Genomic DNA, 57,671 nt, shown 5'->3' with positions numbered 1-57,671 from the left:
TTTGCATCGATCATGATCTGGGAATCCATCCGTTTGGTATCTTCGGCAAGCTGAAGTACGGAAAATGGGAAGTCTGGAATGATGCTGAAAAAGAAGCGGTTATCACTTTTCTTTTAGAATGGTGGAAGTGTTTCTTAGAAAACAGGACTTTTTTTGATGATGATCTGTTTTTCGGAATCTATAATATGACAGGTGAAATCGAAAGATTACTAGCATACTGGAAAGTGGATATTGCTCAAAACAGCTTTATGATTTATGTAGATTTTATTCGGGGTCATTATCCGGATTTTGTCAACGAAAACCGAGAAAATAAAATTTTCGATGAATCAGATCATGAAAAATTTCTGAAATGGATCAAAGAAAATGCGATAAGTCTTGAAGAAGGTTTTTATTATTTTGAAAAGAGGGATGAAAGATTTGCAAGGGAAATTTCGGACGCTCTGTATATTTTGGAACACAGCTAAAAAAAAGACTGCCTTTGAAAGACAGTCTTTTGTAATAGTATTCAGATCAGTTTAATTTTTAATGAATTTCTGAACGAATGTTTTATCTTTTGTGGATAATTTAATGATGTAGTTTCCTTTGGCAAGTTCAGAAACATTCATTGAATTTCCTTTTACCGATGCAGAACTTAATATTCTTTCTGAAGCATCGTAAATTTCAGCTTTTACAATTTCATCTTTAGACTGAATGTTTAAAACTTCTTTTACAGGATTCGGATAGATCGAAACTTCATTGTTTTTTGATGCCATTTCGGACGTCGACAATACGTTTTGAACAGTTGTTGTGTAAGTATTGGTCACAATCGGAGCATTATAATCAAAATAAATTTTTGCAGTGTTACTGAAGCTGTCTCCAATATTCAATGTAGATTTTGTTTTAATTTTAAATGAAACATATCCGCCATTATTTCCTGCCGCGTAAGGAAGCTGAATATTTTCAAAAATAAATTCTACGGTATTCGGATTGGTAGTTCGGGTTATAAAGTTATGACTGCTGTTTAACGGAATTAGTGTGGACAGATCAAATTTCGAGGTATCAATCTCATCTTTTACGACAATGTTTTGCGCATTTGCAGTTCCGGTATTCTCAAATCTGATCACATAATGAACATAGTCGCCCACTTTTGCTTGTGTAATGGAAGTTCCTTCCAGACACGTTTTATCATTCGGATCGAAAGAGTTGACAACAGCCTGATTTAACGTAAATGTATTATCCAGAGGAGTTTCGTCCGTTGCTCCATTAATTTGAGTCGTATAATTAAGAACCACGCCACCATTTAACGGAGGAGTTTGTGTAGGAGTATTTAAAGCAAAAGTTACTGTAATTTCTTTGGTTTCAAAAGGAAGCAGGTTGCTGAAATTCCAGTTTAATAGTCCGGTTGACTGAGAATTTACTGTGACAGATGAGCTTGAGAAATCCATCAGGTTATCATTATAATTGAAGGATAAAGTTCCGGATTGTGTTCCGGTTCCTTTGTTTTTATAAACGATTTTGTATTTTGCACTGAAGCCTGGTCTTGCCGCAGTAATCGGAATAATTACCGCTTCAAGATCATTGTGTGTTCCATTGGCTGAAAGGCAGAAGTTTTGTATTAATGGACTCGTTTGCGTTGGAAAATTTGCTGTTAAGCTTGTGGGTGAAATATTGAAATAAGAAGGATTCTCAATAACCAGAGTTATTGTGTGAGAACCAGCACCTACAGCAATTGAATGATTTCCTGATGCATTCGCAATTAAAGTTCCCGAAACTGTTCCGTTGATAATATTGAATTTCTGAAAAGCTTTATTACTGTCATTAACATCACAACCGTTATTGTTACCATCATATTTTGTATTTCCCTGAATGGTATAAAATGTCCCGCCTGGTGTAAAAGAACAGTAAGAGTTTATCACGCATGAACTTCCAGATGGTAATAAAGCGCTTACATTCGATATTTCTGAATCATCGGCACAAATGTAAACAAGATTAGGAGTGTTGGAAAAAGTTGAATTATTATTTGGGGTAAAATTGTTGATACCATTCTTTATAAACAATGATTGAAGATAGGGATTTGAATCGCATAAAAAAGTCGCCAGATTTGGATTTTGGGAAAAATCAATGCTTGTAAACTTATTAGTCGTACATCTAATCCCTAAAAGTTGTGGAAAAGAGCTGAAATCCTGCGTTGTAAATTTATTATTAAAAATATTTAAATATTCTAAATTAGGTGTTTGGTTTACAGGAAGTGACTGAAGATTATTCACTGCCAGATTTAATGAATTTAGATTAATATTATTATTTAAATAAATGTTATTAAGTTGTGATAACTGAATATCAGCACTATATAAATTTGTTAAACCGGAAAGATTAATAGAAGGAAGGTTTGCCATGAAAATATCAAGATCGTATAATTGGCTGCAACCTTGGATATTAACTGATGAAAGTGCATAACATTGGGAGATGTCAAGTTTATATAAGTAGATGTTATCACTAATATCAAGAGATGTTAAAAGAAGAAAGTTATTAATCCTAAGACTCTCAAGTTTGGTAAAACTTTTAATACCTTCCATTGAAACGATATTATCAAAATAATAAGAGGAATTAGGGATTATCATTTTATCAAAATTTAACGACTTTATTTTTGCAGCTTCGGTCACCTGAATTTCTCCATCATGATTAGTATCAATAACTGTAGGAAAACCGTTGATATTCAATGCAAAAGATGTAGAATTAGTGAGTAAAATGTTTTTGAAATTTGCATCCGGAATATTCACAATCTGTGCCTGAAAAACAGCACATAAAACGATACAAATGATTAAATAGATTTTTCTCATGGATAATTAGTTGTTAGTTTATTTTTTTAATTAAAAGCAAAAATAAACCATTGAAAATTAATCTCAATGGTTTATTATGTTAAATATTTTTATAATTTTTACTGTTTTTCCACCAAATCCAAAAACTGCTGTTCATCCAGAATTTCAATTGTTCCGATGTCCTGTGCTTTTTTCAGTTTGCTTCCGGCTTTTTCGCCCACCACAAGGAAATTCAGGTTTTTGGATACTGCCGAAATATTTTTTCCGCCGTGTTTTTCCACCATTTCTTCCGCCGCTTCTCTGGTAAATAATGATAATTTCCCAGTAAAAAGGAATGTTTTTCCTTCCAGAACGTTCGACAGGACTTCATTCGTGTTTTCGCCTTTTTCAAGCTGTACCCCGTAAGATTTTAACCTTTCGATCATCAAAATGTTTTCGGAATTTGCAAAGAACTCTACGATGCTTACCGCGATTTTGGTTCCGATATCTTCCACTTGGCAAAGCTCTTCTACCGTTGCATTTTTCAGATCTTCAATGGTCGGAAAATTTTTAACCAGTTTTTTGGCAACCGTTTCTCCGACGTGTTTTATCCCGATTCCGTACAGCACTTTTTCAAACGGAATTTCTTTGGATTTTTCGATTCCTGAAATGATGTTCTGTGCCGATTTTTCTGCCATTCTTTCAAGCGGAAGAAGTTGCTCCTTCGCTAACACATAGAAATCCGCAGGATTTTCAATCAGTCGTTCCCTGTAAAGCTGCTCAATTGTCTCACTTCCCAGATTATCAATATTTAAAGCCTTTCTGGAAACATAATGGATCATTCTTCCCACAACCTGTGGCGGACAGTGAAGATCATTCGGACAGAAATGAATTGCCTGATCCTCGATTTTTACAAGTTCAGTTCCGCATTCCGGACAATTTTTGATGTATTCAATTTCCTTGCTTTCTTCCGTTCTTTTTTCGGTATTGACGCCGACAATTTTCGGGATAATTTCACCGCCTTTTTCTACATAAACGAAATCATTTTCATGAAGATCAAGTTTTTTAATAATATCTTCATTGTGAAGCGAGGCTCTCTTTACGATCGTTCCGGCTAATAACACAGGTTTCAGATTGGCAACCGGAGTGATGGCTCCTGTTCTTCCGACCTGATAAGAAACGCTTTGCAGCTCGGTTTCCACTTTTTCAGCCTTAAATTTATAAGCCATTGCCCAGCGTGGAGATTTTGCGGTATATCCAAGCTGTCTCTGCTGTTTTAAAGAGTTGACTTTTAAAACAATACCATCAATTTCAAACGGTAAATTATGACGTTCAACATCCCAGAAATTAATAAATTCCTTCACCTCATCCAAAGTCGTACATAATTTTGCCTGCTGAGAAGTTTTGAAACCCCAGCTTTGCGCTTTCTGAAGCAGTTCCCAATGCGATGCTGCAGGAATATCTTCTGAAATAAACTGATACAGAACCGATGAAAGCCCACGTTTTCTCACTTCGCCGCTGTCCTGCATTTTCAGACTTCCGCTTGCTGTATTTCGGGGATTCATGAAAGGATCGAGACCTTCTTCTTCACGCTGTTTATTGATTTTATCGAAATTTTTTCGGGTTAAATAAATTTCACCGCGCATAAAGAAATGTTCAGGGAAATCACCTTTCAGTTTCAGAGGAATATCCGAAATGGTACGAACGTTTGCCGTAATTTCATCACCCTGAAAACCGTCACCGCGAGTTACTGCCTGAACCAGTTTTCCGTTTTCATATAAAATGGAGATCGAAGCACCGTCATATTTCAGCTCGGCAACAAATTCCACCGGTTCGTCAATGGTTTTAATAATTCTTTTTTCCCAGTCTTCAAGATCATCAAAATCATAAGAATTATCCAGAGAATACATTCTGAATTTATGCTGAACCGTTGGGAAAACTTTGGTAATTCCACCGCCAACACGAACGGTAGGAGAGTTTTCGTCATAAAATTCGGGATATCGGGCTTCCAGATCACGAAGTTCTTCCAGCAGCATATCAAAATCATAATCCGAAATCGTCGGAGTATCAAGGAGATAATAATTTTCGTTGTGCTGATGAAGCTCTTTTCGCAGATCTTCTATTTTTTGTTGTATGTTTTCGGACATCGGGTTTTTATCTTTTCAGCAAAAATAAATAAAAGAAATTCCAATTTAAAAAATAAGGGAATTAAATATTCTGAGAAAATTAAAAAGTTGTAACACATTTCAACCAACTGATTATCCATCAGATAAATTAGGCGTTAAAATTTATTTAACATAATGTTCCGATATAATTTAAAAAATGTTAAAACTCCCTTAAACAGAGGATTCTGAAAGTAAAAATACATTTGCAAAGCTAATTTGTAAATATGAAAAAAGTAAAGATTGTATTGGGATTATTGTTTCTGAGTTTCGGAACGCTTGCGTATGCGCAGACCACTCAGGCTTCCATTGTAGGAAAAGTTACCGGAACCGGAAAAGCTCCGCAGGAAAAGGTAAAAGTAACCATTGTAAATGAATCCACAGGTTTTAAAACGGAAACGGAAACCAATTCGAAAGGGGAATATATTTTCAAAGAAATTCCTTTGGGCGGACCTTACACGGTATTCGTAAATGATGAAAAGAGAGAAGGATACAATGTGAATTTTGGAGATCAGGTAACGGTAAACGTAGATCTGGGAAGCGAGAAAAGCATTGAAGAAGTTGTTGTTACCGGAAATTTAAAAAACAAAATCGGGAATTTAGGTGCGGCAACAGCCATCACAACCAAAAATATCGGAATTTTGCCTGTAAACGGAAGAAACTTCAACAACCTTGCTGAACTTTCACCTTTGAGCGGTAAAAACGGAAGTATTTCCGGACAGTTGGGCTCTTCCACGAATTTTACCATCGACGGAATGACAGCGAAAAATCCTACATCTGCAGGTTCTACCACAAGCAGAAGCAATGCTCCGTTTTCTATTTCCATCGAAGCGGTTCGTGAATTTAAAGTAACCACCAATCAATATGATGTAACATTAGGAAGAAGCGGAGGCGGAACCGTAAGTGCGGTTACAAAATCCGGAACGAATACATTCTCTGGAAGTGCATGGGAATATTTGAGGACAAACTGGCTTTCCAGCAAATACGACATCAGAGGAAATAAAATCAACAACGATTTTTCCACTTCCCAGTTTGGGTTCTCTTTAGGTGGACCGATCATCAAAAACAAACTGCATTTCTTCGTTGCTTGGGATCACCAGTTGGATTCTAGACCGTTGCAGATTGCCGATATCAAATCTCATGACGACGAATTGAGATTAAATACCACCACAGCTACTTTAAATAAGTTCCTTGATATTGCCAGAGCAAAATATGGAGTTGGAAATACACCACAGTTCGGAAGTTTTGATAAAGTGAGAAATTCTGATGCCGGATTTTTGCGTTTAGACTGGCAGATTAACGATAAAAACTTATTGACTTTAAGAAATAACTTCACCTACGATCTGAACAAAAACGGTTTAGGAGACAACACAGCGATCAACGCATTTGAATCGTATGGAAATGATAAAAATCTGGATAACAGTTTGCTTTTGACTTTAAGATCTAACTTAAAACCGAATATGACGAACGAACTGAAGGCGCAGTATCTTTACACGTTTCAGGACAGTTATCAGAACGATCAGCTTGGTCATCCCGTTCCGAGAGCCATTGTCGAAAATATCGTAACCAATATCGACGGAAAAGACAAGGCAACCAATATTCAGATCGGAGGTCACCGTTTTGCGCAGGAAAGTTTCAGAAATAATGTTTTCCAGATCGTAGACAATTTATACTACAATACGGATAAAATCAAATATACATTCGGAGCAGATTTAATGTACACGATGGCAAAATCGTTGTACGGAAGTGAAGTGAACGGAAGATTCCATTTCAGGGAGAATCCTACAGCCAACGGTGGAGATAATTTATTTAATTTCAATAATCTTGTGGCGTACAGATTTTACAGAGAAGTTCCTTTGATGCAGGATCCTTCTGTAAAGTCCAATATTTATAATTTGGGAGTTTACGGACAGATTCAGACAAAAATTGCAAAAGGTCTGGATTTAATGGCGGGTTTAAGATTGGATTACGGCGGTTATCCGAAAGCAGGATTCAACCAGAAATTGTATGATGAAATGGGAATCCGGACAGATAATCAGATCAAATCATTCATCATTCAGCCAAGATTCCAGTTCGATTGGAATATTAATGAAGGAAATAAAGACTTCCTGAAATTTGGAGCCGGAATTTTCTCTTCAGATATCAACAACTATATGATTATCAATAATCTGGTGTTTGACGGAAGACATTTGGCAACAGTGGATGTGACTGGTAAAGATGTTCCTATTCCGAACTTTAATAGCTATAGAAATGATTACAACACTGTTCCTACACTTGCTCAGAATCAGATTCCTACCATTAACTACACAGGAAAAGATGCAAAAATTCCGGTAGTTTATAAAGCCAATGTTTCTTACACGCATTTCTTCAACGAGAGATTCAGAGCGGGAGTTGCGGGCTACATGACGTTGGGAAGAAACAACTATTTCTATTACGACAGAAATATGGTGGCAAATCCTTATTTTACGCTGGATAATGAAGGCGGAAGAGGAGTTTTTGTTCGTGCAGCAGATATTGCAGCCAACGGAACACTGAGCTGGAAAGACGGAAGAATCAACAAAAATTTCGGAAGAGTTCTGGAATTGGTGAGTGATGGAAAAGTCAATCAGTTTTCATTCGTCTTAGACACAAGTTACCGTTACTGGAAAGACGGAGAAATTACAGCAAGTTACACTTGGGCAGATATCAAAGACAATACTTCGTATAACGGAAACGTAGCGAACTCTGCAACCTTGTCTACCATGGTTTCAGGAGATCCGAGAAACTTAAGAATGACGTATTCGGATAACCAGTTCAGAAACAAAGTCGTTATCTACGGTAACTCTCCAACGATTGCAGGATTTACCTTAGGAATACGTTACGCAGGAATCGGTGGAACGCGTTTCTCTGTAACGGCAGGTGGAAACGTAAACGGAGATTTCGTAGATACGAACGATTTAGCTTACATTTTCCCGAATCTTACACAGACTTTAATTGATAATCCTGAAGTGGGACAGGCTTTGAAGAACTATATTACGGATTACAACAACAAAGTTGCAGAAAGAAACGGCGGAAAAAATGGTTTCTACGGAGTTTGGGATGTTCGTGTAGCAAAGAAAATCAAATTTGAAAAAATCGGAGCTTTTGAACTTTCTGTGGATATTTTCAATGTTGCCAATTTGCTTAACAAAGAATGGGGCGTTAATAAATCCTACGGAAATACAGCGCTGTACAGAATTACAGGATTTGATCAGGCGACGAAACAGTTTAAGTACAGTCTGAATACAAGCGGATTGGAGCCACTTTCCGGAAATCCTTACCAGATCCAGATCGGAGCGAAATATTCTTTCTAATTTAAAAATGTGAATGGTCAATTTTGCTTTGCAAGTCAATTGTTAATCTTAAATGATTTATCATTGACAGCGTAGGATTTACAATTGACGATTCACTTAAATAAATTTATATACCTTTATCTGAAAGTTGAAAGACTTTCGAATACTATTCAAATTATATTATGAAAAATTTTATCTTAGGGTTAGCAGTTTTAAGCACAGTTGGAATGAAGGCACAAACCCAGATCGTAGCACACAGAGGTTATTGGCAGACGCAGCCGCCCACGACAGAGAATTCTCTGAAATCGTTGGAAAATGCACAGAATTTAAAGATTTACGGATCTGAATTCGATGTGAGAATGACGAAAGACGGAGTTTTGGTGGTAAACCACGACGAACATCACGCAAAGATGGAAATTTCCGAAACCGATTTTAAAGAACTGGAAAAAGTAAAATTATCCAACGGTGAAGATTTTCCCACGCTGAAAGACTATTTAAAACAAGGGAAGAAAGATAAATCGTTAAAACTGGTGGTGGAAATAAAGCCTGACAAAACGAAGGAAAAAGAAGACGAACTAACGGCAAAAACCATCAAAATGATTAAGGAGATGAAACTTGGAGCGCAATGCGATTTCATTTCTTTCAGCTTAAATATCTGTAAGGAAATTAAAAGGCTGGAACCCACTTTTAAAGTTCAGTATTTGAAAGGAGAGCTTTCTCCGCAGCAGATCAAGGACGAAGGTTTGGACGGAATCGATTACCATTACAGCATTTTCCAGAAAAATCCTACATGGATTGCAGATGCAAAAGCTTTGGGATTGATCACCAATGCGTGGACAGTAAATGACGTTGCCATTGCCGATGAATTAAAAAAGCAGGGAATCGGTTTCATCACAACCAATATTCCCGATCAGCTTAAAAAATAAGATCATGTCATCTTTATACAGAAAGTCTGTCTCTTTTGAGGCGGACTTTTTTTGTTTTAAAAACTTCCTTTAAAATTCAGTCAACTTTGTGGTATCCCTTATTTACTCAGGAAAAAGACAATAAAATTAGGGAAATAAATCAGCTTTAAAATATTAAAAATTATTCATTCGTTTAACCTCTTGTTAACCAGTTGGCTGTGCAATGTTATTAAGGTTTAATTAATATGGCGTTTAATAATTCTTTAATAAATGTTAAAATAGTATTAAAATCCTACTCATAATATCGTTTTAGTTTTGCGCAAACAAAAAGGATATGCGTAAAGAGACACAAAAAGTACTCATTTTATCATTACTAGGACTTGTCAGTGTAAATCTGGCGGCTCAGCAAAAGGCTAAAAAAGATACCATTAAAAATATCGACGAAGTGGTGGTAACCGCTTTGGGGATTAAAAGACAGGACAAATCTTTAGGTTATGTTGCCGAAAAAGTAAATTCCGGCACTTTCGAAGAAACCCAGAACAACAACTGGGCTCAGTCTATGGAAGGAAAAGTTGCCGGAATGAAAGTTCAGACGGCAGGAGCGGGACCACTTGCCAGTTCCAGAATTACTTTAAGAGGCGAAAAGTCGATGGTATTGGATAATAATTACGCATTAATTGTTGTAGACGGAATTCCTCTGGGAAATTCCACGACAGGAACCGGAACTCCGGCTTACGGAGCGGGTTCCGGAGGGGATGTTCCTATTGATTTAGGAAACGGACTGAACAGCATCAATCCCGATGATATTGAATCAGTAACCGTTCTGAAAGGAGCTTCTGCAGCCGCTTTATACGGATCCCGTGCTGCGAACGGAGCTTTGATGATCACTACAAAATCAGGAAAAAGCAAAAACGGAAAAATTCAGGTTACTTTCAATTCCTACTCAAGTTATGATACCGTTCTGAAATGGCCGGATTGGCAATACGAATATGGACAGGGAACTTTGGCTAAAAATACAGCAGGACAATTTTATTATTCTTACGGCGCTTCGGCAGACGGTGTAAGTACGGGAGGAACAAGCAGTGCTTTCGGACCGAAATTCGCAGGACAGTATTATTTTCAGTATGATCCTACCGTTGGGGGACAGAGCAAGGAAAGACAGCTTTGGAGAGCTTATGAAGACAACATCAAAGGATTCTGGAGAACAGGTTCTACGTATTCCAACAGTCTTTCGGTGGAAAGTTCCAATGATAAAACCAATTTCAGAACATCGCTTACCTATCTTAATAACGAATGGATGATGCCAAATACAGGTTTCGACCGACTGAATTTTGCTTTGTCGTTCGCACATCAGTTAACCAAAAAATTAAAAGTATCCACCAAATTTACTTTCAATAAAACATCAAGTGACAATCTTCCGGCAACTGGATACAATAACCAGTCGATTTCCTATTTCATGATCTTCCAGAATCCAAACGTAGATCTTGCTTGGTATCAACCGATCTGGAAACCGGGACAGGTTCAAATCGATCAGATTCACCCTTTCAGTACATTTATCGACAATCCTTACCTCATCGCTTACGAAATGCTGAACGGAGTGGATAAAAAAACAATTTTCGGAAACATTACGGCAGATTATCAGTTCAATAAAAATTTCAGCCTGATGCTGAGATCCGGACTGGAAGTACTGAACGAAAAAAGAACAACGAAGCGTCCGTGGAGTTCCGCCAACTATGCAAAAGGATTCTACAGAGAACAGTACATCAAAAATCACGAATACAACAACGATGTTCTATTTTCGTACAAACAGAACTTTAATAAATTCAATATTTCTGCATCTGCCGGAGGAAGCATCCGTTACAATCAGTATGTGATGAATGATTATCAGGCAAACGGATTGAAAATTGCCGGAGAATACAATCTTACCAATGCGCTTGGAATTGATGTAAAATATCCGAAGCCAGGAGACGAGCAGGTAAACAGTGTTTATGGTTTGGTTACATTAGGATACGACAATAAATTCTTCGTGGATGTTACCGGAAGAAATGACTGGAGTTCCACACTTCCGAAATCCAACAGATCATTCTTTTATCCTTCCGTAAGTACGAGTTTCATCCTTTCAGAAATTTTTAAACTAAAAAGCGACCGATTTAATTACTGGAAACTGAGAGCTTCGTGGGCGAAAGTTGGAATTGACGGTTCTCCTTACCAGTTAGATACTTATTATGATACCAGTTCCATCACAGGAAGTGTGGTCGCAAGAAATATCTTCAACAATCCTAATCTTAAACCTGAGAAAAATGCCAACGTAGAAGCGGGGATGGATTTCAGCGTATTAAAAAACAGATTGAATTTTAATTTCACGCTGTATCAGAACATGAGTGAAAACCAGATTATTCCGGTTTCCCTTCCTTATGAAAGCGGTTATTCCCAAAGAATCATCAACGCAGGAAAAATCCGAAACAGAGGTCTGGAATTATCTTTAAATACGACACCTTTTAAAACCAAAAGCTTCTCCTGGATGATCGGAGCCAACTGGTCTGCCAACGAAAACAGAGTACTCACCACGTCGGAAGGTTTCGACGGAATTATTTCAACCGTGGGAGGAGTGGTTTTTTATAAAGCCGTTGTAGGAGGTTCTTTAGGAGATATGTATGGTTTCAAACTGGTGAAAAACAGTCAGGGACAGGTTGTTTATGACAACGCAGGATTGCCTTTAAGACCTGCAGAAATAGAAAAAGTAGGAAACGCATTCCCGAAATGGAGAGCTGGTTTACAGAATGATTTTAAAATTAAAAATTTTACAGTAAGCTTCTCACTCGACGGTCAGTACGGTGGCGTTGCGTATTCGCAGTCGCATCACAAAATGTCGGAACAGGGAAAACTGAAATCTACACTTCCGGGAAGAGACAATCCGAACGGAATGATCGTAGGAGAAGGAGTAGTGCAGAATCCGGACGGTTCTTACAGCCCGAATACAAAAGCGGTTACCGTTTCTGCTTATTATGCAGAATACTACAGAAGAGCCAACGTGGAAACGAATACATTCAGCACAGATTTTATCAAACTGAGAGATGCAAGAATTGCCTATTCTTTTCCGAAAGAAACCATAAAATCTTTAGGACTGCAGGATCTTACCTTAGCTATTTTCGGAAAAAATCTATGGATGTGGACGAAGTTCCCGATGTTTGATCCTGAAGTAGCCACTTTAGATAACGCAACCATTACTCCCGGAGTGGAAATGGGGCAGCTTCCAACCGCCAGAACCGTTGGATTTCAGTTAAATCTTAAATTTTAAATCTTAAAAAAATGAAAAAATTATTCATCAACATAGCTTTGATTGCTTCACTTTTTATTTTCAATTCTTGTGACAGAAATTTTGAAGAAATCAATACAGATACCAGTAAAATTCTCAATCCTTCTGTAGGAAGCCTTCTGGCTCCCATTCAGTACGAAATGGCAAACTACGGATACAGCAGAGCCAATGATTTCACTTTCGATATCATGCAGATCGGTCTGGATTTTCCGAATGAAGGAAATACGTACAGCAGATATTATATGACGGAAGGAAGCGGAAACGGAGTCTGGAACACTTCTTACAAATGGCTGAAGCAGGTAAATGACCTGAGAACTTTTGCCAAAAAAGAGCAGAACAACAATTATCTGGCGATTTCCATGGTCTTGAATGCGTGGATCTACTCCAATCTTACCGATGCTTTCGGAGATGTGCCTTTTTCTGAAGCCGTAAAGATCGATCAGGGAATCATTACCCCGAAGTACGACAGCCAGAAAGATATTTACGTTCAGCTTTTAAATGATCTTAAAACAGCAAACAGTTTATTCGATACGACGAAAACATTAACGGAAACCGATCTTTTCTATAATGCCAATAATAATGTGACGGGAATCGTTAACTGGAAAAAGTTCTGTAATTCTTTGTCATTAAGATTATTAACGAGAATTCTGAAAAGAAACGGAGAAGTAAATGTTCATGAAAGAATTCAGGAAATTGTAAGCAATCCTGCCACATATCCTATTTTCCAGAACAATACAGACAGCGCTTTATTAACCATTTCAGGAATTTCACCCTATCTTCCGCCGATCGCAAGACCGCAGGATTTTACAGCATACCGAGCAGCAGGAGAATTTTTTGTGAATGCCATGAAAAACAATAATGATCCGAGAATGAGCATGTTCTTCACACAGGCAAAAGATCTGGCAACGAATGCGAACATCGGTTACAAAGGCGCTCCTTCAGGATATGCTTTGGGAAGTGCTTTCAATTATCAGCCTTCGAATTTCAACCAAAATCTTGCGAAAGCACCGTTAAAAGATTTAATCATGACGTATTCCGAGGTTCAGTTTATCCTTGCAGAGCTTTCTTTCAAAGGAATTATTACAGGAAATACCCAGACTTATTATGAAAACGGGGTAAAATCGATTATTGAACAATGGGGAGCGACCGTTCCTGCCAATTATTTTACCAACGCTAATGTGGCTTACAACGGAACTTTTGAAAGAATAATGCTTCAGAAATACATTTCCTTATTCTTTGTAGACCATCAGCAATGGTACGAATACAGAAGAACAGGATTCCCGGTTTTACCGAACAACGGCGGACTTCAGAACAACGGACAGATGCCGGTAAGATTTATGTATCCTACCCAGACCAAAGTGATGAACACTGCCAATTATAATGCAGCAGTTCAGGCAATGGGTGGAGACAATATCAATGTTAAAATGTGGTGGAATAAACCATAAACTTATCCGAAGGATCGGGCTTTAGCCCGATTTTTAGAAAAATAATCAGATTGACTTCAGCCAAAACTTAAATGTAAATATCAATACAATGAACATAAAATTTTTAATGCCTTGTCTTTTAATTTCAGCAATGGCATTTTCACAGGCTTCTGTTTCGGGATATGTGTACGAAGACAGCAACAAAAATCAGAAGAAGGAAAACAAAGAAAAAGGAATCGAAGGAGTGGCGGTTTCCAACGGAGCTCAGGTTGTGTTAACCGATAAAAACGGAAGATACAGCCTGCCTGTTCAGGACGGACAGACCATTTTTGTTATCAAACCTTCCGGCTATATGACTCCTCTAAATGCAAACAATCTTCCTCAATATTATTATCAGTACAAACCCAAAGGTTCGCCCACAGATTTTAAATACAAAGGTTCTGCGCCTACAGGCGAACTGCCGAAAGAAATTAATTTTGCCTTAAATAAACAGAATGAAAGCAAAAATTTTGATATTCTGGTTTTCGGAGATCCGCAGCCTTACACAGAAAAACAGTTGGATTATTTTAAAAGAGCCATTGTAAACGAAGTGAAAAGTACGAAGAAAAATGCGGTTTTAGGAATCAGTCTCGGAGATTTGGTAGGAGATAATTTAAGCCTGCAAAAACCTTACGCAGACGTGATGAAAGAAATCGGGCTTCCTTGGTATAACGTGATGGGAAATCATGACATGAACTACGAAGCGAAAGAAGATATGCTTTCCGATGAGACTTTTGAATCTAATTTCGGACCTGCAAATTATTCCTTCAATTACGGGAATGTACATTTTATTATTCTGGATGATATTTTGTACCCCGATCCGCGCGACGGAAAAGGATATTGGGGAGGTTTCCGTGAAGATCAGATGCAGTTTATCGAAAATGATCTGAAGCTGGTGGATAAAAATAAACTGATCGTTGTTTCTTTCCATATTCCTCTGGAACATAAAAATGAAGACAACTTCAGAAACGCAGACCGCCAGAAATTGTTTGATAACCTTGCGCCGTTTAAAAATGCTTTGTTGCTTTCGGCGCACACTCACGTTCAGCAGCAGCTTTTTTACGGGAAAAAAGCAGGATGGAACGGTTCAAAAGATCTTCATGAATACAATGTAGGAACAACCTGCGGCGACTGGTGGTCCGGAACTTCGGATGATTTGGGATTGCCGACTTCCACGATGAGAGACGGAACAGCAAAAGGATATTCTTTCATCAGTTTTAACGATAATGAATATAAAGTAAAGTACAAAACTGCCGGAAAACCTGAAGATTATCAAATCAATTTATATGTTCCGAAAGTAGTTCCTTTCCCTTCAAAAACATCTGCTAAAGTTTTGGCAAATTTCTTCATGGGAAGCAAAAAAGATAAGGTAGAATACAGAATTGACGGTGAAAAATGGGAAGAAATGCAGTATGACGAAACCGTAGATCCAAGTTTTGCGATGTCGGTTTTCAAATGGGACACTACTCAGACTATTTTACCGGGAAGAAGACCTTCCAATCCGGAATCTTCAAAACACATCTGGACAGGAGATTTCCCGAAGAAACTTTCTTTAGGAAAGCATAAAGTTGAGGTAAGAGCAACGGATATGTATGGAAACCAGTTTTCTGCCACAGAAGAATTTGACGTTCAGAACCAGATTATTATTCCTTAATTTTCATTTATTACTATACTTTCAAAGGAACCGGCTCTATTTTGGAGTCGGTTTTGCTTTAAACATAAGCGGTTATTTTTAAATTAATCATAATACGGATTTTTAGCTCGGCTAATGTTTCGTAAATTTGCATCAACGAATAAAAAATTCTTTAAAAATGAATATAAACGGAAAAAATGCCATCGTTACAGGAGGCGGAAGAGGATTGGGAAAAGCAGTAGCTTTAGCTTTGGCAAATGAAGGAGTAAACGTAGCCATTACAGGAAGAAATGAAGAAAACCTTAAAATGGTAGTTGATGAAATCCAGAAACTGGGAGTGAAATCGGCTTATGCAGTTTTCAGTATTGATAATGAAATCCATGTAAAAGCAGGAATCGAGTCTATTGCCGAGCAATTGGGAGGTATTGATATTTTAATTAACAACGCAGGGATCGGAGATTTCGGTTCTATCGAAGAAATGCCTTCCGAAACCTGGGAACAGGTGATTAAAACCAATCTTTTCGGGGTATATTATGCAGCAAAAGCTGTTTATCCTTTCATGAAAGAAAAAGGAGAGGGGGATATTGTAAACGTTGCGTCTACAGCAGGTCTGAAAGGCGGACCGAATATGTCTGCTTATGCAGCATCCAAGGCAGCAGTTGTTTCTCTTTCTCAATCAATGATGGCAGAATGGAGAAAACAGAATATTCGTGTTATTACTTTAACGCCGAGCACGATTGCTTCAGATATGTCGATTCAGGGCGGTTTAACAGACGGAAATCCTGATAAAGTTCTTCAGCCGGAAGACTTTGCAGAATGGGTAAGAGATATTTTAAAAATGAACAGAAGAGCGTTGATCGCAAACGGTTCTATTTTCTCTACCAATCCTTAATTGATTTAAAGTTTAAAGTTTTGAGTTCTGAGTTCTGAGTTCTGGATTTTTTCAGACTCAAGATATAAAGCCATTATAAAAGCGGACTTCGGTTCGCTTTTTTTCTGCAGGAAGTCTGTCATTCTGAAGAAGGAAGAATCTGTTTTTTTTAATTGTAGATTATTCACTTCCAATTCTTTCCTGTTCATAATGACAAAGTAAGCGTGTCGCCTTTGCTGAGTGAAACGCCTTCGCGAACGAAAAATGTTTTCAATAATTTCAATAAACCTTTGCGTCTATTGCGTTTAAAAAAGAAACCATTAAGAACATTTAAGTAGTTAAGAAAAATTAAGAATTTGCAGGCAAATTGAAGGATAAGCTTAAAAAATAATTAGGATGTAATAAAAATTTCTCTATGTGCTTGTTTAAGTGGAACGCCTTAGCGAACTTAAAAATATCCAGTAAGTTTTAAAAAAAATCTTCGCGGACTTTGTGTTAAAAACAAAACTAATCGCGTTAAAAATAAGAACAGCAATATTCCAGAAATAAAAAATAGAGATTCTTCCTTCGTCAGAATGACAAAGTAAGCGTGTCATCTTTGCTGAGTGAAACGCCCTTGCGAACGAAGAATATTCTCAATAATTTCAAAGAAGCTTTGCGTCTATTGCGTTTAAAAAGAAACCATTAAGAAAACATTTAAGCAGTTAAGAAGAATTAAGAATTTTACAGGCAAACTTAAGGATAGGCTTAAAAAATAATTAGAATGTAATAAAAAAAAAACTCTTTGTGTGCTTGGTTAAGTGAAACGCCTTAGCGAACTTAAAAATATGCAGTAAGTTTTTAAAAGAAAATCTTCGCGGGCTTTGCGTTAAAAACAAAACTAATCGCTTTAAAAACAAAACCAGCAATATTCCAGAATAAAAAATAGAGATTCTTCCTTCGTCAGAATGACAAAGTAAACGTGTCATCTTCGCTGAGTGAAACGCCTTAGAGAACGAAGAATGTTTTCAATAATTTCAAAGAAACTTTGTGCCTTATTGCGTCTAAAAAGAAACCATTAAGAACATTTAAGCAGTTAAGAAGAATTAAGAATTTGCAGAATACGCTTAAAAATAATTAGATGTAATAAAAAAGTCTTTGTGTGCTTATTTAAGTGAAACGCCTTAGCGAACTTAAAAATATCCAGTAAGTTTTGAAAGAAAAATCTTCGCGGGCTTTGCGTTAAAAACAAAACTAATCACTTTAAAAACAAAACCAGCAATATTCCAATAAATCGAAAAAGTAGTTTTATTTTTGCAACAAATTATTCACATGCAAAATTATTTAGAATTCGATTTCAAAATTACACCGCTTCAGCCGTGGAACGAAATATTAATGGCAGAACTTATTGAGATAGGTTTCGACAGTTTTACGGAAGAAATCAACGGTATTTTAGGATATATTCAGAAAGATTTATTTAATGAAGAAGAGCTGAAAACGTTGCCGCTTTTTCAGAATGATGAGGTAAAAATTGAATATACTTTTAAGGAAATGCCAAACATTAACTGGAATGAAGAATGGGAAAAGAACTTTGAGCCGATTAATATTGATGATAAAGTTCTGATCAGGGCAGAGTTCCATGAATCTGTTCCGGGAATGCACGAAATTGTTATTCAGCCGAAAATGTCTTTCGGAACCGGGCATCATCCGACAACGCATCTGATGATTCAGCAGATGATGGATATTGATTTTAAAGGTAAAAAAGTTCTGGATATGGGTTGTGGAACGTCGGTTCTGGCAATTTATGCAAAACAGATCGGAGCCGGAGAAACCAAAGCGATTGATATTGATGAATGGTCGGTGGAAAACTCCAAAGAAAATGCAGTAAGAAATAATGTGGAACTGGATATCGAGCTGGGAACTGCGGAAAATTTAGGCAAAGAACATTACGATATTATTTTGGCAAACATCAACAGAAATATTTTAATTTCAGACATTCCGACGTATGTTTCTGTACTAAATGAAGGTGGGAAATTACTGCTTTCAGGATTGTGTTTTTTCGATGTGGATGATATTCTTGAAGTGTGTAAAGAAAACGGATTAACACTTACAAAAAAACTTCAGAGAGAAGAGTGGGTAAGTTTGCTGCTTGAAAAATAAATAATCAAATTTTCACCTAGCCTCAATCTCAATCTTAACTTAGTCTTAACCTCAGTTTCAGCCAAATCTTATGAAAACCTTTTTCACCATTCTGTTTGTATTCGTTGTTCAGATTTTCTCTGCGCAGGAAGATGATTACACATATGCAAACGGAGTTTTCGATTTTGAAGAAAATAAAACACAGAAAATATTCACAGACTGGACGAGAATCAGACAGTCTCCGAATGTCAGTTCTCCGGTTTTGGATTCTCTTCAGAGCAATCAGCAGATTTTAATTGTTAAAAAAGACGAAACGATCCTGAAATTAGGCGAAAGAAGAGCGAACTGGTACAAAATTTCTTATCAGAAGGGCAATACAACTTCTGAAGGTTACGTTTGGGGCGGAAATCTGGCAGTTGGTTACAGAAATAAGAATGGCTACGATTTTCTTTTCGGTTTCACTAAAACATTAGCGAAGAAAAATCCTGATTTTGACGGAAGCATTCAGCAGAATTACGCTTCTGTAAAAGTTATGGAAGGAAATGCGCTGATTGATGAGGTTTCTTTTGAAACAGGTTCGGGAGAAAGTTTAAGTTACGGAAGTTTTGCAACGGAAAGCAATCATAAGTTGAAAAACGTTGAACTGACTTTAAAAGCCACTGTTTCGGGCGAAGCCTGTGGGATTCCTAGTTATGACCAATATATTTTGTTTAGAAATAAAAAGCTGATTGCTTTACCTCAGTTAATGAGTGTTGGTGATGCCGATGTTTATTACCATTCTGAAGAATTTGTCTTTCCGAATGACAAAGGCGGAATTCCCAATGCTTTCATCTTTAAAATGAAAGAAATGGAAAAGGATGACAAAGATCGTGAAAAGAAGAAAAAAGCTTCTAAAACCTACGTCTGGGACGGAAGTTCTTATCGCTTGAAGTAAAGTCAAATAGGTTGTCTCAAAAGTCAAACTATTTGACTTTTGTCATTCTGAGAGCAGCGAAGAATCTCTAAAAATCAAATAATTAAGATTCTTCACTATATTCAGAACTTACTTTATTTGTTTAAGGTTATAATGTAACTGTAAGCTATTTTTAATCTCTCATTGCAATATTCCATAATTATTTTTTCTTCTTTTTCATAAAAAGAAGGAAATAATAATTTGCAAATTTGTATAGATTCCCATATAATTTTTAAAACTCTTGAGAAAGTAATTGCTTTTTGTCTTTTTTTTAAATTATTTTCCTTTATAAGTTTTTGTATTCTTTGTTCTACATAAAGTTTTACTTTTTTCTTTGTCATAAATTTATTTTATTTATTTCACAAAGATTTAGCTTTTAATTTATTGTCTATCAGAGTGAACTGAAAAAAAATAAAAATATAATTATCAATTTATAGTGTGATGCTAAGAAATTATAATAAGGTGCAAATTAAAAGAGGGCTGAAATAGATCAGTCCTCTTTTGTTTTTAATTACAACTTTTAGGTTGAATTAATGTGTCCTGTTGTTTCAAAAATCATGTATTAGTCAACAAATCAGGACGCTGTTATATATGAAGTGTTTTTTTATTTTTTATCGGATGAAATTTATTTCCTTTATTTTTTTCCATTTTGTAACGGTATTTCTGCTCATTTTAAAATGAGAGGCAAGCTGGGTATTGTTGAGGTTGTTCTTTTTTTGATATTCAAGAATCTCAGATATTGTTTTTTTGTCGTAGGAACGGTATTGCTGATTAAAAGATTCATTGTTCTTACCAAATATAAGCTCATTCAGTCTTATAATGTCTACAAAAGACAGATGTTTTTTGGAAAGCAGCTTTGTGCATTTTTCCTTTTTCTCGGGATATTTTTCAGACAACAGATCATTGTAAATTCTTTTATAATTCGGTTTTTTTAATTCTTTCATACCAATAATAATATCTTTCTACTGTAAAACTTACCTTTTCATTTTCAAAATAAACATACAGAACTTTCTTCATTATTTTTTTTCTTTCCACATAAATCCACAGGTCTTCTTCAGAATATTCTGCGTCTTTTTCTCCTAAAATATGAATGATTTCCTGTTTGCTTTTCCCTTTCAGCTGAGACCGGGTTATATTTTCCGTCTTTTTATTTTCCATTTTTTTAGGTTGATGGCGGATCATTTTTTTTGATGAGACTTTTCTCATGTTTAGAAATCCATTTATATAATGTTGTTTTAGGAATGTTATATTGTTCCATTACTTCATTTTTAGACATTTTTCCCTTGTTGATCTTTTCCAGAATAAATTCAATAATTTCTTTGGTATAGATGTTTTTCCGGAACTGCGGTAAGGAAGACTTTTTGGCGGTGACTTTATTGTAATTTACATTTCTCTGAGGAGCATGCAATATTAGATGCTGTGTATAGATCCTGAAAAAATCATACTCTAATAATTTCGACCATTTCAGCAGATCTTCACAATAGATATCGTTTTTTTCAAACTGATTTAAAATTTCTTCTTCACTGCATTTAAAAAATCTTGTAATTCTTGTCATATCCAAATTGCTTTCTTCTACTCTTTCTTTTAAAAGAGATCCTATATGAATATTCTTATATGCCATAATTTGTGTTTTTTCCTAAAATAATAAAGGAGGATCGAAATGAGGGAGGCTTATTTTAATAATGGGTGGTGATGCAGAAAAGGTAGATTTTTATATCGCGCAAATTTCTTTAAAAAGATTAATTCCTGAAAAACATGCATTCCACTAATTATAATTTTGTTGAATACCGAAGAATTTTAATCTCTTTTTTATTCCTGAAATATGAATACAATATAAAATCAGATTTTAAAATTTAACATATTGATTATCATATTTTTAATTGCTTGTATTTACTGTGCAAAATCGTAATTTATCGAATCATTTGTTTATTTCTGAAACTCTTAAGCTATAATTTTGCACACGATTTATCTCAGGACATGCCATCACTCAGTATGTTGATTTAATTAAATCTTAATTGAATTATTTCAGTCAAAAAAGAAAAATCATAAAAAAACATGAATAGAAAAATTGTACTCGTATTAGTATTATCTATGACAGGAATTGTAGCTAATGCACAGACTTCTCTTGGAAAGGTTGGGATTAATACTCCGTCACCCAATGCAACACTGGATGTTACAGGAAATCCAACAGACACCAATGCTGCGGATGGAATTCTTGCTCCACGTCTTACAGGAAATGAATTGAAAGCAAAAGACGCTTTGTACGATACACCACAAATAGGAACTTTGGTGTATGCAACAGCGGCAGCAAACCCTACTACAACAAAAACAATAAACGTAACTTCAGAAGGATATTACTATTTCGATAGCAATAAGGTTTGGGTAAAAATACCCAATGGAACAGTAAACAACGGAAATTTTTGGTCTTTGGCAGGTAATGCAGGAACTACACCCGGCACGAATTTTCTAGGTACTACCGATGCACAAAACTTAGTGTTTAAAGTAAATAATATATTGTCAGGATATATCCAATATACTCCAACGCTATTAACAGCTACTACCGGTTTTGATCACAGAACAACCTTTGGTTATAATGCGGGATCTTCCATTACAACAGGCGACGACAACACTTTGTTTGGATCATACGCAGGTACCGGAATAACAACAGGAACAAGAAATACAGTATTTGGTTCTCGTGCGATGTCTTTAAATACAGTTACAACAGTTGATAATACAGCGATAGGGGCTTTTGCTTTAGCAAACAATACAGGCGCCAGAAATATGGCAGTTGGTTCAAATACTTTATATAATAATACAACGGGAAATAACAACGTAGCACTTGGAGATACTGCATTAAATAATAATATTACAGGCAGTCAGAATGTGGCTGTAGGACAAAATTCTTTATCTGTTTTAGGCTTTGGAGGTGCAGCGGCGGGAACAAATAATACAGCTATTGGGCAATCTTCTTTAGGGAGTATGACCACGGGTACTGGAAATACAGGGATTGGTGCTTCCACGGCAATAAGCAGTGGCTTAACCAATGCAACGGCAATAGGTTATCAGGCTTCTGTAACACAAAGCAACAGTTTAATTTTGGGAGGGATCACAGGTGTGAATTCCGGAACAGATACTAATGTAGGGATTGGTACCACTGCGCCTGCTGCAAAATTAGACGTGGTAGGTACTGCAAGAGTGTCTAACACTACAGCCACTACAGCAACAAAGATTTTAGGTACGGATGCGAACGGACAGTTGAATGATATTACACTGGGTTCAGGATTGGGATTATCTTCCGGAACATTATCCAATACAGGTGTTACGAGTTTATCTGCAACAGCTCCCATCACAGTAAGTGCCTCTACAGGAACAGCCACACTAGCCTTAACCAGAAATAATCTTAACACGGGTACAAGTTCTTCAACAGCTACAGCTCCGGTTACAATTACCAACGGAACAAATGCTGTTGTAAACGGAGCAAACACTTCGGTTACGGTAAATAATACAGCCCCTTTATGGAATGCCAGCCAATTGCAGGGAACCAATGTAAGTACAGCTGTACCTACGGATAAACAATACCTGAAATACAACGCAACGACATCACAGTGGGAACCTACTACAGTGGATAAATCTGGTGCATCAGCAACCAATACAGGAACACAGAGTTTCGTTATTACTGCCGGAACTTCTTCTACCACGCAGATTACTTTAAACAATAAAACTTTTGGAGGAAAAGTCGCAGACAATTTAAGCGAATTTGATACTGCCACAGGAAAGTTTACTGCAAAAGGTGACGGAGTGCGTGTATTTTCCATTGCTTATAATTTCACAAGAACCGGTACAGGAGCTACGCCCGTTATTAGTTTTGATATAAATGGTGTTTCCGGATCATCACAGTCTATTAATGCATCGGGAACCACAATTACCGGAACTTATATTTTTGCAGCGTACTTAACGAACGGCAGCACTTACTATCCGGAAATCAATATAACACTTGGAGGATCAACAAATCAGACTTACACTTTTACTCCAAACAGCAACTTCTTTGTCGTAACACAGCCATAATTTGATAAGATGCCGATAAACATGACATTTTGGACGCTTATTTATCTTTTTAATCCGGATGTCTGATAAATAAAAATTGTAACATTTTTTATTTCAATATGTTATAGAAACAGAATTTTAAAATAATAATTTTTCATGAACAAAAAATATGCATTATTACTTTTGTTATCTTCTTCTTGGATGTTTGCCCAGCAGACATTGCAAACAGAAAATTACGAAAAGTACGCCACTACTAAAAGCACGAGTGGTAAAACAGTTCAAAGCCTGAACGAAGGCTTGTTTGCGGAAAACCTGATGGCTTATCCGGGTTATGGTACCACCAGAAAACATTTTGTAATAGGACAGTTGGGAGCTGTTCAAAACGTTTACACTAAAGTTTCTAAAGATGAAAATACCCTGTTAGTTTCTTTTATCCTTAATCTTTCCAAAGCGGACGAAACAAAAGAACTTCAGCTTTTGGATCTGAAAGTTCCTACCGCTATGTACAAAGGAAACGGTTTTGTACAGCTGGCGGTAAAAAATAGAGGGAAGAAGTTTGCGTTCAGTCTTACAGATACCAATAATCCCGAAAACAGGGCAGATCCCGGAAATACCTTTAATTACAATGAAGATCATTTAGTAGTTCTGAAAGTGAGTGATTTCAACACCGCAAAAGCTACCTGCGAATTATTTGCTGATGAAGATATTGCGAATTTATCAGAAAGCATTGCAAAATTACAAGGCCTGAAATTGCCTGCAAACAAAGAGCATGAAAACGGTAATGGGATTTTGTTTACCGCTGCACTGCATCAAGGTAATAAAGCTTCTGCTACAGAAGGTAAAGTTGGTCTTCTGAAAATAAGCAGAGGAAAAGAAAAAGATATTAGAGATTTAGTAAATACAGAGACTACGAAATTAGCGGCTTCCCAGGCAAAACAGGGTGTTCTCCAGATATCTTCCATAGAATCTTACAAGAATGCTGAAGTAAAAGTGTATAACGCTGCAGGAAGCATGGTTCAGCTTCTTTCGAACATAAATATTACCGGAAGAGGAGTACAGGAACTCAGAATAAATCCTTTAAGTGAGGGAGTATATATTTTCACGATTAAAGATGCTCAACACCAGTATCAAACCAAATTTATAGTTAAATAAAATAAAATTATATAGAAAATGAAGAAATTATTTATCATTGCAGGTGCATTTGCACTTTCATCAGTGGTTAATGTAAAAGCTCAGTCGGGAATTGCCGTTGAAAAAATAGCGGTAGGTACAGAAGCAGTATACAACAGCGGTCTTGATGATACCAAAATTGCGTATTTCCAAAACCAGCCTTCAACCGGCGATGGTACTTTTATCCATAACAGCGGTTCCGTTACCATAGGAGATAAAAATACAGAAAACACAAAAGCTTTGCTTGAATTATCATCTACAAATAAAGGATTTTTGCCAACAAGATTGACGACTGCACAGATTAATGCATTGGGTGCAGCGGCTTCAGAGCGCGGTATGATCGTGTATGATACTACCAAAAAATGTCTTTCCCTATTCGATGGTTCTACATGGAACTGTGTAGGAGGTTCGGGAGGAGCTGTTTTTGTTGATTATAAGATTGTGGGAGCAGGAGGAACATTTAATGCCAATAATAATCAGGCAGGTTCTCCGCCGTATATCGTTAAATCTGATGATTATCTAATAGAATGGCAGGCTAAATCTACCAACGCGCTTGGCTTTAATGTTTCTATAGGAAATGCAACGCCTTACACACTTCCTTTAGGAATCAATGCAGCAGCCAATTTAATATTGCCGGACCCTGCAACATGTAAAGGAAGACAGCTGAAAATCTACAATAACTCTTATGAAGCCAATTATCCATCGGGAGCATATACCTACATCTGGACAAATTATCCGATTTATAATACAGCAAACAGCGGACAGTTTGCCTACGGATTACCGGCTGTTACAAACTACCAGATAGCATGGGGCGCGAACCTTAATAAAGTTACCATCACAAGCAACGGAACGTATTGGGTGTCGGATAATTATAACAATTAACGAAAGGATTCTGATAATCGATAATTACTAATAACTTTTTGATATCACATTTATAGGTTGGAAACTTAAACTTTTATGAAGTCTGGATTTCCGGCAGATTGATTATAATCATTGCATTATCTTTAGCTGAATAAGAGTTTAATATGTTGTAAGACCATCAAAACTATAATATTTTAACAGGATAATTTTTTTGGAAATAATTGTGAATTGCGCCCCAAATTAATTTGGGGTGCTTTTTATTCTTATAATCCTTAATTACGGATAATCAAAAATATTTAATCTTTTATGAATAACAGGAATATAAAACTGAAACATTAATTTTGTGTAAAACCTGAAGATGATGAACCGTTTATTTATTACCCGATTTTTCGTTTTGATGTTATACTGCCTTTGTGTATATGCAAAAGGAGAACAGAAGAATGTTTATAATAATGCAGATTCTCTCAGAAAATATTCTGTGGACGTTCTTGTGCAAAAATGTTATTCGGACATCAATCCAAAAATCTACTGCGATGAAATGCTCAGCCGGAAATTATCTGATGAAGAGAAAACAAAGTGCTATAATATTTATGCATTAAAATACTGGTTTGAAACAGTTAATAATTATGAGAAGGCAATACAATACCTGAACTTATCCAATGTGTATGCTAAAAAGACAGGAAATGTTACTTTTGAAAAAACAAACCTGAATATCATTGCTGTCATATACGCATTGCAAAACAGATATAGATATTCGCTTCAGCTTATAGAAAAACGAAACAGGCTTAAATCTGTTGAAAAAACAGATGAAATACAGGAACTGCTTTCCGGAGGAGATGACGATGCAATCTATGCCCTGTTAGGAAATTTCGGAAAATCCATCAAAAGTTATCAGAGAGCTATTAAAAATATAGATGATTATCTTTCTTCACACACAGACATTTCCCCTGAAAAAAAGTATCAGTTAACTTTTTATAAATGTATTAAATACAAAAATATTTTTCTGAGTTACGATTACGAGAAAAAACTGGATTCAGCAGGAATTTACCTCAACAAAATAAAAAATTCAACACTGTTACAAAAAGATAAAGACGATATTATCGGCTGTACTGAAGCAGATTATTTTATTCTTCTCGGAAAACTGGATTTGGCAATACAGAAAGCAACAAAAGATAAAAACGAATCTAAAAATGACAAAGCCAGAGTGTTTTATGATTTATATTATCTTGCAAGAGCCTATCAGCTGAAGAAAAATTATAAAGAATCTTTAAAATACTGCGAACAGGGGCTTAATACAATTGTTCTGAATATAGATTTTGTAAATATCGAGCTTGAGCTTTACCGGATAGCAATGGAAAATGCCGATAAATTAGGCGACAATGCCAATTATCTCAAATATTCAAAACTCTATCAGGAAAAAAACAAAAAACTGAATTATGATTCCAAGGCGGAATTTATTTCGAAGCTGTACAGTCTGGATCAGATAGAGCCTCTTGAATATGAATTAAACCATACGAGAAATTTCATGACCTATCTTTGGGCTGCCATACTGCTTTTAGGATCGATTACAGCATTTTTAATCCATCGTTTCTTCACCTTAAGAAAGTATAAAAAAAGGTTTATGGAAATTAATGCAGATTTTGAAAAGGAAATTCTAAAACAGAAACAGGATGAAGGAGAACCTAAAATCTATAGAAATAATCTTTCTGACGAAAAAGAACAGGAAATTCTGGACAAACTGAATAAGTTCGAAAAGAAACAGCAGTTTTTATCTTCTGCAGTTTCTTTAAGTTCTCTTTCTGCACAGATAGGAACCAATACGAACTATCTGTCGTCTATTATTAAAAAACATAAAGAAAGCAATTTTAATGGTTATTTAAATCAGTTAAGAATAGATTATATCGTTATAAAATTAAAACAAAACCCGGAATATCTCAATTACAAAATTAGCTATCTTGCCGAAGAATGCGGCTTTTCTTCTCATACAGTGTTCAGCAGAATTTTTATAGACAAAATGGGAATTCCTCCTTCAAAATTTATTGAATATCTAAAAAAGGAAAAAGGGTAAGAGTGCAGATCAATGAAATATTATAAACAAAAAACCTCATAACAAAGTTATGAGGCTTAAGTGAGCGCGAAAGAATTCGAACCTTTGACCGTCCCGATTAGAATCGGGATGCTCTATCCGGCTGAACTCTCAATTAGCTTTTGAATTTTGGAACTGCTTTTCCATGATTTTATTTCCCTTTCTCTTTTATAAGCTTCAATTTTAGAATCAAAATTTTCAGAATAAACAATCATCCAGTCTTTAGCTTTTGAAGTACATCCTCTATGATCCGATAAATGTTTCCTTGATCTTTCCTGTAAAATTTCACAGGAATGTCCGACATAATATTTATGTAAAGATTTAGAAAAAAGAATATAGCAGCAGCACATAAATTAATGTAAACAAAAAACCTCATAACAAAGTTATGAGGCTTAAGTGAGCGCGAAAGGATTCGAACCTTTGACCGTCTGCTTAGAAGGCAGATGCTCTATCCAGCTGAGCTACGCACCCTAAAATTGTCGGGGCGGCAGGATTCGAACCTGCGACCTCCTGGTCCCAAACCAGGCGCGATGACCGGACTACGCTACGCCCCGATTGAGGTCATCTTTTAACAAGAATTACCTTGTTTTTTGTGGTTGCAAATGTATAAACTTTTTTTGAATTATGAAAGTAAAACTGAAATAATTTTTGGTTAATTTTTTTAATGCCGTTTTTCATTACCTTTACCTGTTTCAGAACCATTATTTTAGATAAAACTTAAATGAAAAATAAAGTTTTCCTTTTTTTCTTCTTTTGCTTGTGATTTCATTTGTCTCTAATTTTTATATGGAGCAAAACCTCTGTAAAGCTTTTTCTACGATACAAGCTAAAAACATAAGAACTTTAGAACATCATTCCAATAAAAATTTCTATCAATATGGAATTGAAAATATAGGTGAAAATTTACAACAGGAATTGTTAGAAATGAGAATTGATGAATGCAGACTGAATGTCAAAAAAGATTTATTTTACATATTTCAGGATAAAGTTGTTTATATTGGAAATGGTAAAAAATGCTTAATGATAAAGGTTGGTTATCGTGTTTATGAATCTGTGTTTTATATTAAAGGATTTCAGAGCATTTAAATTCATAACTCGGAGGAACAAAATGCATGATCTGAGATTTAAAAGCTAATTAAATAAATGACCATTAATAAGTTACGTATAATCGATTGGTATGACGATATTATCACATCAATAGTTTCGTTTGAAAAGGATGTATTTATTTCATTGTATTCACAAAAACTTTAGGACTCATGTGAAAACGTATTATTGCGTGAAGATCGATGAAGAATCATTTTTACGAATTGAATCAATTGTGGTAAATCTTAAGACCTTTAAGAAAAAAGAGTGGAAAATTATCAATGAGATTTTTACAAGTAACAATAAAAAAGAGAATGCTTTTTTAGTAAAATCAATATCTTTATTAAGAGGTGAAAATATTGTTTTTCATGAATTAGAAGCTTCGGATTCCTTAATCAAAATTAATTTTCCATTTGATGTTTCTGTTCTGTATGACGTTTGATTGACGTAGATTGGCAGTAACGTATAAAGACTAACATAAACAAAAAACCTCATAACAAAAAGCTATGAGGTTTTTGTGAGCGCGAAAGGATTAGAACCTTTGATCGTCCCGATTATGATCGGGATGCTCTATCCGGCTGAACTCTCAATTAGTTTTTGAATTTTGGAACTGCTTTTCCATGATTTTATTCCCTTTCTCTTTTATAAGCTTTATTTTTAGAATCAAAACTTTCTGAATAAACAATCGTTCGGACTTTAGCTTTAGAAGTTGCACAAAAACTAACATAAACAAAAACCTCATAACAAAAAGCTATGAGGTTTCTGTGAGCGCGAAAGGATTCGAACCTTTGACCGTCTGCTTAGAAGGCAGATGCTCTATCCAGCTGAGCTACGCACCCATTATAAAGTTGATTCCCGCTTAGTTAGTAAATAAGCGCGTTAAAAAAGTCGGGGCGGCAGGATTCGAACCTGCGACCTCCTGGTCCCAAACCAGGCGCGATGACCGGACTACGCTACGCCCCGAAAAGATATATAGAAAAGCGGAGGGTAAGGGATTCGAACCCTTGCGACACTTTCGCGTCGACAGTTTAGCAAACTGCTCCGTTAACCACTCCGGCAACCCTCCTGTTTATCTTATTTTTTAATGATCGTTGTTCCTTTATTGCGAGTGCAAATATAGAACAGATTTCTTTATTTACCAAATATTTTTCAAGAAAAATTTGTGTATTTTTGAGGTAATAAACAACAAAAAAAGTAAACAAATGCGTAATACATTATATATCATCGGATTAAGTTCTTTGATTTTTTCCTGTACTTCTCAGCAAAATGCTAAAAAAAAACAGTACATCCCGAGAACTCCCGCAGTACAGCCGAAAACTGCTACTCAGACTTCGGGTAATGATAAGCCAAAACCTAAAATTACTTCCGATCACGGAGTAGAATTTTTTACAACCAATATTGCAGATATTACTAAAAATGATAACACCGCAAGTTATGGTTCTATCGTTTCAGCAAAACCTGCAGGTTATAAAGTCGTGAAAACTTATTTTCCCGCAATTGCACAGAATTTTAGACAACGATATTTAATTTTGCATTATACGGCTTTACCGGATGATAAATCCATTACCGTATTATCTCAACAGGCGGTAAGTGCACATTATTTGGTAAATAATACAGGAGATAATGAAATTTATCAGTTGGTAGATGAAAATAAACGTTCATATCACGCCGGAGTAAGCGCGTGGAGAGCCGATAAAAACCTTAATGATACTTCCATCGGAATTGAGATTGTAAATTCAGGATTCACAACAGATGCTGCAGGAAAGAGAACTTTTATGCCTTTTGATGAAGCTCAGATAAAAAAAGTAGCCGCTTTGGTGAAAGATATTGTGGCGAGATATAATATTCCGGCAACCAATATTCTGGCACATTCAGATATTGCTCCTACAAGAAAACAGGATCCGGGACCTTTATTTCCATGGAAAAAATTATACGACGAATACCAGATCGGAATGTGGTATGATGATGCCGTGAAGCAAAGTTTCTACGATCTTGCGACATCTACGGATTTTCAGTCAAAATACAACGATCCGACGTTTATTTTTAATGTTCAGACGCAGTTGCAGAAATTCGGTTACGCATTGGATCTGAGCGGTAAATGGGATGATGCTACCAAAAAAACAATAGAAGCATTTCAGTATCACTTCCGTCCGCAGAATTATGACGGAATAATGGACGCGGAAACCTTCTCCATATTGCAGGCTTTAAACGTAAAATATCCTACAAAATAAATAAGGAAAGCGCATCGGTTTCGGTGCGTTTTTGCTATCTTTAAAGTCTCAAAATAATTAAAAAATCTGTAATGGAAAATTTCAGGAAAGAAAGCGATTTACTGGGAGTATTAGAGGTTCCGGTGAATGCTTATTATGGAGTACAGACGCAAAGAGCGATTAATAATTTTAAAATTTCAGGACAGCTTTTATCTTCATATCCGGAGTTCATCAAAGGATTGGCTTTCGTAAAAAAAGCGGCAGCCAAAACCAATTATGAGCTGGGTCTGCTGGATGAAAATATATATTTTACCATTGCTGAAGTTTGTGATGAATTAATCAACGGAGAACTGCACGATCAGTTTCCGGTAGATATGATTCAGGGTGGGGCAGGAACTTCCATTAATATGAATGCCAATGAGGTAATTGCCAACCGTGTTCTGGAAAAACTCGGGAAAAATAAAGGACAGTACGAATTCTGTTCACCCAACGATCATATCAATCTTTCCCAGTCTACCAACGATGCGTATCCTACGGCAATTAAAATGGGACTTTTGCAGATGAACATCTCTCTTGTAGAAAAACTGGAGAAAATTGTTGAAGCTTTCAGAGCGAAAGGGAAAGAATTTCAGGATGTCATCAAAATGGGACGAACACAGCTTCAGGATGCAGTTCCGATGACTTTGGGACAGGAATTTGAAGCCTTTGCCGCTACTTTGGAAGAAGATATTTCTAAATTAAATAACAATGCTAATCTTTTCGTAGAAGTTAATATGGGAGCCACTGCGATCGGGACAGGAATTAACGCTCCGGTTGGATACGCAACACTCTGCGCGAAAAATTTAGCGCAATTAACAGGTTTTCCTATAGTTTCTGCACCGGATTTGGTGGAAGCTACACCAGATACAGGTTCTTATGTGATCTATTCCTCAGCTATGAAACGTCTTGCTGTTAAGCTGTCAAAAATCTGCAATGATTTAAGATTGCTTGCTTCAGGACCGAGAGCCGGATTATCGGAAATCAATTTACCTCCGATGCAGCCGGGATCTTCCATTATGCCGGGAAAAGTAAATCCTGTGATTCCGGAAGTGGTGAATCAGGTTTGTTTTAAAGTTTTCGGAAACGATCTTACGGTAACTTTCGCAGCAGAAGCAGGACAGTTACAGCTCAATGTTATGGAACCTGTGCTTTCTCATGCGATCATGGAAAATATTCACTTTTTAAGCAATGCTCTGGATACGCTTCGAGAAAAATGTATCGTCGGGATTACGGCAAATAAAGAGGTTTGCCTGAACATGGTGAAGCACAGCATCGGAATTGTAACGGCTTTAAATCCTTACATTGGCTATAAACAATCGACAGCGATTGCCAAAGAAGCTTTGGAAACAGGAAAAAGTGTGTATAATTTAGTATTGGAAAAAGAACTTCTTTCTCAGGAAAAACTGGACGAAATTCTTGATCCTAAAAATATGCTGAAACCGCACAATAAATAAAAATAACGGTAAGCGATACCTGATGTTTGACTAAGAATACGACGTTTTTTATCAGGTATTGCTTATTATCCATCATCAATATCTTTCTTTTGAGATTTTTAATCATCATTCCTGCGCATAACGAAGAAAACAATCTTCCTTTTACATTAGATTCTTTACAACAGCAGAGTTTTAAGGATTTTAAAGTAGTGGTTGTTAATGACGGTTCTACAGACGGAACTTCAGAAGTCATCAGAAAATACACAGATCACGATTCCAGATTTGAAACACTTAATCTTCAGAAATCTGCGCACCAACCAGGTTCCAAAGTCGTTAATGCTTTTAAAAATGGCTTAAATACTCAGAATATAGAAGAGTTTGAGATCATCTGCAAATTTGATGCAGATGTCATTTTACCGGAAGATTATCTTGAAACGGTAGAAAATGCTTTCAGAAATAATCCGAAATACGGCTTGATCGGCGGTTTACTGTACGTTGAAAAAGACGGAGAATGGATTTACGAAGGAAATTCCAACAAACATCATGTTCGAGGTCCGATGAAAGCATACCGAAAAGAAAGTTTTATTGAAATGAAAGGTATTCGGGAAACATTAGGATGGGATAATATTGATGCCATTTTGCTGGAAAATCTGGGCTGGAAAGAAGTTGTTCTGCCTGAACTTCATGTGAAATTAATTAAAGTGAAAGGAGCAGATTATACCATAAAACCCGCAGATTATTATGGAAGATATTTTTATTTTTTAGGATTGAACCGGTTTTTAGCCTACATTGCTTCCTCAAAAGAAGCCGCGAAAAGCAAATCGGCTGCGTTTTTCTTTTCAATCATTAAATCGTATGAAAACTGCCGTTCTCAAAACTTAGAACTGAAAATTTCAAAAGAAGAACAGAAAGCTATCAACAATCAGCGTTGGAATATGCTGAAGAAAAAATGGCTGAAAATATAGTTGCAAAATTTTAGATTTGCCATTCAGAACAAAGCAAAATGTAGTGCAGAATCTAAAAAGCAGATTTCTCCTATCGTCGAAATGACAGTTTAAACTGCATTCCTTTGCTGAGTGAATAGTTTATGCTGAGCTTGTCGAGGTACCTTTGCGAGCTTAAAAGCGGTTAATATTTAAAAACTCTTGCGAACTTTGCGTTAAAATTAAGCATTATGATTAATTAAATATAAGCAAAAATAGAATCTATTCAATAGAAACGGATTTGAGTCCGTTTAACAAAATATAAAATTAGCCCAAACTTTAGAATTTTGAAAAAAATAGCCTACATAGAAATTGATACCCACGCCGAAATTGCTCAGGATTTTATCAATGTAATGAGCAGTTCCGGAGAATTTACCGTAGATTATTATTTTTCAAAAAAGATAAAAGATCAGATCATTGAATCCGGAGAGAACATTTTTCTGTCGGACAGTTCAATGATTTTAGACCAGTTGAAATTAAAAAAATATGATGTAATTATCATCGGAACGGTTCACCGTTATTTCAACACCTTTCTTGCCATTGTAAAAAAATACAATGCTTCCCTGATCGTTCACAATATGAACTTTATGAAATCTTCAAAGTTCAGCCTTATCAAAAGTATTTTTAAAGAAGATCCGATATACAGACTGAAATTGTTGTGGAAAGAAGGTTTGTTAAATGCATCGAAAGTTTATCAAAAAGCAGAAAAACTTCTAGTTTTGGATGAAGAGCTGAGTTCTGAAAGGTATACATTCCTGCCTCTTTTTTACACTAAAAATTTTAAAAAACCGGAAAATAATGTTTTGACCATTGTTATTCCGGGTGGAGTTTCCCAGCAAAGAAGAGATTATAAAAGAGTTTTTTCAATCATAAACAATCTTGAAAAGTTAAATAAACATGCAGATTCTGAAAATAAATTCATTGAATTTGTCTTTTTAGGAAAAGCAAAAAATGAAGAATTGAAGGATATAATTGATTTAGAACGTTCTTTGGAGTATATCCATATTACCTATTTTTCAGAGAGAGTTTCTCAAGCCGATTTCGAAAACTGGATGAATAAAGCAGACGTTTTATGGTGCCCGATTCAGCAGAAAACCCGGTTTTTCAGTCAGGAAGAAATCTACGGCAAAACAAAAATGACGGGAAATCTTGGAGATGCTATCAAATTTGGAAAACAGGCTGTTTTTCCTTCAAATTATGCATCGAAATTAAACTTTATTATTCCTGAGCAAAAAGATATTCTGGAGCAGTTTAAATCACTTAAAGACAGTCAATTCGATTTTCAAAAAGATTTCGATAAAAAATCTGTTCAGCAAAAACTCGAAAAGCTTCTAAAAGAGTTGATTTCTATTTAAATTTAAAAATACTTTTAATAAAATTTTTGTTCAGATAATCTTCTATAGGGAAAATCTTAGTGAAATAATTTCCAATAAAGATCAGTATAAGAACAATAGCAGGTTTGTAGATCATGTTGATGAAATTACTGTCGAAATTCGGTAAAACAATGGCAACCGTAACTGCTAAAGTACAGATAATGGATACAAAAATCATTTCAATCGTTAAAGGAGACACTTTAAACATCACATAGTTGAAAATAATCTTGATGACATTGTAGGTGGTAAGAGAAATCGCGGTAGACAAAGCAATTCCGCTTAATTTTAGTTCTGTATTTTTAATAAAATAAAGATTCAGCCCAATGGTAAGTCCCGCCAGTAAAAGCATGACAACAATATTGAATTTATAATATTTTGAAAGGGAAATGATATTTCCGTTAAAACCTGTTGCTAAATCTACCAGAACGGCTGATCCCCAGATCCATACAACCGGTTGATATTCTCTTAGAAGAATTCCATTTTTCGGCATGAAATACGTTAAATAAGGAAATCCTACCACGATGCAGGAAAACAGAACAGCCCCTAGAAAATAAAGCGTAAGCGATGTTTTTTTATGAAATTTATCTAAACCTTCCATATCGCCGTCTGCAAGATTTTTGCTGATAATGGGCGCAGAAACATTAAATAATCCGAGCTGAGGAATAGAAATCAGGGAAATCAAAGCGTAAAGGGTGGCATAAATTCCGTTTTCCTCCATTCCCAGATATTCTCCGATCATTAAGCTGTTGATCGCTAAATAATTTCCGAAAGTTCCCAGAAAACCAAAAAAACTGTAATTGAAAAACTCTTTCCAGAAACCATCTTTCTTAAAGTAATCTGTACTGAAATCCAGATTGATTTTATCCAGCTTATTGGTATAACGGATGTATCCGAAAAGCATTAAAGCAAACATTCCGAAGAAAAAAGTAAACGCAGTTTCCTGAGAAAGAGTGAAATAAAAAAAGAGGCAGAATGCTCCTAAATTGGCAATTTTCGGAAAAAGATTATCAAAAATATTGGATACAACAATTCTTTTATAGTTGGATGTGTATTTGTTAAAAATCGCACAGAAAGAAAGGATAAGAACCAGCGGTAAAATGATTTCCTTCGCTCTCCATGCTTCCGTAAGTTTAAATTTAGGATAAACATAGGGCAGGATGAAAAATATTAACGAAAAAATAAGAAAATTTATAAAAACAGCAAGTAAAGAAAGAGAAAGCATATTCTGCTTTTTGCCGTCCTGATCCACTTTATGAAAAAACTTTACATTGGAATAGGAAATTCCCATCACCACAAACGGAACCAGAAATTCTGCGCTGGGAAGAATGTACCGGAGTTTTCCGTAAAATTCAAAGTCGTTCGGGAAAATAAAAATTGCGGAAACCGTTCCCAGTAAAAAACCAATATATCCAATGATGGAATATTTAAAGCCCTGCCTTGCTACTACACTCATCTTTTATTAGTTTTTTGGAATAAAAATAATATTGTTGATGTATTCCGTTTTATTTTTTTCGTCGCTGATATTTTTTAAAAGAATTTCTTCCGTTAATTTTTTAAGCTCAAAAGTGTGTCTGTTCAGGTAGTTTGCATCATAACCCCAGGATTCAACTTCTGAAATTTCATCCCAAATCGGAGTGTGGTGGTGTCTCTGTTCCATTTCCACCATTAAAGTAGGAGAAAACTTACTGATGATTTGTTTTGCTCCTTTAAGGGTTTTCATTTCATTGCCTTCCACATCAATTTTAATAAAATCCAGTTTTTTGAAATGTTCAATGGCTGCCCATTCGTCCAGCTTTATCACTTTTACTTTTTCGGTGTAGCTTTTTTCTTCGCCTTTTTCTTTATAATCGGTGTTCAGAGTACCTCTTGAAGCAACCATTTTTCCGTTAATCACCGGAACTTTAAATTCTGCGGTCGTGTTTTCATCAGAAAGCGCCAGAGGAAAAATGCGAATTGCGGGAAATAATCTTTTCAGGCGGCGGTATAATTTTTTATTGGGTTCAAAAGCATAGATGTTTTCATGATCCAGCTTGTTTTCCAGTTGATAAAGGAAAGTTCCTACATTGGCTCCGATGTCAAAAATAACAGCATTTTTAGGCAAAAACTCTTTAATCCAGACTAGTTCCGGCTCTACATTCCGCGACGAAAAATTATCTTTGGTAAGATTATTTAAACTTTTAAAATATCTTTTTTTATAAAAATTCGGGCTTATATATTGCAGCTTCTCAGCGATTCTTTGGTACAGAGACATTGTAGGATTTTTGGACTAATCAGCAAATATAAGAAAAATGGTTAAAACAATGTTAAAATAATAAGATTGTAAATATTTGATATTTAGTGTTTTGTGTATTTTTTTAATTTAGATTTAATTTTAAATCAGTTCTTTTGTTTTTCAGCAGTATTTTTCATATTTTTCTAATGGCTTGTATAATAACGGATTGGAATGAAAAAAGTAAATGATTTTAAAAACTCTTAGTATTTATCCATTAAAAACTTTCGTCAAAAATCCGTAACTTTGCCACCTACTAAAATTTTTTATGGAGAGTATTAAAGTTCACGACAAAACTTTCGTTCCTTATCTGGAGGATGCCGAGATTCAGGAGATTGTAAAAGCTACGGCTTTAAAGATTTATGAAGATTATAAAGATGAAGTTCCTGTTTTCATAGGCGTTTTGAATGGGGTAATTATGTTCTTCTCAGACCTTCTGAAGCATTATCCCGGACCATGTGAGATTGCTTTCATCCAGATGAGTTCTTATGTGGGAACAGAATCTACAGGAATTGTTTACCAGAAAATGGAGTTGACAAAGGATGTAAAAGACCGCCACATCATTCTGGTAGAAGATATTGTAGATACCGGAAATACAGTAGAAAGTCTGTTCAAGTATTTTAACGAGACACAGCGTCCGAAATCTGTAAAAATAGCTTCATTCCTTTTGAAACCTGAAGTGTATAAGAAAGATTTCAAGCTGGATTATATCGGGAAAGAAATTCCAAATAAATTTGTTTTAGGGTACGGTCTGGATTATGATGAATTAGGAAGAAACTTACCTAATCTGTACCAGTTGGAAGACGGACAAATCAATCATTAAAACGCTGTTGGCTATTAGCTGATAGCTTTTAGCTTAAAAGTAAAATAAAGTAATAAATTTAATAATAACTTAAAAACAGCTAAAAGCAGGAAGCAGCCAAAAAAGCAATGCCGATTGCCGGAAGCAAAACAACATTATGATAAACATCGTTCTGTTTGGTCCTCCAGGAAGTGGAAAAGGAACACAAGCACAAAACCTGATCGAGAAATTCAATCTGAAACAAATCTCAACAGGTGATCTTTTCAGATTCAACATGAAAAATGATACCGAGCTTGGAAAATTGGCAAAATCTTACATTGATAAGGGAGAATTGGTTCCGGATCAGGTAACAACAGATATGCTGATCGATGAGATCAGAAAACCAACCGATGCGGCAGGATTTATTTTCGACGGTTATCCGAGAACAGCGGTTCAGACGGAAGCGTTGGAAAAAATAGTGAAAGAAGAACTGAATGATGAAATTGATGTATGCCTTTCTTTAGTGGTTGAAGATTCAATTTTGGTAGACCGATTATTGAAAAGAGGAGAAATCAGCGGAAGATCAGACGACAGCAATGTGGAGATCATCCAAAACAGAATAAAAGAGTACTACACAAAAACAGCAGAAGTAGCCGAGCTGTACAAGCAGCAAGGTAAATATGTAGAGATCAACGGTGTCGGAGACATCAATGAAATCTCTGAAAAACTTTTCGCTGAAGTAGAGAAGTTTCAAAAGTAAAAATTTTTGATTCAAGGTTCAAAGTTCCAAATTCAAGGTTAAAACTTTGAACCTTCAACATAAAACCTTGAATTAAAATTATGTCAAATTTTGTAGATTACGTAAAGATTCATTGTAAAAGCGGTCATGGAGGAGCAGGTTCTGCGCATCTCCGCCGTGAAAAATATATTCCTAAAGGCGGTCCGGATGGAGGAGACGGAGGAAGAGGAGGACACGTCATCATGAAAGGAAATGCCAACGAATGGACTTTACTTCCTTTGCGTTACACGCGACACGTAAAAGCGGAGCGTGGTGAAAACGGAGGAAAGAATCAGTTAACAGGAGCTTACGGAGCCGATGTCTATATTGAGGTTCCTATCGGAACGATTGCTAAAAATGAAGATGGCGAGATCATTGGTGAAATTCTGGAAGACGGTCAGGAAATTATCCTGATGGAAGGAGGAATGGGAGGAAAAGGAAACGAACACTTCAAATCTTCTACCAACCAGACTCCGAGATTTGCGCAACCAGGAATGGACGGACAGGAAGGATACGTCGTTTTTGAGCTTAAAATCCTTGCGGATGTAGGACTTGTAGGATTTCCGAACGCTGGAAAATCAACATTATTGTCTTCTGTTTCTGCGGCTAAACCTAAAATTGCAGATTATGCTTTTACCACGTTAACTCCTAATCTTGGAATTGTAGATTACAGAAATTACAAGTCTTTTGTAATGGCAGATATTCCGGGGATTATTGAAGGAGCGGCTGAAGGCAAAGGTTTAGGACACCGTTTTTTAAGACATATTGAAAGGAATTCCATCCTGTTGTTTTTAATTCCCGCAGATTCTGAAGATCATTTTCAGGAATTTAAGATTCTGGAAAATGAATTAAAGGAATACAATCCTGAATTGCTGGATAAAGATTTTATTATTTCTATTTCAAAATCTGATCTTCTGGATGAAGAGCTGAGGAAAGAAATTTCCGCAGAATTCCCGGAAAACAGGCAGCCTTTATTTTTCTCAGGCGTTACCGGAGAAGGTCTTATGGAACTGAAAGATGTGATCTGGAAGAAGTTGCATGGGTAGAATGTTAACTTATACTGAATATAAAAGGAGAAACAAAAGCGTTTCTCCTTTTTTAGTGTCAATGATTATTTCTTTATAAACTTTTTTGTTATTTTTCCTTCTTTAGTTTCGATCGTAATGAGATACGATCCTGAAGGAATATGTTTAATATCAATTGTATTTCCATTCAATACAGTATTAATTTTCTTCCCCGAAATATCATAAATATTTACATTTTCAACTTTTAAAGTGGATTGAATCGTTAAAAAATCAGAAGCGGGATTTGGATATAAATTAATATCACTTCCATGTACATCAGGAAGTTTCTTCCTTAAATCCATAAATAATTTCACATTTTGTTTTTTTCCTTCAATTTCTCCTTCACATGGTTCTCCGCATCCTTCAATTTTGGCATAATATTTAGCGCCGTTTTTAATGTAAGTATTGGGTAGCAATGTAATACTTTCTCCTGCTTTCATTGTAATATTTTTTCCTGCATCTATAACATAGGCTGTATTTGTAATAATAGTATTACTCGCATGATAGGTATGGATATTATTTGTTTCCTGTGAATTTTTTACAATATTTGGGACACAATTATTACTTGTATTGTTGGTATTAAGAGTAGGAACTAATTGAGGAAACAAATTAGGATTTGTACTGGAATAGCCGGGAGATATATTTAGATTGTACAAATCTAAACTGGCTCCGCCAAAAACATCAGGATTATTAATTTTACCAATGTAGTTATTTTGAATATAGGCATATTTGAAATAAATATCACCGTATTTATTTCTTTGAATTCCTTGAAAATCTACACTTCCGGTAATGGTATTTGCTATGCTGTTGTATATAATGTTGTTATTTGTAGATGCCAACATATTAACAGCATATATATTAGTCGAGAGGTGTGTTCCTACATATAAAATAGAACCATCTTTGTTGAATTCCGTCAAGATGGGAGTAAGACTGGCAATTGTTAGTTCATAGGCATTTGTTATTTGTCCTGTACTGTCGTCAAAAGAGTATACTCTTCCTTCATTATAAGAGTTTACAAAATCTTCAGAGCTAAAACTCAGATAATGTGAAAAACTTTTGCACAATGATCTTAATTTTGGAGAAGCCTTGATATAGGCATAATGCTGAAAAGGAGAAGGATAAGCATTTTCAATATTCAAACTACTGGTTACGGGATTATTTACAAAGCCTGTATTGTTTAAGGGATAACTATATAATTTTGTCATTGTAGGAATTAACACCCAAAAAGAAGCATTATCTATTTGCGGAACAATAGTAACTCCTTTTGCTGTTGTAAAATCATTTCCAAATTCATCTAAAATAGGAATATTTGTCTGGCTTTGTACAACATCACCAAGAGAAAATCCATCAAGTCCAAGATTTCCTAAAGACATATTTACAACTGAATATCTCGCTACAAAGGTGTTTGATGATGAGACGACCCCGCCACTGAAAATATAGTATAGATTAGGATTGGAAGGATGTTTCACAATAGCTATTTGCATAGGAGTTTCCTGCATTATGTTACCTCCATTTGGCATTATAGTATGCTCTCTGGTCCATACTGAAATTCCGTTAGTGTAAAATAATAATTTCCCATTACTGTCGCTTACAGAAGCGGAGGCTCCATTTGTAGTCATTTGGCTGTTGGTAAATACTATTGGTGACGGAGAGGAAAAATTAATTGCGGCATAATTCCCAAAATACCAGTTATCATTTTCTCCTTGAGCGAAAGTTAATAAAGGAAATAAGATTAATATAATTGCGATATAAAACTTTTTCATGCATTAGAATTTTATATAATTAATTATTTAACTTTTTTCTCAAGCGCTTCAATTCTTTTCTGTTGCTCTATGGTATAAAGCGTAAGTTCTTCAATCTTCTTCAGAAGTAGAATATTCATTTCCTTAAGTTCAATACCATTTTTAATAGCTTCTTCCGTTGTAGGAACTTCCGGAAGATGTCCGTTTTCTTTGATAAATTTTTCAACACTATTTAATGGCATTAATTTATAACCTTTCTCAAAAACGTAATCTGCCCATCCGTTATTAGCAGCAATATCTACTTTTACTTTTTCAGTTTTAATTCCGTCTTTTACAAAAAGTTTATATTTTTCACCATCCGCAGCGATTCCATCTACGGGCAACTGATTGCTAAACTGCCCGATTCCGATTGTCCCGTTATTTCCTACAATCCAATTTCCTATGTTTAACTCATTGTTTGGCGACGTCGCATTGTAGGGTACAATGTTCGTTCCTATAAATATATTGTTACTTCCAGATGTAATATATCTTGCATTAGAACCTCCTAAATTAATATTATTTGATCCTGTTGTTAACGCTCTGAAGGAATTTGCTCCTAATATCACATTTAAACTTCCGTTTCCAATATATCTCGTGGCACTATTTCCTAAAGCGATATTATCATCTCCCACAAGTGCTCCTGATCCCATTGCTCCCAGTCCTATTCCGATGTTTCCTGTACCTCCCTGCATGTTCTCCAAAGCATTAGTTCCTATTGCAACACTAAATGTAGCAGAAGGTGTATTTCGCATGGTGCCACTACCTACCGCAGTATTTGAATTACCATTTGTTAATGAAGCCAAAGCATTACTTCCCAATGCAACATTACCTGAGGATGTGGCGTTTTGCGTTAATGTTCCCATACCAAACGCTGTGTTTAAAATACCTGTAGTATTGCTCATACCACCGCCAAAAAGCAAGTTTTTATCCCAGATCTGACCTGTATATCCTATATTATGAAATGAAAACTGACCAGTTGGTGTAATTCTCATTTTTTCATCATTGTTTATTTTAATAACAAGGGGTTGATTATCTAAAGTTCCTATAAAATTTGTTCCTGGAGTTGTTCCTGTGTTTCCTGTAAGATTCCATTGAGCGTTTGCTGTAATACCTAATATAACAGAAAGTAGAATGATTGTTTTTTTCATGATTATTAAATTAGATACAAATGTAACTATGAATAAAATAAAATTCATCGTTAAATGGCCTTTTTATAATGCTTTTTATTTTATATATTTATAATTTGTATACATAATTGTCTTTGAAAAATTCATAAATAATTATGATTCTATGGTGAAAAAATCGTATTATGCTGAACTAACCTTAAAAAAGTATAAAAAGGTAATATTTATAGTCTATATAATTCAATGTTTTCACTTTTGGAACAATTATTGAGAGAAACCACTCAAATGTAAGCTATGAAATATTTACTAAGCCTTTTGGCTTTTATCTTTTTATTTTCGTGTACTTCTCAGAAAAACGGTTCAAAATATTCGAAAATTGAATATGAAGCAGGCGCTTGTTTCGGATCCTGTCCTATTTTTAAAATAACAGTAAATCCTGACAGAATGGCTGTATTTGAAGCAGAACACTTTAATTTTTCAAAAGGATTTTCAAAAGGCGAGTTCGATAAACCTCGTGAAGGAACTTTTAAAGGGACAATAAAACAGGAAGATTATAATACATTAATTGCTTTATTGGATGACTTGAATGTAAAGAATCTCAATGAAAAATATGGCGAGCGAAATATTACAGATCTTCCCACTTCCCATTTGAGAATCAATTTTACAGACGGAACTTCAAAACATGTTGAAGATTACGGCAAAAAGGGAACTGAAAAACTTGAGAAATTGTATAGGTTTTTTGAGGATTTAAGAACCAGTCAGCAATGGACAAAAGTAAAATAATTAATTAAAATATTTAAGCTACCTTTGCAAAATATAATTCCTTCATTTTGAAGGAATTTTGTTTTAATTATTAAATACAATTTATTTGAATTTTACAGACTTACATTTAATTGATCCTATTGCAAAAGCAATTCAGGAACAAGGATATACCAACCCGACTCCAATTCAGGAGAAATCCATTCCGGAAATTTTAAAAGGTAAAGATTTTCTGGGTTGCGCGCAGACAGGGACAGGAAAAACGGCAGCTTTTGCGATTCCTATCCTCCAGAATCTTGCTCAGAACAAATTTCCAAACAAAAATATAAAAGCTTTAATCTTAACGCCTACAAGAGAACTGGCAATCCAGATTGAAGAAAACATCAATGCTTACGGAAAATATTTGCCTTTAAAGCATCTCGTGATTTTTGGAGGTGTAAAGCAGGGAAATCAGGAAGCTGCGCTGAAAAAAGGAGTTGATATTCTGGTCGCGACACCGGGAAGACTTCTGGATTTTATTGCTCAGGGAATCATCAGCTTAAAAAATCTTGAAATTTTTGTACTGGATGAAGCCGACAGAATGCTGGATATGGGTTTTGTGCACGATGTGAAAAGAATTATTAAACTTTTGCCTCAAAAAAGGCAGACTTTGTTCTTCTCTGCAACCATGCCTTCAGAAATACAGAAACTGGCAGATTCTATTCTTAATAATCCCGTAAAAGTAGAAGTTACTCCGGTTTCATCTACCGCAGAAACCATTAAACAGTCGGTTTACTTTGTAGAGAAGGATAATAAACTGAATCTTTTAACGCATATTTTAAGGAACGATATTTCAGATTCTGTCTTGGTTTTTGCAAGAACGAAACATGGTGCGGATAAAATTGCGAGAAAACTACAGAAAGATGATATTACAACAGAGGCTATTCACGGGAATAAATCCCAGAATGCGCGTCAGAATGCTTTAAGTAATTTTAAATCCGGAAAAACCAGAGTTTTGGTGGCTACAGATATTGCAGCGAGAGGAATTGATATTGATGAGCTTAAGTACGTTGTTAATTTTGAGTTGTCCGATGTTTCCGAAACCTATGTTCACAGAATCGGAAGAACGGGTAGAGCAGGAGCGGAAGGGACTTCTATTTCATTTGTAGACGGTCTGGATCTGCTGAATCTGCGCAATACAGAAAAACTGATCGGAATGAAAATTCCTGTGGTAAAAAATCATCCGTTTCATACAGACGATCTGGTTGCTCAGAAAAGAGATTCGAACAACAAGCCAGTTCCTGCAGGAGGGGAAAAACCGAAACAGGCAAGAGGAAATTCTTCAAAATTCAGCCGAAATAAGTCAAAGCCGGATAACGGAGCGGCATCGGTTGGTTTTAAAAAGCCTAAGAATAAAAATTTCACCAGAAAGAAATAATACAAAAGCCTTCCGGATCCGGAAGGCTTTTATGTTTAATGCTGAACGAATATTTTCTTCGCATTTTCAGTTGTAATGCTGTCAATCTCCGAAAAATCTACTTTATAGAGATCAACCAGTTTTCCGGCAACCAGATCAAGATAAGAACTCTCGTTGCGCTTTCCTCTGTGCGGAACCGGAGCTAGATAAGGAGAATCTGTTTCCAGAACTATTTTATCCAACGGAATTTCATGCAGAAATTGATCTATTTTACCATTTTTAAAGGTTACAACACCTCCGATCCCTAAAATGAAATTCAGTTCAATTGCCCGTTTTGCCTGTTCTAAATTCCCTGAAAAACAATGAAAAATCCCTCTAAGTTTCGGATGTTTTTTTCTTTCCAGCACTTCAAAAGTCTCATCGAAACTTTCTCTGGTATGGATTACGATGGGAAGATCTTTTTCAATTGCCCAGTCGATTTGCTGTTCAAAAGCTTTCACCTGAATATCAAGGGTGGTTTTATCCCAGTACAGATCGATTCCGATTTCTCCAATGGCAGGAAAAGACCTTTGATCGAGATAATTCTTAACGATTTCGAGTTCTTTTTCCCAGGATTCCGGTTTTACGTAGCAGGGATGCAATCCCATCATCGAAAAGATATGTTGCGGATATTCAGCTTCCATTCGGAGCATTTTTTCGTGAGATTCCGAATCGATTGCCGGGAGATAAAATTCTGTAATTCCTTTATCTAATGCTCTCTGAATGGCTTCTTTTCTGTCTTCATCAAATTCTTCTGCGTATAAATGTGTATGTGTGTCAATCATTTTTATATCATTTTTAACAGGTCTTCGTAAGGTTTTTCCAAATTCAGCAAGATACCGAAAGCGGGTTCCGTTTTGATGCCCTGTTTTTTTAATTCTATTATTCTCTGCTTAAAATCTTCACCTTTTTCCTGTAATATTTTGTATTCGGCAATCATATGAAGGTAGGCGTTCTGTTTGGTTGCTGGTCTGCTCTGTCCGAAAATTTCTATAGAAAATTCTTCCAGTCTGAAATTCATAACAATTGCTTTTTCGTTTTCAATCATTATATTTTCCACCGTAACTTGTGTTTCTGCAGGTACAATTTTCTTAAAGCTCAATTCTTCTAAAAAATCCTCTTCAAAATTAAGATCAACTTCGCAAATAATGTCTAAATCACTATCTTCAATATCAATTTCTATGGGAATAGTTCCTGCCAAAATGGGAGAATACTCCTTCAGCTTTTCAAAAATATGATATCTCGTTAAAACTTCATAAGCTCTTTTTTGCCTTTCATTTCCGATCTTCAGATAGTCGATCTTTGTGAAATCAATCATTTTGATTCTATTGAATTTGGAGACTCAACATGATGGGTGTTTATCTGATGTAAAACTTCATTTGTGATGTCTTTTCCTCCCGTAAAGTTTCTGTAAAAAGAGGCAATACTGAAAATAGGTCCGAAAGGAATTCCCCACCACCCAAAAAATAAAGTCAACAGCGAATATTTCCAACTGTATTTTGAGGAAGACTCATCAGATTTTATAAAATAAATATCACTTGGTCTTTTTGATGATAGGAAAATAATTGAAATTGTATATGAAAAAACTACGAATTTAGCACCTTTCTGTAATTCATCATTTAATTGATCGGTTGATAATCCTTCTGTGTTTTTAATAATAGCCATTAGTTTTTAAAATATTTTATGCTTTACTTTTTTTCGCTGAGCTTCGATTCTTAGGTTTAATTTTTCTTTAAATTCGATGTATTTCGGATCTTTTTCGTCGTTGGTTTTATGCTCCAACGCTTTGTGGATTTTAAAATTTTCTTTAATAAAATCTTTTGTCTCATCCGAAAAATAAGCATTTCCGAATTTTTCGAAAATGTAATTAATTGCCTGATTGTTAGGATGAATCATATCTTCTTTGTAAAAACGGTAATCGCGGAGATCGTCCATCAAGATTTCATAAACCGGAAGATAATGACAGTAATCCAGCTCATCGATCATCTCATGAATTGCAGTGATCAGTTTAGATTTACTCAGCTGATTTTCAATCATTCCGTCTTTTGTATGGCGAACCGGAGAAACAGTAAATAAGATCTGAACATCGTCCGGACAGATGTCTTTGAGGTTTAAAATTGTATTGTACACAGAATCTGTAAGTTCCTGAAAGGTCAGAAGTCTTTTTTCAAAGAATTTCTGAGGAATTTTATGACAATTAGCGACGAGCTTGTTTTTAGGCGTAAATTCGTAAATAAATGAGCTTCCGTAGGTGATAATCACCCAGTTGGATTTTTGGAGAAAAGAATTTCCCTCCTCAAGACAGGAATTTATTTTCTGTAACGTCTGATGAACATATCTTGTGTCAAAACTTGAGTGGTGATCCAGAGAAATGAATTCATCATTGAAGGTAATCAGCTCATCTTCATGATAAAATTCGGCATCATGAAGTCTTTTAACCGCGTTATTGATTGAAAAAGGGTTGAAAATCGTTCCGAAAGGATTATTGATGGTCTGCAATTGCCCCTGCTGAAAAAGATCCGACATTTCAGAGGCAAAACAGGAACCAATCGAAAATATTCTATCTTCAACTTCAATCTTCTTCTGCGATTCTTTGATATCAACTTCGGTTCTGAATTTCATTTAATCAATTTGAAAATTTGAGAATGTGTCAATTTGAAAATTTAAGGTTTATGCTTACTCATTTTCAAATTGACTTATTATCAAATTATGATTCTCTTCTCAATAAATAATTGGCAAGTTCTGCAAACGGCTTTTTCTTTTCTTCCGGAATATCGATTTTCTGAAGATAGCTTTGTCCGATTTCGTTATGTTTTTCAATAAGACGTAATGCTTTTTCATCTACTTTCGTTCTTCTGAAAATCTTTTCCACACCGTATACTTTGTCGATATTATCGGTCTTTTTAGAGTACCAGTAATCCAGCTCTTTTCTTTCTTCTTCTGTAGCGTGTTCTCTCGCCATCAGGTAAAGAACGGTTTTTTTGTTTTCGTAAATATCTCCGGCGTGTTTTTTTCCGAATTGTGCCTGATCTCCGAAAACATCCAGATAATCGTCCATGATCTGGAATGCAATTCCGATATGTTTTCCGAAGTTAAAAATGGCTTTTGCATCCTTGAAGTTTGCTTTAGCAATCAATGCTCCGATTTCAAAGGAAGAAGCGCTTAAAACTCCTGTTTTGTAGGTAATCATTCTGATGTAATCGTCAAACGTTACATTTTCCTGAGTTTCAAAATTGATATCATATTGCTGTCCTTCGCATAAAAGTAGTCCTGTATGGGTAAAAATCCTGATGCACGCTTTGAAAATCTCAGGCTCAAGATCTTCGAAAAATTTATAGGCTTTCAACATCAGTCCGTCTCCTGAAAGAATTCCTACGTTAATTCCATGTAAGGTATGAATCGTTGGTTTGTTTCTTCTTAATGGTGCTTCATCCATAATGTCATCATGGATCAGCGTGAAATTATGGAAAAATTCAATTGCCAGAGCCGGCTTTATTGCCTCTTTAAGATCGCCGCCAAATAAATCGCAGGCCATTAGAACCATGATCGGACGAAGACGCTTTCCTCCGTGCGAAATAATATAGTTCATGGGTTCGTAAAGTTCTGTTGGCTTATCTTTGAAAGTATATTTGGTAATGGCATCCGCAACAATCTGCTGATATCTGTCTAAAAATTCCATAAATTCTAATAGTTTAAGCAAAAATACAATTTTTCAGGGCTTTATAAAACAAAATCCTCACCGTTTTAAGAGTGAAGATTTATTATTAGGTCAAAAATTATTTTAATTGAACTGTATCCGGATTTTTACTTCCATGTCGAATGGTGAGAATATAAATTTTATGATCTACACATTCTTAATAAAGAAGGTATTTATGAACAATCTTTACGGAAACGTTTGGTATATCTGTCTTTCTTCCGATATCCGGAAATTCAGAAAGTAATTCTAAATTATTTTTGATTAAATTATTAAGCTTTATACTGAATGAGTTGGATTTGTTCCTGTTAATCCAATACTGAAGGATATCAAGCCATTCATTGCTGGCTCTTTTTGTCCAGATTATTTGTTTAGCCATGCATTTATTTCTTTCTGAAAATCTTCATCAGATAAAACACTTCCTTCTTTTATTTCTGTTCTTGCTTCCGAAACTGCTTTTTTTTCTTCTTCATTGGTTATGTAGATTTCTTCATCGTTTTGAAATTCAAGAAGCTGCAATAGTTCTTTTAATCTTGCTTTGTTGGTAATACCTGTGATCTGATTAATCAGGTCTATTTGTAATTCTGCGGTGCTCATAGCTTATAATTTAATCCATATAAAATTAATAAAAATTTTAAACTTTAAAAAAACAAAAAACTTTGCCCGAATGAGCAAAGTTTTATTATTTTGAGTAATCTCAGTTGTTTAAGACAATGCAGTTACTGCAAGGTAAGTAATTCCTGCAACAATTGCAGAGATCGGGATGGTAAGAACCCATGCCCAAAGAAGGCTTACGGTGATTCCCCATCTTACGGCAGAAACTCTTTTCGTAAGACCAACCCCGATAATTGAACCTGTAATCGTGTGTGTGGTAGAAACAGGAATCCCGAAGTGATCTGTAATGAATAACGTAATAGCACCTGCTGTTTCAGCACTTACTCCTTCCAGAGAAGTTACTTTGGTAATTTTTGTACCCATGGTTTTGATGATCTTCCATCCACCGCTCATTGTACCCAAAGCGATCGCGATAAACGAAACCAGAGGGACCCAGATATAATGCTGTGCGAAATAATCAAAACGTGCTGCTGATTCAAGATTTAAATAAATCGGATCGTGAAGCATTTCAACGTGATAGTAAATTAATGCTGCTCCAATGATTCCCATTACTTTCTGCGCATCATTAAGACCATGTCCTAAACTGAAAAGCGCTGAAGAAGCAAGCTGTAATTTTTTGAAAGACTGGTCAGCTTTGTGCGGGTTTGATCTTTTATAAAGGTGAACAATAATTAAAGTAATGATAATTGAGATAATCATCCCGATAATCGGAGCCATGAAAATGAAAAGGAAAATAGGGATTACCTTATCAAATTTCACAACGCTCTGGTGCGTTACCTGCGAAGCGGCTGCCTTTACGGTTTCCCAAGTCCCTAATTCCGGCTGTGCTGCTGCAACGTTGTGATAATCCATCATAAAAGCGTGCATTAAAGCTGCTCCTAAAAATCCTCCGATCAAAGTATGTGAAGAGGAGGAGGGAATACCAAACCACCATGTTAAAAGGTTCCACGCGATTGCCGCAACAAGACCTGAAAAGATAACTTCGAGGGTGATAAAATTCTCATTAACTGTTTTGGCAATTGTATTACCAATTTTAAACTCTCCGATGATGTAAGCAGCGATGAAGAATGCTGCAAAATTCCAGAGTGCTGCCCAAAGAACTGCCTGGAACGGAGTTAAAACTTTTGTAGAAACAATAGTCGCAATTGAGTTGGCTGCATCATGAAAACCATTGATGTAATCGAATATTAAAGCCAATGCAATAATAACTATAAGTAAAATCGGAAATTCCATTGTTTAATTATAATTATTAATTAAGCGTATTTAATCATGATGTTTTCAATCGTGTTGGCAACATCTTCTGCTTTGTCAGTTACGACTTCAAGATAATTAAGTACAGATGAAACTTTGATAATGTTGATCGCATCGTTTGTTTCAAACAATTCTACCATAGAATTGGATAACAAATCGTCTGCAATGTTTTCGATAGAGTTTACTTTGATACAAGCTTCTTTTACCTGCTCCATATTTTTGAATCCTTTCAGGTTTTTCATTGCATTCTGGATCTCAAGACAAGCTTTGTGAATCAGTAATGAAAAGTCTGAATAAGCCTTCATTTCCGGCGATTTGTAAAGGAAAATATATTTTGTAGAAGCGTAGATGTAATCTGCGATATCGTCTAATCCTGTTGCTAAAGTGTGGATGTCTTCCCTGTCGAAAGGAGTGATGAAGTTTTTCCCCAGTTCTACGAAGATTTCGTGAGTAAGCTCATCATTTTTGTGTTCGTAATCGCTCATCTTTTTCAACATAGAATCGTCATTCAGATCGAAATCTTTGATTCCGTGGTTGAATTCCTCAGACATTGCTACAAGGTTTTCTGTTACTTTTTCGAAAAGCACAAAGAAGATTTTATCTTTCGGTTGAAAAGCGTGGAAAATATTACCAATTCCCATTGTAAAGTTTTTATAATTCGTGTGCAAATTTCTTAAAAAACCGCCTTACCTGAAAGGGGATAACGTTAAGTTTTGTTAACATTGGATGAACGCCTGATTATCAAATAAAAAAACCGACTTTACAGCCGGTTTTAGGTATATTTTCAGTAAGATTAATTAGCCTCTTCAGCTCTCATTTCCTTACCTCTGAATTTCATTGTAGAAATATTGCTCAAAAGATCTCCTTTGAAAGATTTTTCAACCTCGAAGAAAGAGAATTTCTCTAGAATTTCGATGTCTCCGATCTCGGCTCTTTTTTTGCTTTTTCCTGAAGATGTCGCTTTATTGATGATATCTAAAACGTCAAGTTTTTTCAGTTGGTCTTTTTTACCAAGATTGAAGAAAAATCTAACCATATTTTCGTTCTTTCTTCTTGGTTTTGCACCACGTTCTCTTCTGTCGCTTCTTTCTCCACGTTCCCCTCTGTCGCGGTCTCTTCCTCTGTCACGGTCTCTTCTGGAACCTCTGTCGTCATCTCTGCTGCTTAGTTTCTGCTCCACAAGATCATGTCTGTCTTTGTAGTACATTGCAAGATCCTTTAACTGGAACTGAAGAAGTTTGTGTGCCAGTTCTTCTTTGGTAAATGCCGATAAATCCGGAATCAGAGAATCATCAAATTCAAAGAAATCCTCGTGAATTTCGAAAAGACTTTCGAAAACTCCACCAACCTGAGCTTTGATAATATCGTCACCGGTAGGAATTTTGCCTTCCGTGATTTCAATTTTCGTAGCCGATTTGATCTGTTTTAATTTTCTGCTTTCTTCAGGCTTAATTAAAGACATTGAAATTCCGTCTTTTCCTGCTCTTCCTGTTCTTCCGCTTCTGTGTACGAATACTTCAGGATCGTCCGGTAAAGAATAGTGGATAACATGGGTAAGAGAATTTACATCCAGACCTCTCGCTGCAACGTCTGTTGCTACAAGAATATCAATATTTTTCAGTCTGAATTTCTTCATTACCGTATCTCTTTGCGCCTGAGAAAGATCTCCGTGAAGTGCATCTGCTGCATAACCGTTCTGCATTAAGAAATCGGCAACTTCCTGAGTTTCCATTCTTGTTCTGCAGAAAATAATGGAGTACTGATTCGGGTTAGAATCAATTAATCTCTTTAAAGCTTCTTTTTTCTGACGGTAACCTGCCACATAATATTCATGCTTAATGTTCTTTTTAACCTCGTTAATAGAACCTACAGAAATTCTGTGCGGCTTTGTAAGATAGTTTTTGGAAATTCTTTCCACTTCCTTGTTCATCGTTGCAGAGAAAAGGAAAGTCTGTTTTGTTTCCGGTGTTTCGCTTAAAATGGTTTCCAATTCGTCTTTGAAACCCATGGAAAGCATTTCATCTGCTTCATCCAAAACCAACCAGTGAATGGCAGAAAAGTCTAAAGCCTTTCTGTTAATCAAATCGATTACTCTTCCCGGAGTTCCCACAATAATCTGCGGTTTGTCCTTCAGAGATCTCATTTGCTCCATAATACTGCTTCCACCATAAACGGCTGTCGTTTTGATGTTCTGCATGTACTTAGAATAATTCTTTATGTCTTTAGCAATCTGAAGACATAATTCCCGTGTCGGACAAAGCACCAAAAGCTGGATTTTGCGACTCGTTTCGTCAATCATATCCAAAATCGGAAGCGAAAATGCTGCTGTTTTGCCTGTCCCCGTCTGCGCAAGTGCGATCAAGTCGCGAATATCTGAAAGAATAAAAGGGATAGTCTGTTTTTGGATTTCTGTCGGGCTTTCGTAGCCCAGTTCGCCAATTGCCTTAAGAATATCAGGACTTAAATTGGTCTCCGTAAATAAATTCATTAAATATTATAAAATTTTTGCAAATATACAATAAATATTTGATTTGTTTTTGAATTATTTTTAAATAATTAAACTTAAATTCAGAATCCTTTAATCTTTTACTTTTATTTTGAAAATTAAATGCAAAAAAACAGGGTCCAAATTATAAAGATGTTAACCATTGTTTTTTTTTATTAGATGTGTTTTATTTTTTCTCTGGAATTTATGAATTTTCAAAAATTTTAAATTTTCAGATCCATTTAAATTCTTTATTTGGTTATTTGTGTGGAAAAAGTATAATTGAAAACAGTTCGGTTTTTGTACATTTGAATCATTACAAATTATCAGTTTTACAATTTAAAATAAAAAACTTTACAGAATGATGTCTGCAACAATTTCTCCAAAAGTATTCGAGTTTCTTAATCAACTCACCGTTAACAATAACCGCGAATGGTTTACGGAAAATAAAAACCTTTACACGGAATCTCAGGAAAATGTGATTGCTTTCCTTGATGATCTCATTAAAGAAATGGCAGGTTTTGATGATGAGCTGGGAAAAATTGATGCCAAGAAATCTCTGTTCAGAATTTACAGAGATACACGATTTTCAAAGGATAAAATTCCTTATAAAACGAATTTCGGAGCTTCACTGGGAATGGGAAAAGGAAGTCAGAAAGGCGGATATTATCTTCATCTGGAACCGGGGAAATCATTTATTGCAGGAGGAATCTATATGCCGGAATCTTTGGTTTTAAAGGAGTTGAGAAAAGAAATTTCTTTGTATGGAGAGGATTTTCTTAAAGTCATCAATAACAAAGATTTCAAAAAGTATTTTCAGGATCTTGATCAGGATGATAAGCTGAAAAAGATTCCGCAGGGTTTTGAAAAGGAAGATCCGATGGGAGAGTATCTCAAACTGAAAAGTTTTATCGTGGTTTATAATCTGAAAGATGAAGACGTTTTCGATAAAAATGCCGTGAAAAACCTTTCCAAAATCTTTAAAGTGATGAAGCCTTTGAATGATTTTCTGAATACGCCGTTTTTGTAGGTGAATTTGTTCAACCCTCACAGGTTTTCAAAAAACTTTGAGGGTTAGGATTAATAAATAGTATAAATCAAAACGTGGAAATTCTTACGAATCATAGTTTTGAATATGTTGTAGCGTTGTATACATCAATGAAACTTCGCAAAATCTAGCAATTCATTTTGTTTGTCATTCCACAGGAATCTAGACTGTGATAGGTTTGCGGAATGATGATTATTTAGCTTCTGATAATGTCCAATCAAGGTACATATTCGTATTAATAAGATCAATGAGAAGATCGTCTAATTTTCTGCAAAAATGTCCTTCTAATATTAATGGAGGTTGTTTTAATTCTTCTTGTAATTGTTCTTTAGTGTAGTAATAGCTGTTTGGGTCATTGTTATCATAACGGCTCGGATTACAAATTTTATGTTTTAAGAGAACATTTACTAATTCTTCAAGTATTATTTCTCCCATTCCTAATACTTTTTCCCAGTGATCATCAAGTTCATTAATTATTAAATTATATTTTCCATCCCAAATATTATAATCTTTGTAGTAAATTCTTATTAACCTTTCTTTATTTAGTTGATTAATTAAATGAAAACGAGCGGTTATTCCACCTTGAGCGCTTCCGTAAGAAATTACTTTTTTATCTCTTTTGAGAATGAAAAGTGGTCCTGGTCCTACAAATTGATCTTCAAATCTTCTGGTTTCTATAAATTTTTTAGAATTATAATGAAAACAAAATGTGTCTTCACATTCCTCGGTATCTTCTTCTAAAATATCTACATTGTCTCCAAAGTTTTTTAAAATATATTCTCTTGCTATTTTTGTAAACTCCTCTTTAATATTTTTCTGCATTTTATTTTACGTGCTTTTTATGAAGATTGTTTAAGAATTTATTGCGATTAAAATTTTTAATGAAACCTGAGTTTTCGCCTTTTATTAATTCATTGATTAATTCTGATTTTTTAGATTCCTCATACTCAAACATTCGTAATGCAGCTCTCACAACTTCACTTGCAGAAGAGAATTTTCCAGATTTAATCTGTTGACTGATAAAGTTCTCGAAATAATCGCCTAATAAGATTGATGTGTTTTTTGCCATTATTTTAATTTTAAATCAAATATACCAATTATTGGTATTCGTTCAGAATTAATTAATACTTAATGAACCAACAAATAATTTAGACCTTCAAAATGTGGAAATTCTGACGAATTCTATTAAGGATTATCATGGAACTTGGGTGTTGATTTCGGATGATTAGCTATTTCCTGAGAAGATGGGGGCGAGGATTTAGGTTTTAAGGAGCAAATAATAATAATAAGCAACGGGGTTAAAATGATTATTAATGAATACCATCCATATCTTATCCAAAAATTTTTTCTTTTAATATTTTTTATATCATCCTTAGAAATCTCTTTAAAATATTCGCGATGGTTTATTTTAAAATTATCATAATCTATAGATAAATGATTTTCATATTTAGATAATATTGTTTGATATTCATTTGATAATTTAATAGCAAAATTCCTTTTTTCATAATCACTGCTATTTTCAGACATAGTTTTAAATATTCTTAGCTCATTATATAATTTGCTTAATTCTAAACTACAATTGTGAAAGTCTTTTGCTCTTAAATTGTAGTTTTGCGAATTCTCATATAGAGATAAAACTAAAAGTATAATACTTAATGCGGTCACTACATAATTAATTAAATCAAAATTCATTTTAGAATTTATATTATAAACGGATACCAATCCTGCAATTATTAAGTATGCAGATAAAAATGCTAAACTAATATTTGACATTTTTGAAACGATTGATAATCTTTTGTCGGCTTCAAATCTAGCTCCTTTTGTTGACCAAATCTTATAGCTTAATTCTTCTAAAAAACTTTTCTCTAAATATTGTTTTGAACCTGCAAATATAGATTGAGTCTCTTCTGTATTACTCATTTAATAGTCTTTATTCTTTTAATAAATCGTATTCGAATTTTTGAAAATTCATCTTGAACTTTATGTTTTGATTTCCCAAGTATTTCTGAAAGTGTATACTTGTGTCCTATAAAAATATTTTTACATGGTTAATATTTATTAGTTAATACTCCAAATATAACTATTATAACAATATCAACAATTACGGTTTCCCTCAACCTCATAATTTCCACCCAAAAAATAAAATCCGCCACAAATTTGCCCACCCAATTTTTTAAAAGTAATTTTGCATGAATCTAAAATAAAAGTAAAATATGTCAACTTACGTAGTTGTAGGTCTTCAGTATGGAGATGAAGGTAAAGGAAAAATCACGGATGTTTTATCGGCAAAATCAGATTACGTTGTACGTTTCCAAGGGGGAGACAACGCGGGTCACACGGTTTATGTAGGTGAAGAGAAATTCGTTTTGCACCTTCTTCCATCGGGAGTTCTTCAGTGCAAAGGGAAATGTATCATTGCCAACGGAGTAGTGGTAAATCCTAAATCTTTCATTAAGGAGGTGAATCAGATCGAAAGCAAGGGCTTAAAGACAGATCACATTTTCATCAGCAGAAGAGCGCATGTCATCATGCCTTACCACATTCTTTTGGATACGTACCGTGAAGAAGAGCACGGAGGAACGCAGATCGGGACAACGAAAAAAGGAATCGGACCTTGCTATGAAGATAAAATTGCAAGAGTGGGAATCAGAATGATTGACCTTTTGAATCCTGAGATCTTAAGAGACAAAATCGAGAAAAACTTAAAAATCAAGAATTCTCTTTTTGAAAAATACTTCGGAAAACCTACATTGGATGTTGAAGAAATTTACAACGAATATTTAGAAATCGGAAAACAGCTTCAGGACAGAATTGTAGATACAGAACTTGAACTGAACGAAGCGATCAGAGACGGTAAAAATGTTCTATTCGAAGGAGCGCAAGCTTTAATGTTGGATATCGACTTCGGAACGTATCCTTACGTAACTTCTTCTTCTCCATCTACAGGAGGCGTTTGTACGGGAGCGGGAGTTCCGCCGACTTCATTGCAGAACTTAATTGGTGTTGCCAAAGCATACTGTACAAGAGTAGGAAACGGACCTTTCCCTTCAGAACTGGATAACGAACTGGGTGAGAAAATCAGACAGATCGGAGGAGAATTCGGAGCAACGACAGGTAGACCGAGAAGAACGGGTTGGTTAGATCTTGTTTCTTTAAAGCACGCTTGTATGATCAACGGAATCAATAATTTAGTGATTACAAAATTAGACGTTCTTACAGGAATTGAAAATCTGAAAGTAGTTACGCATTATAAAACCGAAGACGGAAAAATCATCGATTATTTCACTTCATCCACCGAAAAATTATACAACTACGAACCAATTTATCAGGATTTACCGGGTTGGAACGAAGATATCACGAAAGCAAGAAGCTACGACGAACTTCCGCAAACGGCTCAGGAATACATCGAGTTTATCGAAAAATATTTAGGAATCAACGTTTATTTAGTTTCTGTTGGTCCTGAAAGAAGTCAGAACATCATCAGAAAAGAATTATTCTAAGAATATTTTTTAACATACAGTAAAGAGATCATCAAACGATGGTCTCTTTTTTTATGAATAAATTTATAAAGCTAAATTTCCGCTTTCTGTTCATTCCGTAAATTTCAGCTATCAACTATCAACCAATTCCCTTTTTCAGAAGCTATTTCCAGCTTTCGCTACTCGCTTTTTCTTAGTTTCGGCGGGGGGGGGGGGGGGGCGGGCCCGGACGATATAAATATATAAGAGGGGGGGCGATGGGGGGGGATAAAATTAGGAGGTTTTTTATTTTTTTTTGAAATTTTTTTATTAGAGGTTTTT

At 35.4% G+C, this 57,671-nt stretch carries 50 protein-coding genes and 7 tRNA genes (1 of these 57 running past the window's edge); 25 read left to right on the top strand and 32 right to left on the bottom strand.

The genetic code is table 11. From position 1 onward, the window contains the following. On the top strand, positions 1-464 hold the 3' portion of the coding sequence (locus tag WFH39_RS12270) for a hypothetical protein (RefSeq protein WP_336690116.1). Its footprint begins 238 nt before the window's first position; only the last 464 of its 702 coding nucleotides appear in the window; its start codon lies off the left edge, out of view; it ends in the stop codon at positions 462-464. Positions 465-515: 51 nt separating this feature from the next. Here the strand turns inward: WFH39_RS12270 and WFH39_RS12265 are convergent, their stop codons facing one another. Together WFH39_RS12265 and ligA are read right to left on the bottom strand one after the other, a co-directional pair. After that, the gene (locus WFH39_RS12265) at positions 516-2,816 is read right to left on the bottom strand and encodes a T9SS type A sorting domain-containing protein (protein ID WP_336690115.1); all 2,301 of its coding nucleotides are present in this window, start codon (positions 2,814-2,816) and stop codon (positions 516-518) included. 98 nt (positions 2,817-2,914) lie between these two features. Further along, positions 2,915-4,921 (bottom strand): NAD-dependent DNA ligase LigA, encoded by a 2,007-nt coding sequence (gene ligA / locus WFH39_RS12260; RefSeq protein ID WP_336690114.1) that lies wholly within the window; start codon positions 4,919-4,921, stop codon positions 2,915-2,917. Between the two features lie 242 nt (positions 4,922-5,163). On the opposite strand from ligA, the gene WFH39_RS12255 reads away from it, so the two are divergent. From WFH39_RS12255 to WFH39_RS12230, 6 genes are all read left to right on the top strand, one after another. Next, positions 5,164-8,268, top strand: coding sequence for a TonB-dependent receptor (locus WFH39_RS12255; RefSeq protein ID WP_336690113.1), 3,105 nt, complete (start codon positions 5,164-5,166; stop codon positions 8,266-8,268). A 161-nt stretch (positions 8,269-8,429) separates the two neighbouring features. Further along, positions 8,430-9,173: a glycerophosphodiester phosphodiesterase family protein gene (locus WFH39_RS12250; RefSeq protein ID WP_336690112.1), complete on the top strand. Its 744-nt coding sequence runs from the start codon at positions 8,430-8,432 to the stop codon at positions 9,171-9,173. Positions 9,174-9,486: 313 nt separating this feature from the next. After that, on the top strand, positions 9,487-12,450 hold the full coding sequence (locus tag WFH39_RS12245; RefSeq protein ID WP_336690111.1) for a SusC/RagA family TonB-linked outer membrane protein: 2,964 nt from the start codon (positions 9,487-9,489) through the stop codon (positions 12,448-12,450). Between the two features lie 11 nt (positions 12,451-12,461). After that, positions 12,462-13,913, top strand: a complete 1,452-nt coding sequence (locus WFH39_RS12240; protein ID WP_336690110.1) for a SusD/RagB family nutrient-binding outer membrane lipoprotein — start codon at positions 12,462-12,464, stop codon at positions 13,911-13,913. Between the two features lie 88 nt (positions 13,914-14,001). Beyond that, complete coding sequence (locus WFH39_RS12235) at positions 14,002-15,585, top strand: calcineurin-like phosphoesterase C-terminal domain-containing protein (RefSeq protein WP_336690109.1); 1,584 nt, start codon at positions 14,002-14,004, stop codon at positions 15,583-15,585. Between the two features lie 157 nt (positions 15,586-15,742). Further along, entirely contained in the window at positions 15,743-16,456 is a 714-nt protein-coding gene (locus WFH39_RS12230) for a 3-ketoacyl-ACP reductase (RefSeq protein ID WP_116096309.1), read from the top strand. 5 nt (positions 16,457-16,461) lie between these two features. Here WFH39_RS12230 and WFH39_RS12225 read toward each other — a convergent pair whose 3' ends face one another. After that, positions 16,462-16,644 carry a hypothetical protein gene (locus tag WFH39_RS12225; protein ID WP_336690108.1) on the bottom strand — a complete coding sequence of 61 codons (183 nt, stop codon included), beginning with the start codon at positions 16,642-16,644 and terminating at the stop codon, positions 16,462-16,464. A 1,102-nt stretch (positions 16,645-17,746) separates the two neighbouring features. Between WFH39_RS12225 and prmA the strand changes: the two genes are divergently transcribed. Then, positions 17,747-18,574 carry a 50S ribosomal protein L11 methyltransferase gene (gene prmA / locus WFH39_RS12220; protein WP_185209137.1) on the top strand — a complete coding sequence of 276 codons (828 nt, stop codon included), beginning with the start codon at positions 17,747-17,749 and terminating at the stop codon, positions 18,572-18,574. A 70-nt stretch (positions 18,575-18,644) separates the two neighbouring features. Further along, entirely contained in the window at positions 18,645-19,487 is an 843-nt protein-coding gene (locus tag WFH39_RS12215) for an SH3 domain-containing protein (RefSeq protein ID WP_336690107.1), read from the top strand. A gap of 113 nt (positions 19,488-19,600) precedes the next feature. Here the strand turns inward: WFH39_RS12215 and WFH39_RS12210 are convergent, their stop codons facing one another. The 4 genes from WFH39_RS12210 to WFH39_RS12195 all read right to left on the bottom strand — a co-directional run bounded on the left by WFH39_RS12210 (position 19,601) and on the right by WFH39_RS12195 (position 21,126). Continuing rightward, the gene (locus tag WFH39_RS12210) at positions 19,601-19,846 is read right to left on the bottom strand and encodes a hypothetical protein (protein ID WP_214588851.1); all 246 of its coding nucleotides are present in this window, start codon (positions 19,844-19,846) and stop codon (positions 19,601-19,603) included. A gap of 270 nt (positions 19,847-20,116) precedes the next feature. Continuing rightward, complete coding sequence (locus WFH39_RS12205) at positions 20,117-20,449, bottom strand: helix-turn-helix domain-containing protein (protein ID WP_336690106.1); 333 nt, start codon at positions 20,447-20,449, stop codon at positions 20,117-20,119. Further along, positions 20,421-20,663 (bottom strand): hypothetical protein, encoded by a 243-nt coding sequence (locus tag WFH39_RS12200; protein ID WP_336690105.1) that lies wholly within the window; start codon positions 20,661-20,663, stop codon positions 20,421-20,423. The genes WFH39_RS12205 and WFH39_RS12200 overlap by 29 nt, the downstream gene beginning before the upstream one ends. A gap of 4 nt (positions 20,664-20,667) precedes the next feature. Further along, positions 20,668-21,126 (bottom strand): transposase, encoded by a 459-nt coding sequence (locus tag WFH39_RS12195; protein ID WP_336690104.1) that lies wholly within the window; start codon positions 21,124-21,126, stop codon positions 20,668-20,670. A 434-nt stretch (positions 21,127-21,560) separates the two neighbouring features. Between WFH39_RS12195 and WFH39_RS12190 the strand changes: the two genes are divergently transcribed. The 4 genes from WFH39_RS12190 to WFH39_RS12175 all read left to right on the top strand — a co-directional run bounded on the left by WFH39_RS12190 (position 21,561) and on the right by WFH39_RS12175 (position 27,648). Beyond that, complete coding sequence (locus tag WFH39_RS12190) at positions 21,561-23,570, top strand: beta strand repeat-containing protein (RefSeq protein ID WP_336690103.1); 2,010 nt, start codon at positions 21,561-21,563, stop codon at positions 23,568-23,570. Positions 23,571-23,705: 135 nt separating this feature from the next. Continuing rightward, the gene (locus WFH39_RS12185) at positions 23,706-24,701 is read left to right on the top strand and encodes a T9SS type A sorting domain-containing protein (protein WP_336690102.1); all 996 of its coding nucleotides are present in this window, start codon (positions 23,706-23,708) and stop codon (positions 24,699-24,701) included. A gap of 18 nt (positions 24,702-24,719) precedes the next feature. Continuing rightward, positions 24,720-25,601: a hypothetical protein gene (locus tag WFH39_RS12180; protein WP_336690101.1), complete on the top strand. Its 882-nt coding sequence runs from the start codon at positions 24,720-24,722 to the stop codon at positions 25,599-25,601. A 337-nt stretch (positions 25,602-25,938) separates the two neighbouring features. Further along, entirely contained in the window at positions 25,939-27,648 is a 1,710-nt protein-coding gene (locus WFH39_RS12175) for a helix-turn-helix domain-containing protein (protein ID WP_336690100.1), read from the top strand. A 61-nt stretch (positions 27,649-27,709) separates the two neighbouring features. Here the strand turns inward: WFH39_RS12175 and WFH39_RS12170 are convergent. From WFH39_RS12170 to WFH39_RS12155, 4 genes are all read right to left on the bottom strand, one after another. Beyond that, a tRNA-Arg gene (locus WFH39_RS12170) sits at positions 27,710-27,779 on the bottom strand. Beyond that, on the bottom strand, positions 27,762-28,016 hold the full coding sequence (locus WFH39_RS12165; protein ID WP_336690099.1) for a GIY-YIG nuclease family protein: 255 nt from the start codon (positions 28,014-28,016) through the stop codon (positions 27,762-27,764). Before WFH39_RS12165 ends, WFH39_RS12170 begins: the two co-directional genes overlap by 18 nt. Before the next feature lie 47 nt (positions 28,017-28,063). Next, positions 28,064-28,137, bottom strand: a tRNA-Arg gene (locus WFH39_RS12160). 8 nt (positions 28,138-28,145) lie between these two features. Continuing rightward, positions 28,146-28,220: transfer RNA gene (locus tag WFH39_RS12155), tRNA-Pro, on the bottom strand. A 232-nt stretch (positions 28,221-28,452) separates the two neighbouring features. Here WFH39_RS12155 and WFH39_RS12150 point away from each other — a divergent pair. Beyond that, a complete protein-coding gene (locus WFH39_RS12150; protein WP_336690098.1) occupies positions 28,453-28,752 on the top strand; it encodes a hypothetical protein in 300 nt (99 codons plus the stop codon). Positions 28,753-29,267: 515 nt separating this feature from the next. Here the strand turns inward: WFH39_RS12150 and WFH39_RS12145 are convergent. From WFH39_RS12145 to WFH39_RS12130, 4 genes are all read right to left on the bottom strand, one after another. Beyond that, positions 29,268-29,337 (bottom strand) — tRNA-Met (locus WFH39_RS12145). Positions 29,338-29,514: 177 nt separating this feature from the next. Next, positions 29,515-29,588: transfer RNA gene (locus WFH39_RS12140), tRNA-Arg, on the bottom strand. Between the two features lie 49 nt (positions 29,589-29,637). Beyond that, positions 29,638-29,712: transfer RNA gene (locus tag WFH39_RS12135), tRNA-Pro, on the bottom strand. 18 nt (positions 29,713-29,730) lie between these two features. Further along, positions 29,731-29,815: transfer RNA gene (locus WFH39_RS12130), tRNA-Ser, on the bottom strand. 136 nt (positions 29,816-29,951) lie between these two features. Between WFH39_RS12130 and WFH39_RS12125 the strand changes: the two genes are divergently transcribed. From WFH39_RS12125 to WFH39_RS12110, 4 genes are all read left to right on the top strand, one after another. Then, positions 29,952-30,980 (top strand): N-acetylmuramoyl-L-alanine amidase, encoded by a 1,029-nt coding sequence (locus WFH39_RS12125; protein WP_336690097.1) that lies wholly within the window; start codon positions 29,952-29,954, stop codon positions 30,978-30,980. Between the two features lie 71 nt (positions 30,981-31,051). Continuing rightward, positions 31,052-32,452, top strand: coding sequence for an aspartate ammonia-lyase (gene aspA / locus WFH39_RS12120; RefSeq protein ID WP_336690096.1), 1,401 nt, complete (start codon positions 31,052-31,054; stop codon positions 32,450-32,452). An 89-nt stretch (positions 32,453-32,541) separates the two neighbouring features. Further along, the gene (locus WFH39_RS12115; protein WP_336690095.1) at positions 32,542-33,396 is read left to right on the top strand and encodes a glycosyltransferase family 2 protein; all 855 of its coding nucleotides are present in this window, start codon (positions 32,542-32,544) and stop codon (positions 33,394-33,396) included. A 305-nt stretch (positions 33,397-33,701) separates the two neighbouring features. After that, the gene (locus WFH39_RS12110; RefSeq protein ID WP_336690094.1) at positions 33,702-34,769 is read left to right on the top strand and encodes a hypothetical protein; all 1,068 of its coding nucleotides are present in this window, start codon (positions 33,702-33,704) and stop codon (positions 34,767-34,769) included. On the opposite strand, the gene WFH39_RS12105 is transcribed toward WFH39_RS12110, so the two are convergent. Next, positions 34,762-36,240 (bottom strand): lipopolysaccharide biosynthesis protein, encoded by a 1,479-nt coding sequence (locus WFH39_RS12105; protein WP_336690093.1) that lies wholly within the window; start codon positions 36,238-36,240, stop codon positions 34,762-34,764. The two genes, WFH39_RS12110 and WFH39_RS12105, sit on opposite strands and share 8 nt — an antisense overlap. A gap of 6 nt (positions 36,241-36,246) precedes the next feature. Next, positions 36,247-37,038 carry an FkbM family methyltransferase gene (locus WFH39_RS12100; protein ID WP_336690092.1) on the bottom strand — a complete coding sequence of 264 codons (792 nt, stop codon included), beginning with the start codon at positions 37,036-37,038 and terminating at the stop codon, positions 36,247-36,249. Between the two features lie 286 nt (positions 37,039-37,324). Here WFH39_RS12100 and hpt point away from each other — a divergent pair, with 286 nt between their 5' ends. The 3 genes from hpt to obgE all read left to right on the top strand — a co-directional run bounded on the left by hpt (position 37,325) and on the right by obgE (position 39,661). Further along, positions 37,325-37,879: a hypoxanthine phosphoribosyltransferase gene (gene hpt, locus WFH39_RS12095; protein WP_076392149.1), complete on the top strand. Its 555-nt coding sequence runs from the start codon at positions 37,325-37,327 to the stop codon at positions 37,877-37,879. A gap of 136 nt (positions 37,880-38,015) precedes the next feature. Then, positions 38,016-38,597, top strand: coding sequence for an adenylate kinase (locus WFH39_RS12090; RefSeq protein WP_235131467.1), 582 nt, complete (start codon positions 38,016-38,018; stop codon positions 38,595-38,597). Between the two features lie 80 nt (positions 38,598-38,677). Beyond that, positions 38,678-39,661 (top strand): GTPase ObgE, encoded by a 984-nt coding sequence (gene obgE, locus WFH39_RS12085; protein WP_076392153.1) that lies wholly within the window; start codon positions 38,678-38,680, stop codon positions 39,659-39,661. Between the two features lie 65 nt (positions 39,662-39,726). Here obgE and WFH39_RS12080 read toward each other — a convergent pair whose 3' ends face one another. Then, positions 39,727-41,442 carry a T9SS type A sorting domain-containing protein gene (locus WFH39_RS12080; RefSeq protein WP_336690091.1) on the bottom strand — a complete coding sequence of 572 codons (1,716 nt, stop codon included), beginning with the start codon at positions 41,440-41,442 and terminating at the stop codon, positions 39,727-39,729. A 23-nt stretch (positions 41,443-41,465) separates the two neighbouring features. Continuing rightward, positions 41,466-42,608: a hypothetical protein gene (locus WFH39_RS12075; protein WP_336690090.1), complete on the bottom strand. Its 1,143-nt coding sequence runs from the start codon at positions 42,606-42,608 to the stop codon at positions 41,466-41,468. A 270-nt stretch (positions 42,609-42,878) separates the two neighbouring features. Between WFH39_RS12075 and WFH39_RS12070 the strand changes: the two genes are divergently transcribed. Both WFH39_RS12070 and WFH39_RS12065 read left to right on the top strand, forming a co-directional pair. Then, positions 42,879-43,367, top strand: coding sequence for a DUF6438 domain-containing protein (locus WFH39_RS12070; protein ID WP_235131464.1), 489 nt, complete (start codon positions 42,879-42,881; stop codon positions 43,365-43,367). 85 nt (positions 43,368-43,452) lie between these two features. Beyond that, positions 43,453-44,760 (top strand): DEAD/DEAH box helicase, encoded by a 1,308-nt coding sequence (locus tag WFH39_RS12065; protein ID WP_336690089.1) that lies wholly within the window; start codon positions 43,453-43,455, stop codon positions 44,758-44,760. Positions 44,761-44,795: 35 nt separating this feature from the next. On the opposite strand, the gene WFH39_RS12060 is transcribed toward WFH39_RS12065, so the two are convergent. From WFH39_RS12060 to WFH39_RS12015, 10 genes are all read right to left on the bottom strand, one after another. Continuing rightward, entirely contained in the window at positions 44,796-45,563 is a 768-nt protein-coding gene (locus tag WFH39_RS12060; protein ID WP_336690088.1) for a TatD family hydrolase, read from the bottom strand. Between the two features lie 2 nt (positions 45,564-45,565). Next, on the bottom strand, positions 45,566-46,096 hold the full coding sequence (locus WFH39_RS12055; RefSeq protein ID WP_336690087.1) for a DUF4269 domain-containing protein: 531 nt from the start codon (positions 46,094-46,096) through the stop codon (positions 45,566-45,568). Then, positions 46,093-46,443: a hypothetical protein gene (locus WFH39_RS12050; protein WP_302717743.1), complete on the bottom strand. Its 351-nt coding sequence runs from the start codon at positions 46,441-46,443 to the stop codon at positions 46,093-46,095. The genes WFH39_RS12055 and WFH39_RS12050 overlap by 4 nt, the downstream gene beginning before the upstream one ends. Positions 46,444-46,449: 6 nt before the next feature. Continuing rightward, a complete protein-coding gene (locus WFH39_RS12045) occupies positions 46,450-47,400 on the bottom strand; it encodes a GSCFA domain-containing protein (protein ID WP_336690086.1) in 951 nt (316 codons plus the stop codon). 85 nt (positions 47,401-47,485) lie between these two features. Further along, a complete protein-coding gene (locus WFH39_RS12040; protein WP_076392171.1) occupies positions 47,486-48,457 on the bottom strand; it encodes a polyprenyl synthetase family protein in 972 nt (323 codons plus the stop codon). A 175-nt stretch (positions 48,458-48,632) separates the two neighbouring features. After that, entirely contained in the window at positions 48,633-48,851 is a 219-nt protein-coding gene (locus WFH39_RS12035) for a type II toxin-antitoxin system RelE/ParE family toxin (RefSeq protein WP_336690085.1), read from the bottom strand. Continuing rightward, complete coding sequence (locus WFH39_RS12030; RefSeq protein WP_336690084.1) at positions 48,836-49,069, bottom strand: hypothetical protein; 234 nt, start codon at positions 49,067-49,069, stop codon at positions 48,836-48,838. The genes WFH39_RS12035 and WFH39_RS12030 overlap by 16 nt, the downstream gene beginning before the upstream one ends. Before the next feature lie 108 nt (positions 49,070-49,177). Next, positions 49,178-50,320, bottom strand: coding sequence for an inorganic phosphate transporter (locus tag WFH39_RS12025; RefSeq protein ID WP_087712448.1), 1,143 nt, complete (start codon positions 50,318-50,320; stop codon positions 49,178-49,180). A 20-nt stretch (positions 50,321-50,340) separates the two neighbouring features. Then, positions 50,341-50,979 carry a DUF47 domain-containing protein gene (locus WFH39_RS12020; RefSeq protein ID WP_076392175.1) on the bottom strand — a complete coding sequence of 213 codons (639 nt, stop codon included), beginning with the start codon at positions 50,977-50,979 and terminating at the stop codon, positions 50,341-50,343. Between the two features lie 152 nt (positions 50,980-51,131). Further along, positions 51,132-52,826, bottom strand: coding sequence for a DEAD/DEAH box helicase (locus WFH39_RS12015; RefSeq protein WP_288460614.1), 1,695 nt, complete (start codon positions 52,824-52,826; stop codon positions 51,132-51,134). A gap of 358 nt (positions 52,827-53,184) precedes the next feature. Here WFH39_RS12015 and WFH39_RS12010 point away from each other — a divergent pair, with 358 nt between their 5' ends. Continuing rightward, positions 53,185-53,853, top strand: coding sequence for a DUF2461 domain-containing protein (locus WFH39_RS12010; protein ID WP_336690083.1), 669 nt, complete (start codon positions 53,185-53,187; stop codon positions 53,851-53,853). Positions 53,854-54,063: 210 nt separating this feature from the next. Here the strand turns inward: WFH39_RS12010 and WFH39_RS12005 are convergent, their stop codons facing one another. The 3 genes from WFH39_RS12005 to WFH39_RS11995 all read right to left on the bottom strand — a co-directional run bounded on the left by WFH39_RS12005 (position 54,064) and on the right by WFH39_RS11995 (position 55,791). After that, positions 54,064-54,693, bottom strand: a complete 630-nt coding sequence (locus WFH39_RS12005) for a hypothetical protein (protein ID WP_336690082.1) — start codon at positions 54,691-54,693, stop codon at positions 54,064-54,066. A gap of 1 nt (position 54,694) precedes the next feature. Beyond that, positions 54,695-54,940, bottom strand: a complete 246-nt coding sequence (locus tag WFH39_RS12000) for a type II toxin-antitoxin system ParD family antitoxin (RefSeq protein ID WP_336690081.1) — start codon at positions 54,938-54,940, stop codon at positions 54,695-54,697. A gap of 116 nt (positions 54,941-55,056) precedes the next feature. Next, on the bottom strand, positions 55,057-55,791 hold the full coding sequence (locus WFH39_RS11995; protein ID WP_336690080.1) for an SLATT domain-containing protein: 735 nt from the start codon (positions 55,789-55,791) through the stop codon (positions 55,057-55,059). A gap of 293 nt (positions 55,792-56,084) precedes the next feature. Between WFH39_RS11995 and WFH39_RS11990 the strand changes: the two genes are divergently transcribed. Further along, a complete protein-coding gene (locus tag WFH39_RS11990; RefSeq protein WP_076392183.1) occupies positions 56,085-57,371 on the top strand; it encodes an adenylosuccinate synthase in 1,287 nt (428 codons plus the stop codon). The last annotated feature ends 300 nt before the right edge of the window (positions 57,372-57,671 follow it).

It is taken from the genome of Chryseobacterium sp. MMO-72 (genome assembly GCF_037146035.1).
In the GTDB taxonomy this organism is placed as follows: Bacteria; Bacteroidota; Bacteroidia; order Flavobacteriales; family Weeksellaceae; genus Chryseobacterium; species Chryseobacterium indicum.
The sequence above is the reverse complement of the archived record's forward strand: the minus strand, read 5'-3'. Positions and strand labels throughout refer to the sequence as shown.

What these genes read in the sequence shown, in the direction of transcription:
- WFH39_RS12265 (WP_336690115.1), bottom strand. Translation starts at nt 2,816, where the DNA reads ATGAGAAAAATCTATTTAATCATTTGTATCGTTTTATGTGCTGTTTTT.
- ligA (WP_336690114.1), bottom strand. Translation starts at nt 4,921, where the DNA reads ATGTCCGAAAACATACAACAAAAAATAGAAGATCTGCGAAAAGAGCTT.
- WFH39_RS12255 (WP_336690113.1), top strand. Translation starts at nt 5,164, where the DNA reads ATGAAAAAAGTAAAGATTGTATTGGGATTATTGTTTCTGAGTTTCGGA.
- WFH39_RS12250 (WP_336690112.1), top strand. Translation starts at nt 8,430, where the DNA reads ATGAAAAATTTTATCTTAGGGTTAGCAGTTTTAAGCACAGTTGGAATG.
- WFH39_RS12245 (WP_336690111.1), top strand. Translation starts at nt 9,487, where the DNA reads ATGCGTAAAGAGACACAAAAAGTACTCATTTTATCATTACTAGGACTT.
- WFH39_RS12240 (WP_336690110.1), top strand. Translation starts at nt 12,462, where the DNA reads ATGAAAAAATTATTCATCAACATAGCTTTGATTGCTTCACTTTTTATT.
- WFH39_RS12235 (WP_336690109.1), top strand. Translation starts at nt 14,002, where the DNA reads ATGAACATAAAATTTTTAATGCCTTGTCTTTTAATTTCAGCAATGGCA.
- WFH39_RS12230 (WP_116096309.1), top strand. Translation starts at nt 15,743, where the DNA reads ATGAATATAAACGGAAAAAATGCCATCGTTACAGGAGGCGGAAGAGGA.
- WFH39_RS12225 (WP_336690108.1), bottom strand. Translation starts at nt 16,644, where the DNA reads ATGAACAGGAAAGAATTGGAAGTGAATAATCTACAATTAAAAAAAACA.
- prmA (WP_185209137.1), top strand. Translation starts at nt 17,747, where the DNA reads ATGCAAAATTATTTAGAATTCGATTTCAAAATTACACCGCTTCAGCCG.
- WFH39_RS12215 (WP_336690107.1), top strand. Translation starts at nt 18,645, where the DNA reads ATGAAAACCTTTTTCACCATTCTGTTTGTATTCGTTGTTCAGATTTTC.
- WFH39_RS12210 (WP_214588851.1), bottom strand. Translation starts at nt 19,846, where the DNA reads ATGACAAAGAAAAAAGTAAAACTTTATGTAGAACAAAGAATACAAAAA.
- WFH39_RS12205 (WP_336690106.1), bottom strand. Translation starts at nt 20,449, where the DNA reads ATGAAAGAATTAAAAAAACCGAATTATAAAAGAATTTACAATGATCTG.
- WFH39_RS12200 (WP_336690105.1), bottom strand. Translation starts at nt 20,663, where the DNA reads ATGGAAAATAAAAAGACGGAAAATATAACCCGGTCTCAGCTGAAAGGG.
- WFH39_RS12195 (WP_336690104.1), bottom strand. Translation starts at nt 21,126, where the DNA reads ATGGCATATAAGAATATTCATATAGGATCTCTTTTAAAAGAAAGAGTA.
- WFH39_RS12190 (WP_336690103.1), top strand. Translation starts at nt 21,561, where the DNA reads ATGAATAGAAAAATTGTACTCGTATTAGTATTATCTATGACAGGAATT.
- WFH39_RS12185 (WP_336690102.1), top strand. Translation starts at nt 23,706, where the DNA reads ATGAACAAAAAATATGCATTATTACTTTTGTTATCTTCTTCTTGGATG.
- WFH39_RS12180 (WP_336690101.1), top strand. Translation starts at nt 24,720, where the DNA reads ATGAAGAAATTATTTATCATTGCAGGTGCATTTGCACTTTCATCAGTG.
- WFH39_RS12175 (WP_336690100.1), top strand. Translation starts at nt 25,939, where the DNA reads ATGATGAACCGTTTATTTATTACCCGATTTTTCGTTTTGATGTTATAC.
- WFH39_RS12165 (WP_336690099.1), bottom strand. Translation starts at nt 28,016, where the DNA reads ATGTGCTGCTGCTATATTCTTTTTTCTAAATCTTTACATAAATATTAT.
- WFH39_RS12150 (WP_336690098.1), top strand. Translation starts at nt 28,453, where the DNA reads ATGGAGCAAAACCTCTGTAAAGCTTTTTCTACGATACAAGCTAAAAAC.
- WFH39_RS12125 (WP_336690097.1), top strand. Translation starts at nt 29,952, where the DNA reads ATGCGTAATACATTATATATCATCGGATTAAGTTCTTTGATTTTTTCC.
- aspA (WP_336690096.1), top strand. Translation starts at nt 31,052, where the DNA reads ATGGAAAATTTCAGGAAAGAAAGCGATTTACTGGGAGTATTAGAGGTT.
- WFH39_RS12105 (WP_336690093.1), bottom strand. Translation starts at nt 36,240, where the DNA reads ATGAGTGTAGTAGCAAGGCAGGGCTTTAAATATTCCATCATTGGATAT.
- WFH39_RS12100 (WP_336690092.1), bottom strand. Translation starts at nt 37,038, where the DNA reads ATGTCTCTGTACCAAAGAATCGCTGAGAAGCTGCAATATATAAGCCCG.
- hpt (WP_076392149.1), top strand. Translation starts at nt 37,325, where the DNA reads ATGGAGAGTATTAAAGTTCACGACAAAACTTTCGTTCCTTATCTGGAG.
- WFH39_RS12090 (WP_235131467.1), top strand. Translation starts at nt 38,016, where the DNA reads ATGATAAACATCGTTCTGTTTGGTCCTCCAGGAAGTGGAAAAGGAACA.
- obgE (WP_076392153.1), top strand. Translation starts at nt 38,678, where the DNA reads ATGTCAAATTTTGTAGATTACGTAAAGATTCATTGTAAAAGCGGTCAT.
- WFH39_RS12080 (WP_336690091.1), bottom strand. Translation starts at nt 41,442, where the DNA reads ATGAAAAAGTTTTATATCGCAATTATATTAATCTTATTTCCTTTATTA.
- WFH39_RS12075 (WP_336690090.1), bottom strand. Translation starts at nt 42,608, where the DNA reads ATGAAAAAAACAATCATTCTACTTTCTGTTATATTAGGTATTACAGCA.
- WFH39_RS12070 (WP_235131464.1), top strand. Translation starts at nt 42,879, where the DNA reads ATGAAATATTTACTAAGCCTTTTGGCTTTTATCTTTTTATTTTCGTGT.
- WFH39_RS12060 (WP_336690088.1), bottom strand. Translation starts at nt 45,563, where the DNA reads ATGATTGACACACATACACATTTATACGCAGAAGAATTTGATGAAGAC.
- WFH39_RS12055 (WP_336690087.1), bottom strand. Translation starts at nt 46,096, where the DNA reads ATGATTGATTTCACAAAGATCGACTATCTGAAGATCGGAAATGAAAGG.
- WFH39_RS12050 (WP_302717743.1), bottom strand. Translation starts at nt 46,443, where the DNA reads ATGGCTATTATTAAAAACACAGAAGGATTATCAACCGATCAATTAAAT.
- WFH39_RS12045 (WP_336690086.1), bottom strand. Translation starts at nt 47,400, where the DNA reads ATGAAATTCAGAACCGAAGTTGATATCAAAGAATCGCAGAAGAAGATT.
- WFH39_RS12040 (WP_076392171.1), bottom strand. Translation starts at nt 48,457, where the DNA reads ATGGAATTTTTAGACAGATATCAGCAGATTGTTGCGGATGCCATTACC.
- WFH39_RS12035 (WP_336690085.1), bottom strand. Translation starts at nt 48,851, where the DNA reads ATGGCTAAACAAATAATCTGGACAAAAAGAGCCAGCAATGAATGGCTT.
- WFH39_RS12030 (WP_336690084.1), bottom strand. Translation starts at nt 49,069, where the DNA reads ATGAGCACCGCAGAATTACAAATAGACCTGATTAATCAGATCACAGGT.
- WFH39_RS12025 (WP_087712448.1), bottom strand. Translation starts at nt 50,320, where the DNA reads ATGGAATTTCCGATTTTACTTATAGTTATTATTGCATTGGCTTTAATA.
- WFH39_RS12020 (WP_076392175.1), bottom strand. Translation starts at nt 50,979, where the DNA reads ATGGGAATTGGTAATATTTTCCACGCTTTTCAACCGAAAGATAAAATC.
- WFH39_RS12015 (WP_288460614.1), bottom strand. Translation starts at nt 52,826, where the DNA reads ATGAATTTATTTACGGAGACCAATTTAAGTCCTGATATTCTTAAGGCA.
- WFH39_RS12010 (WP_336690083.1), top strand. Translation starts at nt 53,185, where the DNA reads ATGATGTCTGCAACAATTTCTCCAAAAGTATTCGAGTTTCTTAATCAA.
- WFH39_RS12005 (WP_336690082.1), bottom strand. Translation starts at nt 54,693, where the DNA reads ATGCAGAAAAATATTAAAGAGGAGTTTACAAAAATAGCAAGAGAATAT.
- WFH39_RS12000 (WP_336690081.1), bottom strand. Translation starts at nt 54,940, where the DNA reads ATGGCAAAAAACACATCAATCTTATTAGGCGATTATTTCGAGAACTTT.
- WFH39_RS11995 (WP_336690080.1), bottom strand. Translation starts at nt 55,791, where the DNA reads ATGAGTAATACAGAAGAGACTCAATCTATATTTGCAGGTTCAAAACAA.
- WFH39_RS11990 (WP_076392183.1), top strand. Translation starts at nt 56,085, where the DNA reads ATGTCAACTTACGTAGTTGTAGGTCTTCAGTATGGAGATGAAGGTAAA.